General features: G+C 63.1%; 50 protein-coding genes and 2 pseudogenes (1 of these 52 cut by a window edge). 26 read left to right on the top strand and 26 right to left on the bottom strand.

The features are described 5' to 3' along the window. The 4 genes in view from BN1233_RS36095 to BN1233_RS36080 are tightly spaced (at most 16 nt apart) and all read right to left on the bottom strand, a layout consistent with a single transcriptional unit that may run on beyond the window. Window positions 1-220, bottom strand: partial view of a sensory rhodopsin transducer gene (locus BN1233_RS36095; RefSeq protein WP_046868495.1) — the 5' portion only. It extends 155 nt beyond the left edge of the window; 220 of the gene's 375 nt are visible here — the first part of the coding sequence; the start codon lies at window positions 218-220; its stop codon lies beyond the left edge, outside the window. Next, a complete protein-coding gene (locus BN1233_RS36090; RefSeq protein WP_082145861.1) occupies window positions 217-3222 on the bottom strand; it encodes an FAD-binding and (Fe-S)-binding domain-containing protein in 3006 nt (1001 codons plus the stop codon). The genes BN1233_RS36095 and BN1233_RS36090 overlap by 4 nt, the downstream gene beginning before the upstream one ends. Before the next feature lie 16 nt (window positions 3223-3238). After that, a complete protein-coding gene (locus BN1233_RS36085) occupies window positions 3239-4336 on the bottom strand; it encodes an enolase C-terminal domain-like protein (protein ID WP_046868494.1) in 1098 nt (365 codons plus the stop codon). A 13-nt stretch (window positions 4337-4349) separates the two neighbouring features. Then, window positions 4350-6104: a thiamine pyrophosphate-dependent enzyme gene (locus BN1233_RS36080; RefSeq protein ID WP_046868493.1), complete on the bottom strand. Its 1755-nt coding sequence runs from the start codon at window positions 6102-6104 to the stop codon at window positions 4350-4352. A gap of 281 nt (window positions 6105-6385) precedes the next feature. Between BN1233_RS36080 and BN1233_RS36075 the strand changes: the two genes are divergently transcribed. From BN1233_RS36075 to BN1233_RS36060, 4 genes are all read left to right on the top strand, one after another. Then, entirely contained in the window at window positions 6386-7153 is a 768-nt protein-coding gene (locus BN1233_RS36075) for a Crp/Fnr family transcriptional regulator (RefSeq protein WP_052764088.1), read from the top strand. Between the two features lie 215 nt (window positions 7154-7368). Beyond that, window positions 7369-7791, top strand: coding sequence for a DUF5602 domain-containing protein (locus BN1233_RS36070; protein ID WP_046868492.1), 423 nt, complete (start codon window positions 7369-7371; stop codon window positions 7789-7791). After that, complete coding sequence (locus BN1233_RS36065) at window positions 7791-8312, top strand: plastocyanin/azurin family copper-binding protein (RefSeq protein ID WP_046868491.1); 522 nt, start codon at window positions 7791-7793, stop codon at window positions 8310-8312. Before BN1233_RS36070 ends, BN1233_RS36065 begins: the two co-directional genes overlap by 1 nt. 113 nt (window positions 8313-8425) lie before the next feature. After that, on the top strand, window positions 8426-9673 hold the full coding sequence (locus BN1233_RS36060) for an MFS transporter (protein ID WP_425311777.1): 1248 nt from the start codon (window positions 8426-8428) through the stop codon (window positions 9671-9673). Window positions 9674-9733: 60 nt separating this feature from the next. Here the strand turns inward: BN1233_RS36060 and BN1233_RS36055 are convergent, their stop codons facing one another. The 5 genes and pseudogenes from BN1233_RS36055 to BN1233_RS36045 all read right to left on the bottom strand — a co-directional run bounded on the left by BN1233_RS36055 (window position 9734) and on the right by BN1233_RS36045 (window position 12774). Then, the gene (locus BN1233_RS36055) at window positions 9734-10480 is read right to left on the bottom strand and encodes a uroporphyrinogen-III synthase (protein ID WP_046868490.1); all 747 of its coding nucleotides are present in this window, start codon (window positions 10478-10480) and stop codon (window positions 9734-9736) included. A 599-nt stretch (window positions 10481-11079) separates the two neighbouring features. Beyond that, window positions 11080-11379: pseudogene (locus BN1233_RS36050) on the bottom strand (RidA family protein); the annotation flags it as partial. A gap of 18 nt (window positions 11380-11397) precedes the next feature. Next, the gene (locus tag BN1233_RS50225) at window positions 11398-11673 is read right to left on the bottom strand and encodes a hypothetical protein (RefSeq protein ID WP_244470635.1); all 276 of its coding nucleotides are present in this window, start codon (window positions 11671-11673) and stop codon (window positions 11398-11400) included. Between the two features lie 36 nt (window positions 11674-11709). Beyond that, window positions 11710-12048, bottom strand: coding sequence for a hypothetical protein (locus tag BN1233_RS47765; RefSeq protein ID WP_147707735.1), 339 nt, complete (start codon window positions 12046-12048; stop codon window positions 11710-11712). A 105-nt stretch (window positions 12049-12153) separates the two neighbouring features. After that, window positions 12154-12774, bottom strand: a complete 621-nt coding sequence (locus BN1233_RS36045) for a PTS sugar transporter subunit IIA (protein ID WP_052764087.1) — start codon at window positions 12772-12774, stop codon at window positions 12154-12156. 1013 nt (window positions 12775-13787) lie between these two features. Between BN1233_RS36045 and BN1233_RS36040 the strand changes: the two genes are divergently transcribed. Then, window positions 13788-14012 (top strand): hypothetical protein, encoded by a 225-nt coding sequence (locus tag BN1233_RS36040; protein WP_147707734.1) that lies wholly within the window; start codon window positions 13788-13790, stop codon window positions 14010-14012. Window positions 14013-14354: 342 nt separating this feature from the next. Here BN1233_RS36040 and BN1233_RS47760 read toward each other — a convergent pair whose 3' ends face one another. Next, on the bottom strand, window positions 14355-14555 hold the full coding sequence (locus tag BN1233_RS47760; RefSeq protein ID WP_147707733.1) for a hypothetical protein: 201 nt from the start codon (window positions 14553-14555) through the stop codon (window positions 14355-14357). A gap of 32 nt (window positions 14556-14587) precedes the next feature. On the opposite strand from BN1233_RS47760, the gene BN1233_RS36035 reads away from it, so the two are divergent. The 9 genes from BN1233_RS36035 to BN1233_RS36000 all read left to right on the top strand — a co-directional run bounded on the left by BN1233_RS36035 (window position 14588) and on the right by BN1233_RS36000 (window position 25376). Further along, on the top strand, window positions 14588-15430 hold the full coding sequence (locus BN1233_RS36035) for a sensor histidine kinase (RefSeq protein ID WP_046868488.1): 843 nt from the start codon (window positions 14588-14590) through the stop codon (window positions 15428-15430). A 278-nt stretch (window positions 15431-15708) separates the two neighbouring features. Then, window positions 15709-15831, top strand: a complete 123-nt coding sequence (locus tag BN1233_RS50715) for a hypothetical protein (RefSeq protein ID WP_280139382.1) — start codon at window positions 15709-15711, stop codon at window positions 15829-15831. Between the two features lie 52 nt (window positions 15832-15883). Continuing rightward, the gene (locus tag BN1233_RS36030) at window positions 15884-17473 is read left to right on the top strand and encodes an ABC transporter ATP-binding protein (protein ID WP_046868487.1); all 1590 of its coding nucleotides are present in this window, start codon (window positions 15884-15886) and stop codon (window positions 17471-17473) included. Continuing rightward, complete coding sequence (locus BN1233_RS36025) at window positions 17457-18542, top strand: ABC transporter permease (RefSeq protein ID WP_082145858.1); 1086 nt, start codon at window positions 17457-17459, stop codon at window positions 18540-18542. Before BN1233_RS36030 ends, BN1233_RS36025 begins: the two co-directional genes overlap by 17 nt. Next, window positions 18542-19462: an ABC transporter permease gene (locus BN1233_RS36020; protein ID WP_046868485.1), complete on the top strand. Its 921-nt coding sequence runs from the start codon at window positions 18542-18544 to the stop codon at window positions 19460-19462. The genes BN1233_RS36025 and BN1233_RS36020 overlap by 1 nt, the downstream gene beginning before the upstream one ends. Before the next feature lie 90 nt (window positions 19463-19552). Then, window positions 19553-20656 carry a BMP family ABC transporter substrate-binding protein gene (locus BN1233_RS36015; RefSeq protein ID WP_046868484.1) on the top strand — a complete coding sequence of 368 codons (1104 nt, stop codon included), beginning with the start codon at window positions 19553-19555 and terminating at the stop codon, window positions 20654-20656. A 99-nt stretch (window positions 20657-20755) separates the two neighbouring features. Beyond that, the gene (locus tag BN1233_RS36010) at window positions 20756-22006 is read left to right on the top strand and encodes an amidohydrolase family protein (RefSeq protein ID WP_046868483.1); all 1251 of its coding nucleotides are present in this window, start codon (window positions 20756-20758) and stop codon (window positions 22004-22006) included. Between the two features lies 1 nt (window position 22007). Beyond that, the gene (locus BN1233_RS36005) at window positions 22008-23222 is read left to right on the top strand and encodes an amidohydrolase family protein (protein WP_046868482.1); all 1215 of its coding nucleotides are present in this window, start codon (window positions 22008-22010) and stop codon (window positions 23220-23222) included. Between the two features lie 834 nt (window positions 23223-24056). Continuing rightward, complete coding sequence (locus tag BN1233_RS36000) at window positions 24057-25376, top strand: cupin domain-containing protein (RefSeq protein WP_197094515.1); 1320 nt, start codon at window positions 24057-24059, stop codon at window positions 25374-25376. 179 nt (window positions 25377-25555) lie between these two features. Here BN1233_RS36000 and tenA read toward each other — a convergent pair whose 3' ends face one another. Together tenA and BN1233_RS35990 are read right to left on the bottom strand one after the other, a co-directional pair. Further along, window positions 25556-26233, bottom strand: a complete 678-nt coding sequence (gene tenA / locus BN1233_RS35995) for a thiaminase II (RefSeq protein WP_046868481.1) — start codon at window positions 26231-26233, stop codon at window positions 25556-25558. Between the two features lie 22 nt (window positions 26234-26255). Continuing rightward, a complete protein-coding gene (locus BN1233_RS35990) occupies window positions 26256-26447 on the bottom strand; it encodes a hypothetical protein (RefSeq protein WP_046868480.1) in 192 nt (63 codons plus the stop codon). Window positions 26448-26867: 420 nt separating this feature from the next. On the opposite strand from BN1233_RS35990, the gene BN1233_RS35985 reads away from it, so the two are divergent. After that, a complete protein-coding gene (locus tag BN1233_RS35985; RefSeq protein ID WP_046868479.1) occupies window positions 26868-28169 on the top strand; it encodes a PQQ-dependent sugar dehydrogenase in 1302 nt (433 codons plus the stop codon). A gap of 508 nt (window positions 28170-28677) precedes the next feature. On the opposite strand, the gene BN1233_RS35980 is transcribed toward BN1233_RS35985, so the two are convergent. From BN1233_RS35980 to BN1233_RS35935, 10 genes are all read right to left on the bottom strand, one after another. Next, window positions 28678-29937, bottom strand: a complete 1260-nt coding sequence (locus BN1233_RS35980; protein WP_046868478.1) for a pyridoxal-phosphate-dependent aminotransferase family protein — start codon at window positions 29935-29937, stop codon at window positions 28678-28680. Between the two features lie 153 nt (window positions 29938-30090). After that, window positions 30091-31683, bottom strand: coding sequence for a gamma-glutamyltransferase family protein (locus tag BN1233_RS35975; RefSeq protein WP_046868477.1), 1593 nt, complete (start codon window positions 31681-31683; stop codon window positions 30091-30093). A gap of 6 nt (window positions 31684-31689) precedes the next feature. After that, window positions 31690-32646, bottom strand: coding sequence for an oxamate carbamoyltransferase subunit AllH family protein (locus tag BN1233_RS35970; protein ID WP_048707502.1), 957 nt, complete (start codon window positions 32644-32646; stop codon window positions 31690-31692). Continuing rightward, entirely contained in the window at window positions 32639-33607 is a 969-nt protein-coding gene (locus BN1233_RS35965) for a carbamate kinase (RefSeq protein ID WP_046868476.1), read from the bottom strand. Before BN1233_RS35965 ends, BN1233_RS35970 begins: the two co-directional genes overlap by 8 nt. A 13-nt stretch (window positions 33608-33620) precedes the next feature. Continuing rightward, window positions 33621-35105 carry an acyl-CoA synthetase FdrA gene (gene fdrA / locus BN1233_RS35960; RefSeq protein WP_046868475.1) on the bottom strand — a complete coding sequence of 495 codons (1485 nt, stop codon included), beginning with the start codon at window positions 35103-35105 and terminating at the stop codon, window positions 33621-33623. Next, on the bottom strand, window positions 35102-36352 hold the full coding sequence (locus tag BN1233_RS35955; RefSeq protein ID WP_046868474.1) for a YlbE family protein: 1251 nt from the start codon (window positions 36350-36352) through the stop codon (window positions 35102-35104). The genes fdrA and BN1233_RS35955 overlap by 4 nt, the downstream gene beginning before the upstream one ends. Window positions 36353-36366: 14 nt before the next feature. Next, complete coding sequence (locus tag BN1233_RS35950) at window positions 36367-36570, bottom strand: hypothetical protein (RefSeq protein WP_046868473.1); 204 nt, start codon at window positions 36568-36570, stop codon at window positions 36367-36369. 266 nt (window positions 36571-36836) lie between these two features. Continuing rightward, on the bottom strand, window positions 36837-39386 hold the full coding sequence (locus tag BN1233_RS35945; RefSeq protein WP_046868472.1) for a branched-chain amino acid ABC transporter ATP-binding protein/permease: 2550 nt from the start codon (window positions 39384-39386) through the stop codon (window positions 36837-36839). Next, window positions 39383-40255, bottom strand: coding sequence for a branched-chain amino acid ABC transporter permease (locus BN1233_RS35940; protein WP_046868471.1), 873 nt, complete (start codon window positions 40253-40255; stop codon window positions 39383-39385). The genes BN1233_RS35945 and BN1233_RS35940 overlap by 4 nt, the downstream gene beginning before the upstream one ends. A gap of 32 nt (window positions 40256-40287) precedes the next feature. Further along, complete coding sequence (locus BN1233_RS35935) at window positions 40288-41493, bottom strand: ABC transporter substrate-binding protein (RefSeq protein ID WP_082145857.1); 1206 nt, start codon at window positions 41491-41493, stop codon at window positions 40288-40290. 166 nt (window positions 41494-41659) lie between these two features. Between BN1233_RS35935 and BN1233_RS35930 the strand changes: the two genes are divergently transcribed. The 7 genes and pseudogenes from BN1233_RS35930 to BN1233_RS35900 all read left to right on the top strand — a co-directional run bounded on the left by BN1233_RS35930 (window position 41660) and on the right by BN1233_RS35900 (window position 46967). After that, on the top strand, window positions 41660-42118 hold the full coding sequence (locus BN1233_RS35930) for a nuclear transport factor 2 family protein (protein WP_244470634.1): 459 nt from the start codon (window positions 41660-41662) through the stop codon (window positions 42116-42118). Continuing rightward, window positions 42115-43038, top strand: coding sequence for a polysaccharide deacetylase family protein (locus tag BN1233_RS35925; RefSeq protein WP_046868469.1), 924 nt, complete (start codon window positions 42115-42117; stop codon window positions 43036-43038). The genes BN1233_RS35930 and BN1233_RS35925 overlap by 4 nt, the downstream gene beginning before the upstream one ends. Before the next feature lie 86 nt (window positions 43039-43124). Continuing rightward, on the top strand, window positions 43125-43877 hold the full coding sequence (locus BN1233_RS35920) for a TetR/AcrR family transcriptional regulator (protein ID WP_052764085.1): 753 nt from the start codon (window positions 43125-43127) through the stop codon (window positions 43875-43877). A gap of 212 nt (window positions 43878-44089) precedes the next feature. After that, on the top strand, window positions 44090-44587 hold the full coding sequence (locus tag BN1233_RS35915; RefSeq protein WP_046868468.1) for a DUF2231 domain-containing protein: 498 nt from the start codon (window positions 44090-44092) through the stop codon (window positions 44585-44587). Window positions 44588-44689: 102 nt separating this feature from the next. Further along, window positions 44690-45139: a PAS domain-containing protein gene (locus BN1233_RS35910; RefSeq protein ID WP_046868467.1), complete on the top strand. Its 450-nt coding sequence runs from the start codon at window positions 44690-44692 to the stop codon at window positions 45137-45139. A gap of 12 nt (window positions 45140-45151) precedes the next feature. Further along, complete coding sequence (locus BN1233_RS35905; RefSeq protein WP_046868466.1) at window positions 45152-45697, top strand: DUF488 domain-containing protein; 546 nt, start codon at window positions 45152-45154, stop codon at window positions 45695-45697. A 156-nt stretch (window positions 45698-45853) separates the two neighbouring features. Next, window positions 45854-46967 (top strand): annotated as a pseudogene (locus tag BN1233_RS35900) (NAD(P)H-dependent flavin oxidoreductase). Between the two features lie 700 nt (window positions 46968-47667). Here the strand turns inward: BN1233_RS35900 and BN1233_RS35895 are convergent. Continuing rightward, a complete protein-coding gene (locus tag BN1233_RS35895) occupies window positions 47668-48996 on the bottom strand; it encodes a hypothetical protein (RefSeq protein WP_197094514.1) in 1329 nt (442 codons plus the stop codon). Between the two features lie 709 nt (window positions 48997-49705). Continuing rightward, complete coding sequence (locus tag BN1233_RS43790) at window positions 49706-52222, bottom strand: hybrid sensor histidine kinase/response regulator (protein WP_052764084.1); 2517 nt, start codon at window positions 52220-52222, stop codon at window positions 49706-49708. 93 nt (window positions 52223-52315) lie between these two features. Between BN1233_RS43790 and BN1233_RS35885 the strand changes: the two genes are divergently transcribed. Next, on the top strand, window positions 52316-52735 hold the full coding sequence (locus BN1233_RS35885) for a hypothetical protein (protein ID WP_046868464.1): 420 nt from the start codon (window positions 52316-52318) through the stop codon (window positions 52733-52735). Between the two features lie 98 nt (window positions 52736-52833). On the opposite strand, the gene BN1233_RS35880 is transcribed toward BN1233_RS35885, so the two are convergent. Beyond that, complete coding sequence (locus tag BN1233_RS35880; protein ID WP_046868463.1) at window positions 52834-53202, bottom strand: DUF488 domain-containing protein; 369 nt, start codon at window positions 53200-53202, stop codon at window positions 52834-52836. Window positions 53203-53306: 104 nt separating this feature from the next. Between BN1233_RS35880 and folE the strand changes: the two genes are divergently transcribed. Both folE and BN1233_RS35870 read left to right on the top strand, forming a co-directional pair. Then, window positions 53307-53918 (top strand): GTP cyclohydrolase I FolE, encoded by a 612-nt coding sequence (gene folE, locus BN1233_RS35875; protein ID WP_046868462.1) that lies wholly within the window; start codon window positions 53307-53309, stop codon window positions 53916-53918. Window positions 53919-53960: 42 nt separating this feature from the next. Next, window positions 53961-54683 (top strand): RNA polymerase sigma factor, encoded by a 723-nt coding sequence (locus tag BN1233_RS35870; protein WP_046868461.1) that lies wholly within the window; start codon window positions 53961-53963, stop codon window positions 54681-54683. A 45-nt stretch (window positions 54684-54728) separates the two neighbouring features. Here BN1233_RS35870 and BN1233_RS35865 read toward each other — a convergent pair whose 3' ends face one another. Next, the gene (locus BN1233_RS35865) at window positions 54729-55667 is read right to left on the bottom strand and encodes a LysR family transcriptional regulator (protein WP_046868460.1); all 939 of its coding nucleotides are present in this window, start codon (window positions 55665-55667) and stop codon (window positions 54729-54731) included. A 925-nt stretch (window positions 55668-56592) separates the two neighbouring features. Here BN1233_RS35865 and BN1233_RS35860 point away from each other — a divergent pair. Next, window positions 56593-57585, top strand: a complete 993-nt coding sequence (locus BN1233_RS35860) for a LysR family transcriptional regulator (RefSeq protein ID WP_082145856.1) — start codon at window positions 56593-56595, stop codon at window positions 57583-57585. Window positions 57586-57671: the final 86 nt, after the last annotated feature.

Genomic DNA, 57671 nt, shown 5'->3' with positions numbered 1-57671 from the left:
ATCGCAAATGCAAGGTGCGCTTCGCCGGTACGCGTACCTGGTACGGTCCGACCGGATCGCGGTCCGCGAAGAATAACGTGATCCGCACCTGTGCATCGCGGTTGCTCGCGTTCAGAAGGCAGGCGGTCTCATGCGATATCAGGGTACGGTCGTCGCTCGTGCTGTGCGAAGGGATATAGCCCTCCGCAATTGCCCAGACTTTCCGGCCGACGACCGTCATGATGCATCCCCATTAAGACCCATGCTCCGGGCGACGAATTCTGCAATATGCAGCGTCGCGCGCCCTGTCCCTTGCTCGATCTGTTCGCGACAGCTGAAGCCATTCGTCAGGATGGCTACGTCCGGTGCAGCGGCGCGTACCGCCGGCAGCAGCACTCGCTCTCCGATCTGCTGCGAGATCTCGTATTTTCCCTCCTCGAACCCGAATGCACCGGCCATACCGCAGCAACCGGAGGGCACGACATCGTAATGCAGGCCAAGCCGGTCAAGCAGCCTGCGCTCTCCCTCCGTCTTGATGATCGCATGCTGATGACAATGGACATGGACGAGCGCCTTCTCGTGCTCCGCGCCCGCAGCCGCCCCGATCCCATGGGCCGCGAGGAAGTCACTGAAGAAGACAGTCTGTTCGGACAAGCGCTGCGCCGATCGATCCTTTGGAAAGAGGTTTACGAGTTCGTCCTTGAAGGACGAAACGCATGCGGGCTCGAGCCCCACGACGGGAGTGCCGGCTTCGATATCGTCCTTCAGGACGGTGAGCGTGCGCCGCCAGAGCTTTTCTGCACGGTCGAGCCAGCCCCAGTCATAGAGCGGACGCCCACAGCACAAAGGACGCTCGGGAATGACGACATCGAATCCGGCCGCCTCGAGCACTCTCGTCGCCGCAATCGCGGTTCTTGGTCGGAAGTAGTTGTTGAACGTGTCGGGCCACAGAAGCACGCGTGCCCCACCGGGACGGGCCTGCTCCCGCCGTCTGAACCAATCCACGAAGGTTTGAGTGGCGAAACGCGGAATCGTACGCTTTTGCGCTATCCCGGCCGACGCCTTGGCTGCCCGTGCGAGAAGCGGCATTGTGGTGAGCATGTTTGCGAGCCGTGGTGTGCGCGAAGCGATATGGGCGAGCTGATGGATCCGCCCCATCGAATACGCAGCGCGGGGCCGTAGCCGCGAAGCATAGTGATGTGCCCGAAACTCGGCTTTGTAGGTTGCCATGTCGACATGGACCGGGCAGTCGCTCTTGCATCCCTTGCACGCAAGGCAGAGGTCGAGGGCGTCTTCGACAGCCTGGCTGTGCCATCGGTCCTGAATCGGCCCTCCATGGAGCATCTCGAACAGGAGCCGTGAACGCCCCCGCGTCGAGTATTTCTCCTCGTGGGTCGCGAGATAGCTCGGGCACATGACCTCGTCATGGCTATCGTGCCGCCGGCACTTTCCGACGCCGACGCAGCGTTGCGCCGCTCGGTCGAAGCTGCCTTCCACCGGATAGGAGAAGTAGGTGTCGAGCTTCGGGGGCTTGTAGCTTGGCCCGAGCCGCAGATCCGAGGTGATCGGGTACGGATCGACCACCTTGCCAGGGTTCATTCGCCCCTTTGAATCCCAGATCGCCTTGAACTCGCGAAAGCCCTCGACGAGAGCCGGCCCGTACATTTTCTCGAGGAGCTCTGCGCGGGCCTGCCCGTCGCCGTGCTCGCCGGATAGAGAACCGTTGTAGCGCACGACGAGGTCGGCTGCCTCATTGAGAAACTGCCGCCAAGCCGCAATGCCGGGCTCGTCGTAGAGATCGAATGCCACCGTGCAATGAACGAGGCCGTCGCCGAAGTGCCCATAAACACAAGGATTATAGCCATACTTGTGGAAGAGCGCCTTGAGCTCGCGCAGGTATGGGCCGAGGTTGTCTCGGTGAACCGCCGAGTCCTCCCAGCCGGGCCAGGTATCCGGGTGATTGGGAACGTAGGATTCGGCTCCAAGGGCAGCGTCTCGCACCATCCAGATGCGGTTCTGTTTGTCCTTGTCTTGCACAAGGCGGGCGTCCACGCTCTGATCGCTGCGAAAGGCATTGACAAGCCCCTGCGCCTGCTCGACCGCGGCATCCCTGAAATCGGCCCCGAACTCGACCACGAGCCAACCGCACCCCTTCGGCAGGACGTCGAGGTTCTCCTCGTGCAGGTGCTTGGTCCGGATGTGGTCGACGAGCAGTTCGTCCACCCCTTCGAGACCGATCGGCTTGTGCTCGAGCACGCGCGGGACTGCATCCGCAGCCTCGAAGATGTCCGGGAATCCCATGATGACGAGAACCCGCTCGGGCGGGTTGGGAATCAGGTCGAGCGTAGCCTCGAGGACGGTGACGCAAGTGCCCTCGGTACCCACGAGCGCACGCGCGACGTTGCAGTCATTCTCCGGGAAGAGCTGATCGAGGTTCTCATAGCCCGACACGCGCCGTGGAATTTGCGGGAAGCGCGCTCGCACGAGGTCGCCATATTTATCCCGCAACTCGATGAGCTTCCCATAGATTTCACCTCGGCGTCCACCGGCGCGCAGGATTCCGCGCAGGTCGTCCTCGCTCGTCGGCCCGACCGAGAGGCGAAGGCCATCATAGGTCAGCACTTCGAGCGCACGGACGTTGTGCACGGTGATGCCGTTCATGAGGGCATGCACGCCACCCGAGTCGTTTCCGATCATGCCTCCCAGCGTATTATGGTCATGCGTCGCCGGATCGGGACCAAAGGTAAGGCCGTACCGGGCCGCCTCGTCGCGCAGCGTATCGAGAATGCAGCCAGGCTCGACTCGGGCGAGCCGGCGCTCCGGGTCGATCTCGATCACGCGGTTCAGGTATTTCGAGAAGTCGATCACGACGGCTGTGTTGCAGCATTCACCGGCGAGGCTCGTTCCGCCGCCGCGGGGCAGGAGCGGAGCATCGAAACGGCGGCAGATCTCGACCGTCTGGATGACGTCCTCCTTGCTCTTCGGGATCACGACCCCGATCGGCACCTGGCGATAATTGGAGGAGTCTGTCGCGTAGAGTGCCCGACTGCCGTCGTCGAAGCGCACCTCTCCTTGGATCGTCGCTTTCAAGGCATCGGCAAGTGCGGCAGGGTCTAGATCGGGCGTAACCGTGTATGCGGTGCGGATACGCCCATTCGGCGCGAGTTCGATGCGGCGGTCCGGCTGACCTCTCGGTCTGCCTGTGGCCTTGATCGACGGGTCGGTTTCAGCTGCGTGAGCCATACCAATCTCTCCGATCTCAAACGGCGAATTGCTCTATGTCGGCCCGCTTGAGATCCAGCCCGTGGCCTTCGCGCGACAGATCCGGGCGGATTACTCCGTCTTTCGGGACAGGCGCGCCATCGAAGAACATCTGCTCGATGCGAGCGTGATCATGAAACCACTCGATGTGACGAAGGCGTGGGGCGGAACAGCAGACCGGCAGGTGAAGCGCAGGCGCGGTATGGGCCGAAAGCGGCAGCGGATGCGCATCAGCGAGGGCTGCAGCTTCGAGGAATCCCGTATAGCCGCAGCAGCGCGTTGCATCGGCCTGTATGACATCGACCGCGCCTGCATCCATCATGCGCTTGAAGTAGAATGGCTCGTATCCGTACTCACCGGCGGCGATCTCGAGTCCTCCGGGCGCTCTGTCGCGTAGGAGGCGCAGCCCTGTGAGATCGTCGCTCGAGACCGGCTCCTCAAACCAGACGATACCGATGCAAGCGGCCTTTTCGGCAAAGAGCAGCGCCTGCTTGCAATCGAAAGCACCATTCGCGTCTATCATCAGGTCGGCAGTTCCGATTGCCGAACGGGCCGTGCGGATGCGCTTGAGATCCTCCTCAGGGTGGCTGCCAATCTTCATCTTGACGAAGCGGCACCCCTGCTCGGAAACCCAGTTTCCGAGTTGCTGGGCCAGCCTTTCCAGCGAGTATGTCGTAAACCCTCCGCTGCCGTAGATCGGAACCTCGTTTCGCGCAGCGCCGAGCAGTTCCACGAGCGGGAGCCCGAAGAGGCGCGCCTTGAGATCCCAGAGTGCGACGTCGACGGCGGAGATCGCGTTCGCACACAGACCCCGCCAACCGAGATTGCGGACGGCGCCGATCATCGCCTTCCAGTGCCTTGGAACGGCGAGTGCATCCTCGCCCATCAACACCGGCGCCAAGATGTTGTCGACCAGCCTCGTGACAATTGCGCTGGAATACGTGTAGCCGAGCCCCTTCTGACCGCCGGCGCTTACCTCGACAATGATGATCGTCGTGCGATCCCAGGCGAAAGTACCGTCGGCCTCGGGGGCGTCGGTCGGTATGGAGTAAGCCCGGGCCTCGATGCGCTGGATTGCTACATGGTCCCTTGCCATGGCTTGCCCGTCCTCAGATGAGTTCGCGGACGGTATTGGTTGCGGTGGTGAGCGCGATTTTGCTGGCGTTCGGTGTGCCGCGGGCAAGCGCCTCGGCAAAATGCGCGGCCTGCTCGAGCGAGACCTTAGGCGGCATCGGGGGCTCGTGCGGGTCCACGACCGCCTCGATCAGCACCGGGCCCGGCGTGGCGAGCGCTTCGCGCAGGATCGCGCCGCAGCGCTTCGGATCCTCGATCGTGAAGCCCGGGATCCCGAAGCCGCGCGCAACTTGAGCAAAGTCAATCGGCTGCAGTTCGCAGGCAAATTCCGGGTTGCCGAGAAACACCATCTGCTCCCACTTGATCTGGCCGAGAGTGTTGTTCTTGATCACCACCACCTTCACGTTCAGGTTGTATTTCACCGCCGTTGCGAACTCGCCCATCAGCATCGTGAGCCCGCCATCGCCCACGAAGGCGATCACCTGCCGGCCCGGATAGGCGAGGGCCGCCGCATTGGCATAGGGCAGCCCGCATGCCATGGTGGCGAGATTGCCCGAGCAGGAAAACTGCATCGCACCGCGGATCTCCAGGTGCCGCGCCGCCCAGGTTGTGATCGTCCCGGAATCGGTTGCGATGATCGCATCCTCTGCGAGCAACTGATTGAGCTCGTATGCCACCACCTGCGGCTTCAGGGGCACGTCCATTCGGGTGCCGCGCTCCTGCATGAGCGCCCGCCACTCGGTCATGCCGGCCTGGGCCTGCTCGAGGAACGACCGGTCGGCATGGTGGTCGAGTCGCGGCAGGAGCGCCGCGAGCACCCGCCTAGCATCGCCGACGAGGGCGGCCTCTATGGGATAGCGCAGCCCGACCCGCTTAGGGTCGAGCTCGACCTGGACGGCACGCGCGGCGCCGGGTTTGGGGTAATACTCGATATAGGGAAAGCTGGAGCCGACGATGAGGAGTGTGTCGCAGGCCTCGAGCGCCTCCTGGGATGGGCGGGTGCCGAGCAGGCCGGTGCCGCCGGTCGTAAAGGGGTGGTCATCGGGCAGTACCGCCTTGCCGAGCAGCGGCTTGGCGACCGGCGCGCCGAGCCGCTCGGCGACCGCCTCGACTTCGGCCCGAGCATTGAGCGCGCCGCGACCGGCAAGGATCACGATCTTCTTGCCCTCATTCAGGATCGCGGCGGCCCGGGCGAGCTCGTCCTCGCTCGGGACATGGGCGCTCTCGGCCATACGGTCTGATACATGACCGGGGCGGTTGCGCTTCGAGCGGTGGGCTTCCTTCAGGCTCTGCTCCTGGAGATCGACCGGGATCGTCACATGGGCGACGCCGCGATAGGCGAGCGCGGTCCGGCAGGCGAGCTCGGTGGTGTTCTCGACATGCGCGGCGCCCATGATGCGGGCGTTGTAGACGCAGACATCCTGGAACAGCTTGTCGAGCTCGACATCCTGCTGGGTGTAGGTGTGCAGGAGATCGTGGAACTGCAGGCCTGTGATGGCGAGCACGGGCTGGCCGTCGAGCTTGGCGTCGTAGAGGCCGTTGAGGAGGTGGATACCGCCGGGCCCGGAGGTCGCAAGGCAGACCCCGAGCCGGCCGGTCCATTTGGCATGTGCGCAGGCCATGAAGGCGGCGGCCTCCTCATGCCGGACCTGGACGAAGCGGATCTGCTCCTGGCGCTGGCGCAGCGCCTCGATGATGCCATTGATGCCATCCCCCGGCAGGCCGAACACCGTGTCGACTCCCCAGTCGATCAGCGTGTCGACCAGAATCTCAGCCGCCATTACCGCCATGATGGTCTCCCTGATTGGTCATTGGGCAAAGGAACAGCGGCCAGCCGCAAAATTGCTCGCGTCGCTGCTGATTCCTCCCGCGGGCGTCTGGACCGCATTGGTTCAACGCGGTGGTCGCCTGCTTCGCCCCCCTGGAAGGCCGTTTGTGTCCAGTTGCGGACCAACTTTTGTGCTCTGCGCCGGCTCAGCCCGACCGCTCGGAGCCAAGGCACGGCCAACCTTGGCTGTTGGCCGGGGCCCCCTTGATGCCTCTATTCGCCCCTCGCCTACCGATACCGCTCGTGATCGGCTATCAACGGGTGATGAATGATGTGCAGCCGACAGATCGTGGCTCAGTCCTGGAATCCCGCAATGGGCTCCTGCGTGTCCTCCCGCGGTCCGAGCTCGAGCGTCTCGCCCCACTTCTCCATCCGGTAGACCTCAAGCCCCGCCAGATCCTGCACCATTCCGGCACTCCGATGGATCAGGTCTACTTCATCGAGAAGGGGCTCGTATCCGTTTCCGCCAAGAGTGCTCGGGACAAGTGGGTGGAAGTCTGGCTGACCGGCTCAGAGGGCATGACCGGCATCCCTGTCGTGCTCGGCGACGATGACGAGCCCCCATTTCGACGCGTCGTGCAAGTCAGCGGGAGCGCGCTTCGCATATCGCGTTCCGATCTTCAACGCGCGATGGACCAGTCCTCCATCCTTCGCTCGCTCCTGCTGAAATATGTTCAGGTCGTGCTCCTGCAGACGTCGCAGGCGAGCGTCTGCAATGCGACGCACGATCTCAAGCAGCGCCTCTCGCGCTGGTTGCTCCTCGCCCGCGACTGTCTGGATGACGACGCTATCCCCCTGACTCACCAGGTGCTGTCGCGCCTCCTCGGCGTACGCCGACCGAGTGTCACCCAGTGCCTCGGCGCGCTCGATCAGGAAGGCGTGCTCCGAAACAGCCGTGCTCACGTCAGAATTACCGATCCCGAAAAGCTGGAGGCGGTCGCATGCGACTGCCACCGCCTCATTCGGTATGAATACGAGCGCCTGCTCGGAATGCGGCGCAATCACACCTGATTCTCGAGGGACAGATCGGAAAGGCTCGCTCTGTCGCGCGCTGCAGTCATTGCTCGCGCAATGACCATGCTCGTCGGCGCATTCCGGCGCAGACTGTCGATCAAGCAGGGCAGATCAGAGCAGGTCCGCGGCGCAATTATCCGGAACCTTCTTCGCCCGCTCCTCATCCAATGGATCGTCCGGTCCTGACCGGAGATGATTGAGAGGAGAATCCCATGTTGGCTCGTCTTGCTGCAGCTGCGATTCTGGCCGGCACCCTGGCGCTGCCCGCCCTGGCGGCCGATCAGGTCGAGAAAGCTCCGCCGGCAGGCGCATACAAGAAGGTCAGCGAGCTCGTGAAGCTGCCCGACTTCCTGCCCGGCCTCGGCCAGCTTTACGTCAATCCGAAGACTCTTCCGGCTGGTCCATTCCTGGCCTACGACCACGACGGACGGCTGGTCAGCACCGTATACATGCTCCCGGTCAAGGACATCACGAACAAGGACAAGCGCTTCGACAACCTTCCAGCTCCCGGCGGGAACGTCGATCATGTCGATGTCTACTTCAACGCCGGTCACCCCGGGGTTGAAGAGCCTCACGTCCACGTGGTCCTGTGGCATGTTCCGAAGGCGGACGAAACGCGAGTTGCGGGGAAGTGATGCAGTCCCGCAGACATATTCTGCGAACCGGCGCGGGCCTCCTCGCCGGCCTCGCGGCATTCCGCCTTCCGCTCGCGGACGAGTTCGCCGAGATCCGGATGCTTGGCAATGCCGACGGCTCGGATGTCTGGTTCGATCCTGTCGGGATCAGGATCAAACCGGGCCGGCCGATCCGGTGGACGAATCTCGATCCTGGGAACTCTCATACGGCGACAGCCTACCACCCGCGGAACTTCGACCGTCCCCTCCGTATCCCGCGAGGCGCGGAGCCGTGGAATTCCGATTACCTGCTCCCGAACGAGACCTTCCACCTCACTCTGACGGTCGAAGGCGTCTATGACTTCTACTGTATCCCGCATGAGCATGCCGGGATGGTCGGGCGGATCATCGTCGGCGATCCGGCCAAGTTCCCTGCCCCGGGCCCAACTTCGCAAGGCGCCGAGCCCATTCCGGAAATCGCACTGCATGCACTTCCTGCCGTCGACGAGATCATGCGCAGGGGCATGGTGCGGCGCGCATAACTGACAACCGCTCTCGCGGAACCCTTGTGAGTATCGGTCGATGCGACCGGTGCCTGTGTGGACTCCTTGACGGGAGGGTTGCCGAACGGGCCGACTGGTGCTGAGGTTTGCGCGTGTCCACCTCCGCGAGCGAATCCCTGGCGGATCATCCTGCAGCCGCGAAACCCAGCCCGAGGGTGGTCGTTACGACGCTCGGAATCACCCAGATTCTTGCCTGGGGCTCGTCCTATTATCTCCCGGCAGTGCTCGCCAAACCGATTGCTGCCGACACGGGGTGGTCATTGGGGTTGGTCGTAGGCGGCCTCTCGTTCGGCCTGCTCGCGGCCGGGCTGGTGTCGCCGCGTGTCGGGCGCACCATCGACGCGAAGGATGGCCGCCTTGTTCTCGCCCTGAGCTCACTCCTGCTGGCGCTGGGGCTTGCCGGATTGGCTCTCGCCCACAGCCTCGCGACCTACATGATTGCATGGCTCCTGGTGGGCACCGGCATGGGCGCGGGTCTCTACGATGCGGCGTTTGCGACGCTCGGTCGCCTCTATGGCCGGGAAGCCCGCAGCGCGATCTCGATCCTAACCCTCTGGGGCGGCTTCGCGAGCACGGTCTGCTGGCCCTTGAGCGCCTATCTCGTCGAGCACCTCGGGTGGCGCGGGACCTGCATGGTCTATGCAGCGATCCAGGCTGTCGTTTGTCTGCCTCTGCATGCCTTCGTGCTTCCCGGGGCGGGCACAGTCGCGCCGGACGGCACGTCAAGGGCGAGTGGGTCGAGGAGGCTCGAAGGCACCGTGCTGTCGAGAGATCGGCGCATGCAGGCGTTCATTCTGCTCGCGGTCGTGTTGACGCTCGGATCGGTAATCTCGTCCATGATCGCCGTGCATCTCCTGACGTTTCTCCAGGCGCGCGGCCTCGAACTCGCGGCGGCGGTTGCACTCGGGGCGCTCGTCGGGCCATCTCAGGTCGGTGCCCGAGTGATCGAGATGGCGTTCGGGCGCCGCTACCATCCGATCTGGACCATGACGGCCTCGGTGACGCTGGTCGCGGGTGGTGTTGCGCTCCTCCTGCTCGGCCTTCCGATTCTGGCCATCGCTTTGGCCCTCTATGGCGCGGGGAACGGGATCGGTTCGATCGCGCGAGGCACCCTGCCGCTCGCCCTATTCGGACCACAGGGCTACGCCTCGCTCATGGGCAAGCTCGTGATGCCCAGCCTCCTCGCCCAGGCCCTAGCTCCCTCGCTCGGAGCGATCCTGATCGAATGGAACGGATCCGGTGCGGCCCTCGCCTTCCTGACTGGGCTCGCCGCGCTGAACATCGGCCTCGTCGGCGTACTCTGGGTCCTCGCGCGACCAGCCACCTCGCCGCACGAATGAATGTGTCGGCCCGCCAGGCGATACTCACGGCAGTGCGGTATTGGTCGAAGGTAGCGTTTGTCAGCCCCCGAGTGCAGCAAGAAGTGCAGATCGGTTCGGCTCTCGCGCAACAGCCACTTGCGCGAACTTAAGCGGCTCCAGCGCGCTTGCAATCTGCTGGCTCAGCGTCACGGCTCGGATCGCCTCGCAAGCCTGGGCCAGTTCACCGACCATGGCGATGTCACGGAAGGTGAGTGCCGTCCTGACTGAGAGGAACAAGACAACGGCGACCTCGCCGGCCGCGATGGCATGCCGCGCCTCATCCGTCAGAGTGCGTGCTGGGCGGGATTCGTAGACGATCGCGCGGCGTACTTCGAAACCGAATGGGGCCAGCAACGGCCCGAGATCTCGCGATACGACATTTCCACTGAGATAGGCCAACGGCCCATTGCGAGGAGCAAGGTCACGATGAACGAGACGGACCAGATCGGTCGCCGTTCCACTGGCGCAGTGCAGCGAGACGAAGCCGGCCTGGGCAAGCGGCTCCGCCGTTGCCGGGCCAACACAGTAGGCGGGCAGGTTCCTGTCCACGGATACCGCCCTGGCCAGTTCCCGTGCTCCGTTCGCCGAAGTCAGGAGAACGGCCTGAGCGCCCGAGAGAGCGCCGTCGTGCCAAGTCCGAGGAGCAATCTCCAGCATGGGCGTGATCATGGGCTCCCACCCGAGGCGGGCGAGATCTGCCGCAAGCATCCGAGACTGCTGCAAGGGTCTTGTGAGAAGGACCCGCATCCCGGCCATGTGGCCCATCTCGAGTTCGGCAGGGCTCACCCCAGCATCTCCACGACGATCCGCTGCACCTCCTCGCGAGTCATCTTTGGAATCTCGGGAGTCCACGAGACGACAGCGCGGTCCTGCGGACTCGGTTAACCCACTCGAAGTTTCACGGGGCGGGTATCCGCAATACGGTTATTCGGAAAGGATGTTGTGCTCCGCATTGTGCTCCTCCTTTTGCTGCGGCGGGTTGCCGCGCGATATGTGTCATTACATCCCGGCTCTTCTCGCCCCAGTTGCTTGCGGGTGGCCGCAAGCCGTTCTTGGCCAAGTTCGTTCGATGCGCTGACGGCCGAACTTTCCCGGAGAGCTCCGGCCACATCCGGCGGAGAATCCTGCATCCGTGCCGGACGCAGGTCAGCAATCTCATCTGCCCCTATCATGGCACATAAATCGGACGACGAAACGATTGGCCGCTTACGCCTTGGACACCCGGCGTATTCTTCGCCGCAACATGCGGTGCCTGTGTTGAGCCCTGGTTCCGGCATCGGCCGGAGCACGCCAGTGCAGACAGGTACACGAAGGCAGCAGGGGCCGCTGACGGTGGTTGGATTCCCGCGAGCACGCCACCTATGTCATGGGAAAAGGATCCTCGCCTAGCGAAGCGGCCGAGGGTCCGCTGGCAAGATCGCCGTCGCCGTGATTTCAACGATGGCCTCCGGATCCACCAGTCCCGAGACCTCGATCAGCGTGGTCGCCGGATAATGGCTCCCCATCTCCTCGCGATGCATCGCACGGAGTTCCTTGAGCCGGGCCCGATAATGTTCCATGTCCAGCACATACCACGTCATCTGGGCGATATGCCCGGGATGGGCGCCGACTTCGGCGAGAAGGGTGCGGATATTGCGCAATGCCTGACGGGCTTGGGCGACGAGCCCGACCGTCGTCACCCGCCCGGTGTGGTCCGCGCCGGTCTACGCGCTCACGAAGACGAAGGTGCCCGTACCAATGACAGCGTGCGAGCAGCCGTCCGGGGACGGCCAGCCGGATGGCTGTACCGTCATCAGAGGAGCCTCCGCGGGCCTGAGTACCATGGTCATATCATTCTCCCAGCTCCGCACCGTGATGCGCCTCGCCGGCACAGGGCGGAGCGATATTGATCGGACATGGAAGACGGCGGCCAGCACCGCATTGGCCCGCTCCGGCCAGGCCACATTGGGCTGCGCGCCACCTCCCAGAGCTTGTGCCATCCCGGCTTCCCGGTTTGGTGAGATTACTGGAGGCCATCAGGCCGCTGCCGGACCCGGATCGTCGTCTTCGTCATCTGTATCCGACGACTCCGGCATCTGCTTTGGCGGGGCTGGATGCGGACGCGGAAAGAGCCGGACGATCTTCTCGTCCGGCCGTTCTGTCCCTGGGGATTCCAGCTCTTCAGGTGAGCATTCAAGGTTGGGCTGCATGGCGTTGTCTCCTGTCACTCGGATGAGGTCGGACTCTCGGCTGGAAATCCAGAATTGACGTTGAGTGCGGTCATCTTTTCTGCGGAGCCGCGAAATGGCCCGCCGCCGGAGTGAACCGGACATGGATGTGTACGCTGGGGTGAAAGCAATGATGTAATCGAGCATGCTATGGCGCCGAACGCGCCTGCACACGACCTCGCGAGATATCCATGGGCTCCGATATTGCGCAGTGCCCCGAGCTCGGGGCGGGTTAGCGCGTTGAGCTCGGGGCTACTTGCCCACGATGAGATTACCCGACCGGTGCAGGCCGCGATCAATTTGTGCGGAGCTCAACATTATTCCTCGATCGTCGAGTACATTGACAGATTTGTCAAATTCTTGTCCGTGCGGCGCAGGATCCGATGGCCTGTCGTCGTTGCCGGCCTCTCCGCGCCAAGCGTCGCTCGTCAGCACGGCATGGAGGGCCTCCGCACCATCAGCCGAGTGGAGTCTTGCAGTGACCTCCCGGTCGCGCAGCCGCCGTGCCGCGCATGCGAGAGCCCGGAGGAGAGTCGCTTCGTCGCCATCAACACTCAAGATCAGCAGTGCGAGGTCGACGGGTCGATCGTCAGGCGCATCGAGGTCCAATGCGGGACTGAGGCGCGCGAATACACCCATCGGTCGTTCCAGGCCCACGATCATGGCGTGCGGAAGCGCGACACCGCGACCGAAGGCAAAGGAGGAAGACTGCCTACGGAAGAAGACCGCCTCCTGAGCAGCGGCTTGATCCATGGGAGCATCCAGAGCCGCAATGCGCGTCATCTCACCGACGACCTGCCAGAGATCCCTGGCTCGCAGGTCCGGGATCACGCGCGCAGGCGCAATCAGAGACTCTATGGTGATCGGTATCATCGGCAATGCCGGCCGGTTTCGGGCCGCCTCACATTTCGGTGGAGCAGGGTATGGAGTGGTGCCCGGGCGAACGCGGTTGCCCCGCGTCGCCACGGGCCCACCCACCTGCGTGAAGACAACCTGCGCGAAGTTGCTCTTTCCGGAGGATCAAGAGTGAATTCATGGTGCGCTTAATGTCGGCCCTGGGAGCGACAAGTTCAAGCTTGCGTGGCTCGCGGCCGGCGCATTGCGCTGAAAGTCTATCCTCTCCCTACAACACTGTATTCACGTGCAGGCAGGATGCGCATCGTCGTGCATGGGACGCCTGAATGGCAACGGAGGGCCCGACGCATGCCTGAAAGCAGGAGCGCTCATCAGACCGGGCACGCCATCGTTGAAGAAAGCAATAGGATCACCGTCGTTCATCGAGAGCTATAAGAGCGCTCGACGGAGATAAGCTCCGACAGCGGGCTTCCTGTAGGTCGAGCCCATCTGCATCGGCCAGCTTGCCGAATCATTGAGCCGCAAAAGCATAGGGCAGCAAACCGCCTGCTCAACTTGACAAAGAACTGTTTAGACCTATGTTGAAGAAGCTATGTTCAGGCCCTTGCGAAAAATACGCCTGACCGCTCGCGCCGCCTGTCTCCAAGCAGGTGTGTAATCCCGGGCGCAGGACAGTCGTCCAGCGACCCGGGGGCCTCAGACAAATCATCCCAACTCTACTTTTGTAACCGAATTCTTTCGGCGCGAGTCCAAAGTCGTTTAGGCTGGTCTGGTGATGATGCCTACTCTGTTGACGATGACATGCGTGCGTGTCGCAATCTTCCTCCAACCTCGACGACTGAGTGTGCCTGCCTCGCCGGAAGCGCTCTGCCGGAAAGCTCTTCCGCGAGATTCCGACAGGAAGCCCGTCCGGACACCAACGTAGTCGGAGAACGTTGCGAAGATGCATCAGGCCGTCCTGTCCGGAAATGGGCTTGCCGTACGGGCCCGCTGGCCAGCCCGATCTCTTACAAACCGGAACCAGGAGCGCAATGATGATCAAAATGCAGGTCCCCGCTCGGGTGCGAGCGATGCTCGCATCGATGCTCCTCTTCACGGGAATAAGCGTGAGCCTCGGCACGCTCGCGGGGCTGATGCTCGACGATGGAAGAGTGTGGACGCTCTACTGTGTCGCTGTAACGGCGCTCGCCTTCTGGATGTCCCGTGAACTCTACCGGACTCGGATGAGCGTGCCCGCTGGCAGGACAACGCAATAAGAGTCTAGCCTGAGACGATGCGAGGACAGTCCGATCAGCCCGACCGGTTCGTGCCGCACCCCGAGATCGAGAGCTTGGTAAGGAGCCGATATGAGCGCCTTCGATCGGACTATATATTCGACGACCTGAGGCGACGCGCCGCGTTCAGCAGACAGGACGCAGGACTGTTGGCAAAGTGGATTAGGGCCGCTCACGGGCCATCTCCGAAAGGGCACGTGCGAGGGGCTCATCACAAAATCAAAGTGTGTCAATCCTCTCAGGAATATGGAACGTATGAGCGTCAACGTTGAGCCAACCAGCTCCGCTGGAGCGGCACGACTCCGAAGCATCAGTCAGATAGCATCAGACTGCCAAATAGGCGTTTCTGAGTTCTCGACTGTCCACCACTTCCCGCAGCTCGCCAAGGAAGACGAACCTGCCGTTGTCCAGACTCGTGTAGGTATTAGCAATTCGCAGCGCCGCAACTGCATTCTGTTTTACCTCGATAATGGTCGTCCAACGTTTTTGAGTTCGAATCCCTCTTGGCCACGAGTGGGCGCTCACGATCGTGCTCCGTTGTTCGGAGGAGCACGGTCGTGACGAGCGACCTGCAGCACGTCGATGCCGAGCTCCCTCTTGACGGAGCGGTGGCCGCCGGCCGGGTCGGCGCGGCATCGGCCCGCGTGATCGTTTCCTCGATTTACAAGGGGGAGCAGCTCCGGCTCGATGAGGTGCCCGCCCTTGTCCAGGAGACGGGTCAGATCATTACTCACAGCCGTGAGCTCGAGCAGAAGGCGCAGGAGCTCCAGGCAACGGCTGAGGAGTTTCGGATTGCCAATGAACGGCTCAAAGAGCTCAATCGCCTCAGGGACGATCTCCTCACTACCGTTAGCAACGAGTTTCGAACGCCGTTGGCGTCGATCCGCTCCATCTCGGAAATTCTCATCGAGGATACGCGCCTGGACCGCGGGCCGGACCGACCACTCCCCTGCGGTCATCGCCAGCGAAAGTCAGTGCCTCGCCCGTCTTCTGGACAGCATTCTCGATTTGGCACGGCTAGAGCGGAGTGGCGCATGGAGGATGTCGACCCTGCTGGCGCCCTCAACGTCGCCCTCACGAGCACGCTGCCGCTGTTCCGCAAGATGGGCGTGCAATTGGAGCCGCGAGTCGAGCCATGCGCAGAGTGCCTTTGGGCGGACCGGGACCGGCTGGTCCAGGTCTTTCTCGATCTCCCCTCGAATGCCCTCAAGTTCAGCGACCCGGAGCACGGTGCCGTGACGGTCGTCGGCCGGTCGGGCATCGAAGGCAGCTTCGCATCCGTCAGCGATAACGGCCGCGGAGTCGCCCTCGAGAACCATGCCTTGATCTTCGAGCGCTTTGCCAACGGGGTGATGCCGCAAAGCGTGAGTTGCCGGGAAGCGGGCGCGGGCTCGCCATAGCGCGCCACATCATCGGTCATCCTAGCGGCAAGATCTGCCTGCAGTCGCCACTCGGCGAGGGAGCGACCTTCCGAATCTTCCTCCCGAACCGAAGGTCGCACGAGACCGAAACCGTGGGTCCGTGACGGGCGTCGGGAGTTCCGACTGAAGGTGGGACCAATCCACGCCCCTATCTCGCCACCATGGCGATTACCTGGGGGCCGGACCGGTGCCCAAAGCACGTTGACATAAGTAAGAAGTTGCTTACAAAATGGTCGCGAAACCTTTGGAGACGCATCATGGCGAGCATCTCCATGCTCAGTCGTGCGGCCAACGACACTCCGAAACGGGACGGGCTGGAGCGCTACGCTCCGGGTCCCACGGCGCCCTTTTTCCTCGACGATCACCTAGACCCGGATTGAACGCAGCTGTGCGCGTCAACGGTAATGGGAATGGACCCGTAGGGAGGAAAGAATGACGGACGCGCTACGCCTCACCGGTCATGACGCGGTGCCGCGGCTGGAACTCCGCGGCATCTGCAAGAGATACCCGTCGGTCGTGGCGAATGACGGCATCGACCTGAAGGTCGGACGCGGAGAGCTCCATGCCATTCTCGGCGAGAATGGCGCCGGCAAGAGCACGTTGATGAAGATCATCTACGGGCTCGTAAAGCCGGACCAGGGCGACATCCTCTGGGAGGGAGAGCGCGTCACCTTTGCCAGTCCGGCACATGCCAGGCGCCTGGGCATCGGCATGGTGTTCCAGCACTTCTCGCTCTTCGAAACCTTGACCGTTGCGCAGAACATCGCCCTCGGCATGGCAGGAAAGCCGGATCTCGGATCGCTTTCGACCCAGATCGCTGCCGTATCCGAGCGCTATGGCCTTCCTGTCGACCCGGGCCGGCTGGTGCACACCATGTCGGTCGGCGAGCGGCAGCGTGTCGAGATCGTGCGCGCCCTCCTTCTCAACCCGCATCTCTTGATCATGGACGAACCGACGTCGGTTCTCACGCCGCAAGCGGTCGAGAAGCTGTTCGAGACTCTGCGCCGGCTTTCTGCGGATGGCTGTAGTATTCTGTACATCAGCCACAAGCTGCACGAGATCAAGGCGCTCTGTCAGCGCGCTACCGTCCTGCGCGCCGGCCGCGTAACGGGCAACTGCGATCCTCGACAGGAATCGCCGCGGAGCATGGCCCGGATGATGGTTGGTGCCGAGCTCCCCGTCTGCCGCCCGTCTGCCATCGCCGCAGGGACGGAAAGCAGGCTCGTCGTCAGGGATTTGAATCTCGAAGCCGACTCGCCCTTCGGAACGTCACTGGAGAACATCAGTCTTGTCCTCAGTGCCGGCGAGATCCTCGGCATAGCCGGCATATCCGGCAACGGGCAGAAGGAACTCCTGACCGCAATCTCGGGCGAGAAGCCACTGGACGACAACGATGCGATCCAGCTTCTGGGCGCACCGGTCGGACGCTCCGGCTCGCTGACGCGCCGACACCGTGGCTTGTGTTTCGTGCCCGAGGAGCGCCTCGGACGCGGCGCGGTCCCATCGCTCAGCCTCGCGGAGAATGCGGTACTCACGGCGCACGACCGCGGCATGGTGAAAGCCGGGCTGCTTCGCTTTGCAGAAATTGAATCCTTCGCGCGGCGCTGCATCGACGGCTTCAAAGTGAAATGCGGCGGCTCCCAGTCCGAGGCGCGCAGCCTCTCGGGAGGCAATCTGCAGAAGTTCATCGTCGGCCGCGAGATCCTGCAAAGCCCGAAGGTGCTCGTCGTTTCGCAGCCCACCTGGGGCGTGGACGTTGGTGCCGCAGCCTTCATCAGGCAATCGCTTATCGACCTGCGTAACGCCGGCACGGCGGTGCTCGTCGTATCCGAGGAACTCGAAGAGCTGTTCGAGATCTGCGACCGCATAGCCGTGATGGCGAAAGGCCGCCTTTCTGCGGCGGTTCCGACCTCCGAAACGAACGTCATGGAAGTCGGCCTGCAGATGACTGGCCTGACCATGTGGTCTGGAAGCCGTCATGGTGAACCCCCTCGGGAGGTCTACGGTGCCACTGAAGCTTGAGCCGCGCGCCCAGCCATCGCGCATCATGCAGTACGGGTCGCCGCTGTTGGCCATCGCGCTCACCGCGGCCATGGGCATGGTCTTCTTCATCGCGATGGGCAAGGATCCCGTGGCGGCCTTCTATGCCTTCACGGTGCTTCCCGTCGCGGATCTTTACGGCTTCGGCGAGCTTCTTATCAAAGCATCGCCGCTGATCCTGATCGCTCTCGGGCTCGCGATTGGATTTCGCGCCAATGTCTGGAATATCGGAGCCGAGGGGCAACTCACCGTCGGCGCCATCTTCAGTGGCGCGGTGGCGCTCCGATACGGCCCCGACGGTGGAGTGTGGGTACTGCCGGCGATGATCGTGGCCGGTGCCATCGGCGGTGCGGCCTGGGCAGCTGTTCCGGCTTTTCTTCGCACCCGCTTCAACGCGAGCGAGATCCTGGTGAGCCTGATGCTCACCTATGTCGCACAGCTCTGGCTCAGCTATCTCGTCTACGGGCCCTGGCGCGATCCCAAGGGTTACAACTTCCCGCAATCCGAACCCCTTGCGGAAAGCGCGCTCTTTCCCGTGCTCCTGGATGGCACGCGCCTCAACGCGAGCATTCTGATCACTCTGGCGGCGGTGGCGGTGGCGTGGATCATCCTGAGCCGCAGCTTCGTCGGATATCAGCTGAAGGTAACGGGCCTTTCGGAAGCTGCGGCGCGTTATGCCGGCTTCAGTGCCCGTCGCGCAGTCTGGATCGGCATGCTCGCAGGCGGCATCACCGCAGGTGTCGCGGGCGTCGGCGAAGTTGCCGGGCCACTCGGCCAGTTATTTCCGACGGCCTCTCCGGGCTACGGCTTCGCGGCGATCATCGTGGCCTTCCTGGGAAGGCTCAACCCGATCGGAATCGTCCTTGCCGGTCTGCTGATGTCGCTCCTCTATCTGAGCGGAGAGGCGGCCCAGATGGCGCTCAACCTGCCCTCGGCCACCACGGGCGTCTTCCAGGGGATGCTGCTGTTCTTCCTGCTCGGGGCCGACGTTCTCATCAACTATCGAATCCGCGCCGTGCTGGGCACCGCACCGAGGAGGGCCGTGGCGTGATGGATGCACTACCCGCCATTTTGATCGCGACCCTGGTCGCCGGAACTCCGCTCGTCTACGCCGCCCTCGGAGAACTCGTCGTCGAGAAGTCGGGCGTTCTCAATCTCGGCGTCGAGGGGATGATGCTGACTGGCGCGATCGCAGCCTTCGCGACGGCCCATGCAACTGGTAATCTCTGGCTCGGCGTTGCGGTCGGCTGCGTGGCCGGCGCCGCGCTCGCCTTCGTCTTCGCCGTGCTGACGCTTGGCCTCAAGGCGAACCAGGTCGCCAGCGGTCTCGCCTTGGCGATCTTCGGAGCGGGTTTCAGTGCATTTCTCGGCAAGAGCTACGTCGGCGTCGCGCTCCCGCAGGAGGCATCCATCTTTACCGAGGTGATCGGTGCAATCCCACTCATCGGACCCTGGCTCGCGCAGTTGCATCCGCTCGTCTACCTATCGTGGCTCGTCTTCTTCGGTGTGTTCCGGTTCCTTTATGGGACGCAAGCCGGACTTGCCCTGCGCGCCATAGGAGAGTCTCCGGCCTCTGCTCATTCGCTCGGATACTCTGTAAACACTGTGCGCCTGCTGGCACTTCTGTTCGGGGGAGCGATGGCCGGCATCGCTGGCGCCTATTTGGCGCTCGTCTATACCTCGCTCTGGGTCGAAGGCCTGACGGCGGGACGCGGTTGGATTGCCCTCGCGCTCGTGGTGTTCGCGACCTGGAGGCCCGAACGCGTTCTGCTTGGGGCCTATCTGTTTGGTGGCGTGACGACGGCCCAGCTCTTCGCGCAGGGTGCAGGCGTGCCGGTGCCGCCCGAATTCATGTCATCGCTCCCCTACCTGGCGACGATCGTTGTTCTCGTCCTCATCTCGCGCAATCCGATGTTGCTGCAGCTCAATGCACCCGCCTCGCTCGGAAAGCCGTTCCATGGAGAAGCCTGAGTTTTCGAACTGCTGTCTTCACCCGACAGCCATTGCGCAGCCAGAGCAAAATGGTTCGCCTGCGCCGAACCGACCAAGGAGGAAACAATCATGAGTGATCTGACGAGGCGCTCCTTTCTCACTCGCTCCGCCCTAGCCGGCGCAGCGCTCGGCGTCGGCCCGGGGCAGCTCGCATGGGCACAGGACAAGGTCCTGAAGGTCGGAGTCGTGCATCAGGGGCCCATTGCGGATACCGGCTGGGAGGCCTTCCACGCGCGTGCATGGCGCGCCATGGAGGCCGAGTTCGGTGGCCGAGTGAAGGCGACGGTGCTCGACAACGTTCAGCAGGCGCAGGATGCCGAACGGGTCTTCCGGCAGCTTGCATCGCAGGGGCATCAACTGGTGATCGGGACGACCTTCTCCCAGTATGCAACGCTGCGCAAACTTGCCCCAAGCCTCGGCAAGACCAGCTTCGAATGCTGCGCGGGAATAGATACCCTCAAGAATCTCGGCGTATTCGAGGCGCGCTCCTATGAAGGCACGTATCTGACGGGCATTGCGGCCGGCAAGATGACGAAAAGTAACGTGCTCGGCTGGGTCGGCGCGTTCCCAGTACCCCAGGTGATTTACAACCTGAACGGCTTCTTCCTCGGCGCCCGCAGCGTCAATCCGGACGTCGTCTGCAAGGTCGTCTGGGCCAATGCCTGGAGCGATCCCGCAAAGGAGAAAGATGCCGTCAACGCGCTCGTCTCGCAGGGCGCCGACATCATCTCCGGCAGCCCGAATACGCCGGTGCAGGGTTTGGCGGCCGAGGAGAAGGGTGTCTGGGCGATCGGCAGCACGGGCGACTTCTCGCAATACGTCAAGAACAAGCAGTTGACCTCGTTCGAGCTTGACTGGAGCCCGGCCTATATCGAGGCGGCACGCGCAGTCCTCGATGGAAACTGGAAGGCCGAGTCGCGCTGGCGCGGCTTGGGGCCGAATGGCTTCGTACGCATGACAACACAGAATGCGGCGCTGCCGGCTGATGTGCGTTCGCTGATGGCTGAAAAGGAAAAGGCGATTGCGGAGCGCAAATTCCATCCCTTCACGGGTCCGATCAAGGATCAGTCCGGCAAGACCCGCGTGGCAGCTGGGGCGTCCATTCCCGACGCCGAACTGCGAGGCATCGACTGGCTCGCGGAGGGCATCCAGGGCCAATTGCCACGCGCCTGACGCTCAACTCCCGCAGGAGCGCCGTACGTACGGCGCTCCTTTCATCTCGCGCCGGCCGCAGACCTATATACCGCGCCGGCTGCCTAAGCTCCGGATCCCATGCAGCCGCTAGACCTCGTCATCGACCGTGCCCGTCTCACTACCGGTGCAACGTGCTCGATCTGTATTGCCGCCGGCCACATCGTCGCCATGCCGGAGAACGGTGCCGATCTGCCGGCCGCTCGCGAGCGCATCGACATTGGCGGCGCGCTGGTGCTCCCCGGACTGATCGACGGGCACAATCACCTGGACACGACCTTTCTCGGGGACGTCTGGCGTCCGCACCAGCGCTGCACGGCAGGATTCGATTTGGGTGAGCGGCTGGCAATCCAGAAGGAGTGGCTCGCCCGAGGCGCTCCGCTCGAAAAGCGGGCTTCAGCCCTCATAGAGCGCGCCGTCAGTCGCGGCACGACGCATATCCGCACGCACGTCGAGGTTGATCCGGATTTCGGCCTCCGGCACTTGGAAGGCATCGTCGCCCTGCGAGAACGCTATTGCGACGCCGTCTCCATCCAGATCGTCGGCCTTGGGCGCGGGCTGATCGTCCGGCCCGGGACGCGCGAACTCCTCGACGAGGCGCTCACGCAGGGCGCCGACTTGGTCGGTGGTCTCGATCCCGCCGGTTTCGAGGGCGACATCGAAGGTCACCTCGACGTCGTTTTCGCTCTGGCCGAGCGCCACGCGACCGGAATCGACCTTCATCTGCACGATGGCGGCCACCTCGGACTCTTCACGCTCGACAGAATCGCCGAGCGCACACGTCTCGCAGGCCTCGGTGGACATGTGGCCGTGAGCCACGCCTACGCGCTCGGCGAGGTTTCGAACGACGCGATGCTCGAAACCGCCGAGCGGCTTGCGGCCGCCAACGTGGCGATCATGACCAATGCGCCTGGCGACCACCCGTTTCCCCCGATCGCTGCCTTGCGAGCGGCCGGCGTCACCGTCTTCGCAGGGAACGACGACATACGCGATTCCTGGTGGCCTTACGGCGATGGCGACATGCTCGAACGTGCAATGATGATCGGATATAGATCCGGCTTCTATACGGACGCGGAACTCGCCTGCGCCTTCGACATGATCACAGACGCCGCAGCCGGGGTGCTTCACATCCCGGACTACGGCATCGAGGTGGGCTCGGCCGCGGATCTCGCGATCGTAGATGCCCGTCACGCACAGGAAGCGATCGTGGCGCGGCCGATACGTCGCGCCGTCTACAAGGCCGGCCGTCTGGTCGCCCGTGAAGGAACGTTCCTGCCAGAAGCGGGGTCCGCACCGTCGGCCACTCTCCATCCAAACCTCGCAGGAGTCTGATTTGAGCACTACCGACATCGCCTTCCGGAATGCTCGGCTCACTAACGGGCGGACGGTAGAAATCGCCGTCTCTGACGGGCGTATCGCTGCGGTCTCGTCCGATGGATATGCAGGCTCGTCACCCAGTTCCGTGGTCGACCTCGGAGGCCGTCTCGTGCTCCCGGGCTTCGTCGATGGACATATCCATCTCGACAAGGGCTTCATCGGCGACGACTGGAGATCGCATCGGCCTTGTACGGCCGGCTTCGACGTTCGCGAACGAGTGGCTTTCGAAAAGGAGGCGCTCGCGGCTGCGAGGCCGGTGCCCGAGCGTGCTGCGGCCATGATCGAACTCTGTGTGTCGCGCGGAACGACTCACATGCGCAGCCATGTGGACATCGATCCGGATGTGCGCCTCCGCAACTTCGAAGCCGTTGCTGCCGTACGGGAGGCGCACCACGACAAGGTGTCGATCCAGATCGTTGCCTTCCCGCAGAGTGGCATTGTGACGGCTCCGGGCACCCGAGATCTTCTCGAGGACGCGCTACGGGATGGCGCGGATCTCATCGGAGGCCTCGATCCCGCAGGCTTCGACGGTGACGTCGAGGGTCATCTCGATACGGTGTTCGGGATTGCCGAGCGACACGGCGTCGGAGTTGACATCCATCTCCACGACCCGGATATGCTCGGTATCTTCGAACTCGGCGAGATTGCACGGCGGACAAAAACGCTGAGCCTTGCTGGGCGAGTGACGGTCAGTCACGCATACGCGCTGGGGCAAGTCTCGACGAGCATCGTGCGACGCACCGCAGACCTCCTGGCGGATGCGGGAGTCGCGATCATGACGAATGCGCCGGGGAACATGGCGTTCCCTCCAGTACTGCTCCTGCGCGAGGCCGGCGTCACCGTGTTCTCCGGTAACGACAATATCCGCGATTCCTGGTGGCCCTACGGTGACGGCGACATGCTCGAGCGAGCCATGATCGTGGGCTATCGATCAGGCTTCTACACGGACGAAGAACTTGCCGTTGCTTTCGACATGATCACGACGAGTGCGGCTCGTGCACTCGGGTTGGGCGAGTATGGGATCGTTCCAGGAGGCTGTGCCGATTTCGTTGTCGTCGACGCCTTGCATGCTCCGGAAGCCGTGGTCGCTCGGCCGAAACCGCGCGAAGTCTACAAGGCCGGCTGGCTCGTCGCCCAAAACGGTGTGACCATCGCTGGCACGCTCTCGTGAAACGACAAGACGGCCGCCCGAAAGCTCACTAACAAGTGGACGCGCAGTGCAATTGGCCCTGACTGCCAAAGCTCGCTGGTCGTCCGCGAAGGACTTTTCTGATGGTGGTTGCACGGCAGGCAGCATCCAGGAGCCACCTGTAATCGCCGCGGCCTGCCGTTCAGCATGCATGAAGAGCGAGAAGTCAGCGAGTTTGTGATTCGGACAGCGAGTTGGCGCACTGCATCTCGGCTGGTGGTCGGCTTGAGAATAGAAGGTGAGCGAACCGCCGGATTGTAATTCAGCCTATTGTTCTTGGTGCCGAGCGAGTAGGCATTTCAGTTCATTGGGCGCGAGGAGTGGTGCTCGCTATAGAGCGTCGGCGACCAGAAGCCGTGAGCCGGCGGCGTCTGATCCCTCGGACGGTCCCGGTGTTCCGTGACATGGGACATGCCGCCTTCCTCGATTCCCACTGTTTACGGTACGCCAGCACGGACCGTTTGGCCGACAGTAGCCTTGCTGGTCAGATGTCATGACCTCGCATGAGGAATACTCGCCTTGGGGTAAAGCCGGGAGCTTCATGGGGGATGTGGGACATCCACTTGGAGACATTTGTCAGGCGCGAACGCCAGGATCACTGCCTCCTGCCTCCCTCGCAATCCAACCGGCAGCATTGATGTGGTGGGACGTCAGTTGAGCGGCACTGCATGGCAAGACAATCGCATGGCTAAGCTTGCCGAACCAAATCCCCTTGCGACTTCGGCAAGCGGACTGGATCCAAACTGCCCCAAGCTAAGGGAAATCTGACCCACTCGGCTGCTGGGCAAACCGAGTTGGAGCGGTATCAAAGATCGGGTGTCTCAAACAGTCACGTCGCTGTCCTATTGGGTCAAGCAAGGCTTCACCGGCCCAATTAAAATCATGATGCGCAAATACTGCTTGCATGACGCCAATCTAAGTAGATCCTGGACTTGCTGCCAGGTCGACGTCTTCAACGGAGGATTGTCAATCATGACAGAGATATCCCGGCGGAGCGCGCTCGGCGCTGCTGCGGCCACAGCGGGAGGTTTACTTGCCGCGACGGCAATAAGAGACGACACGCAGGCGGCCGTCGGTACGGAGACATCATCGGAAGCGCATGATGATGAACTACCATCTTTCCGGTTCGCGCTCGGCGAGCAGAAGCCGATCGTGTACTCCGGAGGCCATTTCCGCGAGGCCTCGGTGCTCGAGTTTCCCGCTGCCGAAAACATCGCGGGGGTGCTGGTCAATCTGGCGCCCGGAGGAATACGGGAGTTGCACTGGCATGCCAATGCAACGGAATGGGCCTACGTCATCAGCGGCCGTTGCCAGGTCACTGTGGCCGATCCCGCAGGGCATTGCGAGATCGTGGATTTCGCAGCAGGTGACGTCTGGTATTTTCCACGCGGCCATGGCCACGCCATCCAGGCGTTTGGTTCAGACGAATGCCAATTCATCGAGGTCTTCGAGAACGGACATTTCTCTGGCTTTGCGACGTTCAGCAGCACGGATTGGTTTGCACACACGCCGCCGGAGGTGCTGGCGAAGAATTTCGGCGTGCCAGCCTCGGTATTTGCCGAGTTTCCAAAGCGCGAGGTCTTCATTGGAAAAGGTCCGGCGCCTGAGCCGCTGCCGAGTGATCCGCCCTTCGGTTCGCAGAATAGCGGACCTTTGACGCACCGCTATCGCTTGGAGGCACAGCAGCCGCAGACCTTTGCCGGGGGATCAGTGCGGCTCGCATCAATGAAGGAGTTTCCGCTTTCGACTAACATGACCGGAGCGACAATGCGAATTAAACCCGGCGGCCTGCGCGAGATGCATTGGCATCCGAACGCTGACGAGTGGCAATACTACCTCGCAGGCCGTGTACGGATGACAGTATTTGGAGCTAAGGGGCGAAGCCGCACGTTCGATTTTGGGCCGGGGGACGTTGGCTATGTGCCGCTCGGTTACGGCCACTACATTGAGAACGTCGGTGAGCAGGATGCTGAGGTCGTCCTTGTTTTCAACAGTGGCACCTATCAGGACATCTCAGCGAGCGGTTGGCTCGCTGGCAATCCGCCGGAATTGCTGGGAGCGAATTTCAGTGTGTCGCCCTCGGTGTTCGCGCAATTCCCGAAACAGAGCGTGTTCATCACTACAGGGAAGGGATAGACCAAGATGCCAGTGCGTTGTCAGTTTGATGAGCGAGTGACTCGGTAGCGGTGCGGGTCGGAACATGAAGCCGACCTGCCATTCTCGATGCACTTGCCATCACTTTGCGAGCAGGATGAGTGGGCTGCGGGGCACGAGCATGGCCGGGCCATTCCGTTTGCGGAAGCTCGCGAGCGCTGTCAGGGCCTATTCGATACACAGCCCCGCCAGCCCATGTCCCAGAAGTTGGCCTCGAGCCGGGTAGCTTCCGTGAAGATCGCGATCAACTCGGCCTCGCGGGCGGGCGTAGCATAGCGCTGGGCAAGGTCCTCCAGGTGCCTCCGCGCTGTCGCCGCGACCTCCTGGTACGGTGCTCCGGCGTATTCCGCGATCCAAACGCGATAGGGGTTCGTTGCGGCATACGCAGCGGGTCGTGCGGCGAGCTGGGCCGCGATCTCCGCATAGCCGATCACGCACGGGGCCAGCGCCACCTTGAGTGCCAGCAGATCACCGCGCATTCCTGCGTCGAGCACGTAGCGCGTATAGGCCAGCGTCTCGACCGCCGGAGGAGCTTGCTCCAGATCGCCGGGCGACAGACCCCAGCCGGCACAGAGCTTCACGTGCAGGTTCATCTCGACGTCGAGGATCGCCGAGAGGCCGGCCGCAGCTTCGCGCATGTCGGCGAGCGTGGGGGACTTGTAGACGGACAGGGCGTAGGCGCGCGCAAACTCGATGAGGAACAGGTAGTCCTGAATCAGGTAATGGCGAAAGGCCGCTTCATCGAGCGAACCATCTGCCATTCCGCTCGTGAAGGGATGTTCGGTGTAGGCCCGCCACTCCGCGGACGCCGCTGCCTTCAGACGCTCGAAGAAACTCATGATCTCCTGCCCGATTTGCTCCTCAGGGAGTGTCCTCGGCGACTGCACGCGACGGATGACGTGCGTCGCCCCGCCGATTGTGTCGGCGGACATCCGTGATGCTCGCCTCCGGCCGCCCCGTTTTGACCTTCAGGATGGTGATGAGCGCCTCTTCGGCGTCCACGCCGATGCGGTCCGTCGTTCCGTTCAGCTTCAGTGCCACGGTGAAGTGCACCGGCACGCCTCCGCGAGCCAATCCTTGGGGCCAAACGTTTGCGCGATGTCTATGGCGAGCCAGTGTTAGCATCTGAGCAGGGTCCTGCCCGCCGGCATTATACACCAGTCTACATCCGGGTCAGATTTCCAATGCAACCGCTCGATTGCCAACTGCAGTTCCAACTGCAACTTCGGCTGTGGGTCGACCTCAGCCTTGGAGCGCCTAAGCGAGAAGGCCCGCTCGCGTCGCGATTGCGGAAGTCCAGCCAACTTCAGCTCCGTGCTCGGAGCGGACTTCAAGATGAACGGCGACCGGCACGACGGCTCCAGCCGCGCTGGGGCCTCTTCGAACGGGCTCCTTATCCGATGACTTCCCTCATAGCTTGTTCCAACGCAGGCCGGCTTCGATTAGCGTGCGCCGCAATCAAGGCAGGTGGTCATGGACGTATCCAGAATTTTTGCGCGCATCGTGGCCATGATCGGAGGCGCGATGGTATTGCTACGGCGGGTGCAAGAAGGCACGCGCGCACCAGCATTCGGCACTACTCCCGTGATTCCCGCAGCAAGGCCGCAGGGCAGCTTACCGACGCTCAAGATGCCCACGGCGAGGGGTTGGACTGCCGGGCAGACGCCGGTCGCGGCTCCGGGACTCCAGGTCAACGCCTTCGCGACCAACCTCGAGCATCCCAGATGGATCGAGGTTCTGCCGAATGGCGACGTACTCGTCGCCGAGGCGCTAAGCGTGGCCAGCCCTGTCAGGTCGCTCTTCGACTATGCAGTACTCAGCACGATGAAACGCGCAGCTGCCGTGGGTGTCAGCCCGAACCGCATTACGCGGCTGCGCGACTCGGACGGCGACGGGGTGGCCGAAGTCAGGGAGGTGTTCCTGGATGGGCTGAATCAGCCCTTCGGCATGGCACTGGTGGGTGAGACGTTCTACGTCGGCAACACCGACGGGGTTGTCGCTTTTACCTGCGCCGCAGGCACGGGGCGCGTCACCGGGCCGGGTCGCAAGCTGGCCGAGTTCAAGCCCGGCGGGCATTGGACGCGCAGCCTGCTGACGAGCGCCGACGGCTCGAAGCTCTATGTGGGTGTGGGCTCGCTCAGCAACATCGGCGAACGCGGCATGGCCGCCGAGGAGGGCCGCGCGGCGATATACGAGATCGATCTCGCGAGCGGCGCGAACCGCATGTTCGCGACAGGTCTGCGCAATCCCGTTGGCCTCGCCTGGGAGCCCCACTCGGGGACACTTTGGACTGTTGTAAACGAGCGCGACGGCCTCGGCGATGAGACGCCTCCGGACTACCTGACCTCGGTACGCGATGGGGGTTTCTACGGCTGGCCTTACTCCTATTGGGGGCAGACGGTGGATGAGCGCGTGCCGCAGGATCCGGCCGCAGTCGCAAGGGCCCTGACACCTGACTATGCGCTAGGCGGGCATACCGCCTCGCTAGGCCTCTGTTGGCTGCCAGCTGGCACACTCCCTGGGTTCCCCGATGGAATGGTGATCGGCCAGCACGGCTCCTGGAACCGCAGCAAACTCAGCGGCTATAAGGTGATCTTCGTTCCGTTCGAAAGCGGCCGCCCGTCCGGCCCCCCGCGCGACATCTTGAGCGGATTCCTCGCGCCGGACGAGCGAGACGCCTATGGGCGACCCGTAGGGGTGGCAATCGGGCGGGATGGTGCTCTGCTGATAGCCGACGATGTGGGGAATGTAATCTGGCGCGTGACGGGGGCATAACGAGTCGCGGCGAACCCATCCCCCGTAGACGTTCCAGAGCAGAATTGGATGTCCAGTGAAATTCCGGAACGTGCCCTGAGTGGCCATTGGCTGTGGGCGATCTCGCCCGAGTTCTGAGCTCGATTCTCGATGAACTCTGTTCGGCTCCGGGGATCCCCGGCAGTTAGGGCTCACATCGCGGGACCCAGATCTCGATGTTGGTCGAAAGTCGTTCGGAGTCTCGGCCAGGGGCCCGGCTTGATTTCCGCTTCAATTCGAAGAGGCGGGAGCCGCAGGTTGGGCAGAGGTTGCTGGCAATAGAGCAGCCCTGAATCCACAGATGCTCTGGTGGGAAGCCCGACTCACACCGAAATTCGTACGACCGATTCGATGCTCTGGCGGCGATGCCGAGCGCTAGCTTCCCTACCCAAGGCTCGCTACCATTGCCGGCGCCAGCGAACGAGCTCTCGTGGTTCACGGCCGAATTCCGTCATTGCTGACGCAGCAATGATGATCCTCCCACCAACGGTTATCTTGTGGGATTTGATGCCGGCTGCTCGTCATACACGGCGAAGGCCGCCTCCACCGCCGCGCCGGCCTCGACGCGGAAGCTAGTTCTGCGAAGCGTTGCCTCCAGGGCTGAGAGGCAGATCAGCACATTCTGCTTGCGGCAGTTGTAGCCCATCGCGCCGATGCGCCAGATCCGCCCCCGCAGCGGCCCGAACGAGGAGCCGATCTCGATTCCGAAGTCGTTGAGCATGCCGGCTCGCACGGCCTCACCGTCCACCCCTTCGGGGATGTAGACGCCGGTCACGTTCGCCATTTTATGGTCCACATCTCCGAAGATGCGAAGTCCCATCGCCTCAAGCCCCGCCACCGTCGCGCGGCTCGCAACGGCATGCCTATCGACCACTTGGTCGAGACCTTCGCGCAGCACGATCCGGGCGCACTCCCGCGCCGCATAGAGCATCGAAGTCGCCTCGGTATGGTGATTGAGACGCTCTTCGCCCCAGTAATCCATGAGCATCCCGAGGTCGAAGTAGTTCGACTGGATCCGGGATCCTGCTCCAGGAGTGAAGCCGGCAGGACGAATGCCCTCCTCGACGTGCTTGCGCCGCAGAACCGCTCGTTCGACGCGCTCGTTGAAGGTGATCGGCGCCGACCCTGGCGGACCGGAAAGGCACTTCTGGAGCCCGGCCGTAGCCGCGTCGATCTTCCACGCGTCGACTCGAAAATCCATGCCGCCAAGGGTGGCGGTCGCATCCACGTAGAGGAGCGCGTCATAGCGGCGGCAAATGTCCCCGAGGGCCTCGAGGGGCTGTGCCATGGTCGTCGAGGTGTCTCCGTGCACGATCGCGACGAGCTTGGGACGATGCGCCCGGATCGCGTCCTCGATGGCGTCGGGAGAGAAGACCGTGCCCCATTCGGTCTCAATTGTATGCACCTCAGCACCGCAGCGGGCCGCGATCTCGTGGAGCAGGTGGCCGAAGCGCCCGAAGACTGGTATGAGCACCCGATCTCCTGGCTCGATCAGAGATACCAGCGCGGCTTCGATGCCCGCCCGCGCCGTGCCGTCCACGAGGAAAGCCCACCGGTTCTCCGTCTGGAACAGTCCCCGCAGCAGGCCCATGGTCTCGTTCATGTAGCCTGTGAACTGCGGGTCGAACTGGCCGAGCAGAGGCATCGACATCGCGCGCAGCACGCGCGGATCGGCGTTGATCGGACCCGGGCCCATGAGAAGGCGCGGGAGTGGGTTCAGATCCTCGGTGAGAAGCGCGTTGGTCGACATTGAGAGTTCTCGTTGATTGCCACTGCAGCATACCGCGGACGATGGATCAGATATTGTCGCCGGGCAGGTGCGGATCGGCAATTCCGGACGGATCCAAAGGCGTTGGAGATTGCCCCGCCTCCCCAAATAGGCGGCGAGGGAAATTCGTCAGGGTCAGAACCCGAGCGCAGCGCCGTCGCTGCGCGGATCGGACGCGCCTTCGATCAATCCGCTCGGGTGGTGCACTAGGGCGCCGGCATGCCCCATAATCTCCTCGAAGGGCCCCACGACCTCGACATCGTGTCCGGCCTCTTGCAGCGCCGCGATCAAGGTTGGGTCGAAACGCGACTCGATTTTCAAGTTGGTCGTCACCGTGCCCCAGGTCCGGCCGAGCAGCCAGCGAGGCGCCGTGACGGCCTGCTGGAGTTCCTGGCCGTGTAGGACATGACGCGCGAACACGGCCGCCTGGGTCTGCGGCTGCCCCTCCCCGCCCATCGTTCCGTAGACCATGGTGCGGCCGTCGGCTAAACGGGCAAGCGCCGGCTGGATGGTGTGGAACGGGCGGCGCCCTGGCCGCAGGTGGTTGAGATGTGGCTCGTCGAGAGAGAACGACGTGCCGCGGTTCTGCCACGTGATGCCGCTTTCCGGCAGGACGACTCCCGAGCCGAACTCCCAATACAGGCTCTGAATGAAGCTGACGGCCCGTCCTTCGCCATCGATGGCGCCGAGCCACACGGTATCGCCGTGTGCTGACGGATGAGGCCACGGGGCGGCGCGCCGGCGATCGATCACACGGGCATGCGCGTCAAGCGCTTCGGGCTTCAGGAAGGAGCGCGGGTCCTCCGTCATGTAATCGGGATCACACACGTGCCGATCGCGGATTCGAAACGCCTGCTTCGTCGCTTCGACGAGGCCGTGGACGAACTCGAAATTCTCGGCCTCGCGAACACCCAGCCGATCGTAGATCCCCAGCACCAGAAGCGAGGCCACCCCTTGCGTGGGCGGAGGCAGATTGAAAACCTGATGGCCGCCGACTTCCGTCGACAGCGGCTCGACATTTCGGACCTTGTGACCGCGAAGGTCCTCGAGGCGCAACGGGCTGCCCGCTCTTTCCAGGTCGCTAGACATGGCCTCTGCCAGGTCGCCCCGGTAGAAGTCGTCGAGCCCCGCTCTGGCAAGATGCTCAAGGGTTGCGGCAAGGCGTGGCTGCCGAAAGCGCTCGCCGGCGGCCGGAATGTGGCGGTCGATGAGGAAGGTCGACGCAAATCCCGGAACATCTTCGAACTCGTGGAGCTTCGAGGAAGTGTTCAGGGATTGCGACCGCGTCACCGGGATGCCCTGCCGGGCGTATTCGATGGCATCTTCCAAAAGGCGTGAGAGCGGGAGCGGTTTCGACGTGATGCGGCGGTTGACCTCGAGCGCCTGCTCCCAGCCCGAAACAGCGCCTGCGACCGTCAGTGCCGCCAAAGAGCCGCGCGACGGAATCGCGGCATGCCCCTGCTCACGATAGAAGCCGATATCGGCCCCCCGAGCCGCCGCTCCGCAGGCGTCGATACCGACCGGCGCTTCACCGGGTAGGGAGATGAGCCAGAAACTGTCTCCGCCGAGGCCATTCATGTGCGGATAGACCACGGCGATCGCGGCCGCGGCCGCGACCATAGCCTCGATACAGGTGCCGCCGTCCTCCAGAACGCGCAGGCCAGCCCGGGCAGCGAGATCGTGGGGAGCAGTCACCATTCCGCGGAAGGAGCGTCGTGTCTGGAGCATGATTCCTCAATGGAGGTGAGCGGAGTTGAAGAGGTGAACAGCCGTCGGATCCAACCGTGCATCGCGGAAGGCGCGCAGCACGATGAGGATACCGGCGAGTGCATCCCACCCGGAGGTGTGTCCGATGCGACTGACGGCCCACAGCGCGGACTGCAAGTCGCCGATCGACCCGTTCATGAGCGTATTCAGGACGCGGCGCAATGCGGCAGAGCAATGCCCTTCGGCGGCCGCCGCGAGATGCGCGAAGCTGATCTCGTTCGTATTCGTCATCGCGCGGGCGCGCAGGACGTCCCAGATCGAATCCCGAAGTTCGTCCAAGCCGAGCGCCTGCAACGCGACCAGCGCGCCGCCGAGCAGGTCGTCGCCGGACGGGGTCAGTCCCGGCCCCAGCCCGAGAAGAGATAACAACGGTTCTGCATCGAGATCGCGTTCGTCCCGAAGACCGGCCGCTCTCGCTCGGACTAGATCGCTCAGACGGGCGACCGGTCCGCGCGTGCGGACGAGTATCGCCGACCGTGCGTGTCCTGCCCTCGCCCGGCAAAAAGGGGCCAGTCCCTCCGAAGGGAACATCCCGTCTTCCAAAGCGTCGAGCGCCTGAAGCCCCGCGTCCAGAGTCCCAATGTTCCAGTCCGGGATTGCCACCGGGCTCGGCTCAGCAATCCGGCCGACCTCGACGAAGATGCCGCAGCCGACCTGCAATGCGTCCCTCAGCACCCGAACGGAATCCCCGCGCATCGGCCAATAGAGTTCTTTGGAGCATGAGAGCGATGGTCTGTAGAGCACATTCAGCGGACCAGAGCCCAATTCATCAGGGCCGAAACAGATCCACTGGCCGTCCACGACCATGTAGAAGCTGCGTGCGAACACCGCCTCTACCCGACCGCTGGCGCCATTCACAAGGGCGCGCTGCGCGACTTGTCCGATATCGATGATCTCGAACGGAGCTGTCGTCGACTCAGCCATCGTCCGACACGATGTGCGTTCCTGTCTCGCCCCGGAGCGCTGCCATGGCTTCGTCGAGATGACCGATAATGACCCGTTCGCCGCCACCTTCGAGGAAGCGGATTGCCGCGGCGACCTTGGGGCCCATGCTGCCCGGCGGAAAATGTCCTTCGGCATGGAGTGCCTTGAGTTCCCGAAGCGTGACGCGGTCCAGGAAGCGCTGGTTGGGTTTTCCGAAATTCACGGCAACTTTCGAGACCGCTGTCAGAATCATCATGTGACCGATGCCGAGGACATTGGCCATGTGCGCCGAAGTCAGGTCCTTGTCGATGACGGCTTCGACGCCGTGACGGACACCCTTCGGCCCGCGCACCACGGGGATGCCCCCGCCCCCGCCCGCGATGACGATCGTGCCGCGCCGGGCGAGCACCTGGATCAATGACAGGTCCACGATGTGACGCGGCTTGGGCGATGGTACTACGTGCCGCCAGCCCCGGCCGGAATCCTCTTTCATGAACCAGCCCAGCTCACGGCTCAGGTCCTCCGCTTGCTCCTGGGTGAAGAATGGGCCCACGGGCTTCGTCGGATTCTCGAATGCCGGATCGTCGGGGTCCACCTCGACCTGTGTCAGCAGGCATGCGACGTGGCGAGGATTGTCGATCTCGCGCAAGGCATTCTCCATCGCCTGCATGAGCAGATAGGCGATGCCGCCCTGGCTATGCGCGACGCAGATGTCGAGCGACATGGGCGGGATGCGGGTTCGTGTCAGTGCCTGCCGCATCAAGATCTTCCCGACCACCGGGCCATTGCCGTGGGTCACGACCAGCTCGTTGTCCAACTGCGCAAGCGGAAGAAGCGCCTGCGCAGTGCGGGCCGCAAGATCCTTCTGCTCGTCGGACGTGCCGCGGATATTCTCCGGATGGGTGGCGTTACCGCCGATCGCGACCAGAAGGCGCGATGGCGTTTCCTCGATGCTGGCCATGAAATTTCCCCCTCTACCCTTGGCACAGAGCGAGCGCGACCTCGGCCGCCTGCTCGTTGGACGGCGCCACGACGACGCCTGCATTCTTGAGGATTGCGATCTGCCACGACCGAACCTGAGGATCCTCTTCCGTGCCGGTCACGGATGCGACGACGGGAGAGTGCGACGGACCGAATTCGGATAGGATCGAGGCCAGATGTCCGGCCGGATCGATATGCGCTCCGAACCCAATGACGAGATCCACGAGGATGGCTCCGATTCCCGGATCTTCCAGCGTCTTGCGCAGCATGTCGTCACGAACGGACGGATCGATCATCGGATGCGGTCGCCCTTTCGTATATTCGTCGGCTCCGAGATCCACGATCCGATCCGACGATCCGTTTGCCTCCGTCAGCGGACGTGAACCGGGCACAGCCGCATTCGACGCGACCTGCCGCCCGTTTCGCAGCAGGACGATCTGAGCTTCGGCGCACAGGGTCCCACCCGAATAGAGACCGGCGACGATGCCTTGCCTGGAAGGAGAGATTGACGGTTTGAACCCCGTTCCGATCACGACTCCGCCCAGAGCCGCCTCGGCGGCGGCCTTGAGGGTGCCAGCGAAGCGTGCGTTCGCTGGCATGCCCGCGTCGTTGCCTCCCAGGAAGCACACCGTGAACGGTTTCGTGCTCCGGGCCACCCGCGCTAGCACCATGCGTGCGACGTCGGGATGGGGCGGCTTCGAGATGAGAACGATGTGCCGAGTAGCCGGGTCGGCATCTAGCGCATCAATTGCCATGAGGGTCGTGATCCCGCCGACCGCCTGGTTGAGGTCTCGCCCGCCAACTCCGACGGCATGGGAGATCCCCCCGCCGGCCTCGGAGATGAGGCTCGTGACCTCCTGAATGCCGGTGCCCGAGGCGCCGATCACGCCGATTTCGCCGCGCCTCACCCTGTTCGCAAAGGCGAGCGGCACGCCCCCGATGATCGCCGTTCCGCAATCCGGTCCCATGACGAGGCGCCCGAGCGCCCTCGCCTCCTCCTTCAGCGCCCGCTCCTTCGCGACCGGCACGTTGTCGCTGAAAATCATGGCATGCAGACCATGATTCAGTGCCTTGCGGGCTTCGGCGGCGGCGAATTCACCCGGCACGGAGATGAGCGCGACATTGGCGTCGGGCATGAGCCTGAGCGCCGCACGCAGCGTCCGCGGCTTCCAGCTCTCGGTCTCTCCCGCGGCGGGGCGCGGCTGCTCGAGCTGCGCGAGCGCTTCCCGCAGGGCGTCGCGCGCATTCCCCTCGCTCTCTGCGCGAATTCCGATGATGAGATCATTGCCCTGCGCGGAGGCGCCGTTCTCGGCCAGGAGGCCCGCATCGGCGAGGATCTGCCTGTTCGACGGCGTGCCCATCATCAAGGCGGCTTCGGTGATCCCGGGCCGCTCGGCGATAGCGCGCGAGAGGCGCATCAGCGCCACGGAGTCGAGGTAGAATCCCTTCCGGATCTCGTTGAGAACGAATTCGCTCATTTCACTCCAAGCCTCTCCGCCAGCGCCCGCACCGCCTGCTCGAAACACGCCATGGGAGCCCGTACCACGCCGGCGCCAACCTGGCCGACGCCGGGCTCCTTGTGTGCGATTCCGGTATTGATGACGGGCGCAAGCCCCGTATCGACCACGAGGCGAATGTCGACTCCCGTCGGCACCCCGGCGTAATCGAGCGTCGGGATCGTCCACTCCGGGTTCTCGCCGACGGTGATTTCCCGCATGGCCTGCGTGAAGAGCGCGGCGGACGAGGCCGAGCCTGCCCCCACGAAGCCCGCGACCGCCGGAGCGGCTGCCATCGCGAAGCCGCCGAGGCCGATGGCCTCGACGATGGCCGAGTCACCCATGTCGGGATTGGCGTCTGCCGGCCCGAAGCCCGGAAAGTAGAGCCCCTCGGGCATCTCGACGGGAGCCACGAACCACGTGTCTCCCGTTCCGCTCACCCGGACGCCGAAGTCAGTCCCGTTGCGGCACATGGCCGTGACGACCGAGGAACCTTCGATCCCACGCACCGGGTCCATGATGGCCTTGCCCATCGCCATCGCGACATTCAGGAAGAACTGATCATTGCCGCCGATGAAAGCCAGGATGTCGGCGAGTTGCTCGCCATCCCGACATGCGCGCGCGAGCCAGGGGGCGAGTTGGCGCAAGAAAATGCCGGTACAGGCGACGTTGCGCTGGTGCATCTCGTCGCCCATCGTCAGGCCGCGGGCGATGATCCCCTTCAGCTCGATCCCACCGGCGCCCCGGACGGCTGCGCCAAGGGCAGGCCCGAGGACATCCCGCAGCCATGCCAGACGACCGAGGACTTCCGCGTCATTGCCACCGAAGCGCATGACTTTGCCGAGGCCCTCATTGATCGTGCAATAGGCGCGGTTCCCGAACCGGCGATTCTCGACGACCATGACGGGCATCGACCGGGTGGTCATTCCAGTCATCGGGCCCACGGCGTCGAAGTGGTGGTTCGGGTGGAAAGCCACCGCGCCGGATCGCGCCAACTCGGTCGCGACGTTCAGGTTTGGAGCCCAGCCCTCGAAAACGATCGCTCCGGCAATCGCTCCCCGCATCGGGCCGCACATCCGCTCCCATTCAATCGGCGGCCCGGCATGGAGGATAGCTTGATCTCGAAGGGCGGGAATGACGCTGTGCGCCGGAACCACATCGATCAGGACGGGGTCGCCCTCCAGGATGCGGCGCAGAGCTTCCCGATTGGCTTCTTCGATTTTTTGCATGCTGGCCTCGAGGCTCAGGCGCCGAGTTTGGAAACGAGATCGGCGAGATCGGGATCGCCACCGGCCGGAGGCGACCAAGCCACTTGAATGACAGGTACGCCCGCCGTCTTGAGCTCCTCCGCGAAGCTCGCCAGACCGATATTCACCACTTTGACCGGACCCGTCAGGAGATCGCCGTTTCCGGCAGCTGGGTGATCCTCGAACCGTTCGTCAGTCATGCGCTTTGCCTCATGCTCCGGCAGCTCCTTACGGCCATGCGAAAATTTGTAAGCGAACGCTTACTTAAGTCAAGTCGGTTTGCGCATCCATGAGCAGCGCTTTCGTTCGGCATCACGTGGGGGAGAGGAGGCATGCCCTGGATCACTGATTGTGCTCTGGCCGCGAGGAGATATCGCGCGCAACTCTACGACTCTTGGCGAGCGACCAGAGACAAGAGGTACGAGCTTAATGACGGCAAATCGCAGGGTGGCGCTGCGACTTTCTCTTAGGCAACCGAGGCGCGGCTCTCCGCTTGAGAAGGCGCTTCCGACGAGCCACCGAGATACGCTTGCTCGAGCGCTGGATCGTGGGCGAGTTCGTGCGCGGATCCGGCTTTGACCACTGCGCCGGTCTCCAGGAGGTAGGCCCGATCGGCGAGCGCCAGGGCATGGCCGGCCATTTGGTCGACGACGACGAGCGTCATGCCTTCGTTCCGAAGCCGACCCAGGGCTTCGAACAACTCGTCCGCGGCTTTCGGGGCAAGGCCCAGCGACGGTTCATCCAGCATGAGCACCACCGGACCCGTCATGAGGCCGCGCGCAACTGCCAGCATCTGCTGCTCTCCGCCGGAGAGAAGACCCGCACGTTGTCGGCTTCGCTCGCGCAAGCGCGGGAAGCGCTCGAACATGCCCTCGATTTCCGAATCGATATTGGCCCCAGTGCGCGCGAAGGCCCCAAGCTTCAGGTTCTCGAGGACCGTCAGTTCCGGAAAGACCTGACGGCCCTCCGGGACCAGCACCAGCCCGGCCCGGGCGCGCTGATGGGCCGTGTAAGTGTGGATGGGAACGCCCTTCAGACGGATCGTGCCACCGGCCCTCGGCGGTTGAAGGCCCGCGAGCGCACGCATCAGGGTCGTCTTGCCGGCGCCGTTCGCTCCGAGCACCGCAACCGCCTCGCCGCTTCCGACTTCGATGGCGATATTCGTGAGCACCTGGGAGGCGCCATAACCCGCATCGACGTGATCGGCCTCCAGGACGGGAGCCTGTGCGCCCGAAGCCCGTGAAGCGACTGCGCGATCCGGACGATGCGTTCCGGCACCCTCGCCGAGATAGGCTTTGCGCACTGCCGGATCGGTCCTGACGGCCTCCGGCACCCCTGCGGCGATGCGGCGTCCGGCGTCGAGCACGACGATCTGGTCCGAGAGCGTCATCACCATGCCCATGTCATGCTCGACGAGGATCACGGTCACATCGAGCTCGGCGATCCGCTTCAACAATGCGACGAGGCGCTGCTTGTCGGCATAGGACAGGCCGGCCGCCGGCTCATCCAGCAGGAGCACTTTCGGACGGAGGGCGAGCGCCCGGGCGATCTCCACGAGTCGCTTCTCGACATGCGGCAAGGCCGAGGCGGGGCGTTCGAGCCCCTCCCCGGCTCCGACGAAATCGAGAAGCGAGCGCGCGAAGGCCTCTGACGCGGGATCGCCCGGCGCGCTCCCGAGCGGCGTCACGAGGCCGCCGAGCCGCCCGCTGCGTGCCGCGAGCATGACGTTCTCGGTCGCGGTCAGCGTTCCGAAGAGTTGCGTCGTCTGGAATGTACGCGCGACGCCGAGGCGAGCGAGGGCGTGCGACGGCAGGCCGGTGATGTCGTCCGTGCCCAGCGCGACCTTGCCCGAATCGGGTTTGTAGAACCCGCACAGGAGGTTCAACGCGCTCGTCTTGCCGGCGCCATTCGGGCCGATGATGCTCGTCACCTGCCCAGGGAGAGCCTCCAGTGACACGTCCTGGACTGCCCGGACGCCGCCGAAGGAGATCGAGAGGCCGCCGACGCTCAGCCTCGAGAGATCCCGATCTGGCTGACGCAGAGCGGGCTCCACATCGACACGCTCGGTATCCGGGGCTGCGGCTTTCGGCAGGAAGCGGCCGAGCAGGTTCCCGGCCGTTCCGGCGATGCCGAGTGGCGCCAGGCGCAGGACCGCGAGCAGAAGTCCCCCGAAGACCAGGAGCCGATACTCGGCGAGATCGGCCAGCAGTTCGGGCAGGAGCACCACGACGGCTGCCCCGATCACAGGCCCGAACGTCGTGCCCGAGCCTCCGATCATGACGGCCAGGAGGAGCAGGATCGACTGCAGGAATGGAAAGGAACTCGGGCTGATATAGCCGTTCAGGGGAGCGAACAAGGAGCCTCCGAGCGCGGCGGCCGCCGCCGAGATCATGAAGGCTGCGGTGCGCACCCAAACAAGGTCGATTCCGATCGAACGCGCGGCGACCTCGGTGTCGCGGGCAGCGCGCATCGCGAAGCCCCAGCCGCTTTCCTTCAGGCGGTCGAACAGCACGAGGGCAGTTGCGACGAGGCAGACGCCGAGGATAGCGATTCCGCGTTCGCCGAGCGGCATCCCGAACAGTGTCGGGCTGGCCGTCAGGATCAGTCCGTTGCCACCGCCGGTGAGATCACGCCATTCCACCGCCCCGTGTTCGATGATGAACCCGAAGGCGATCGTCACCATCGCGAGATACGGCCCCCGTACCCGCAGAGCGGGCATCGAGAGAATGCCGCCGACGAGCGCGGCGAGCCCCATGCTCGCGGGAATCGTGGCCCAGAAAGGCCAGCCCGCGCTCTCCATCAGAAGGCCGGTCGTGTAGGCTCCGATGGCTATGAAACCGACATGACCAAGGGAGACCTGACCGGCGAGGCCCAGGAGGACATTGAGCCCGATGCAGGCGATGGCCGTCAGCGCCGTGGTGGCCACGAGGAAGACGCCATAGCTGTCCGTAATCGCCGTATAAGCTAGCGCCGCGGCGAGAAGCACGAGGACGAGGAGGAGCCTGAAACGGGTCATACCTTCTTCACTCCGGCCCGGCCGAGCAGCCCATGCGGCAGCACGACGAGAATGAGGATGACGGCGGCGAAGGTGAGAATCTGCGTGTAGACCGAGCCCAGAAGCGTGGTGACGAAGACCTCGATCAGCCCGAGGCAGATGCCGGCGATCATCACACCCCACGCGCTCCCGAGGCCACCGATGATGGCAGCCGCAAAGGCCTTGAGACCGAACAGCGTGCCCATGTCGGAGGAGACGTTGAACAGCGGCGCGATCAGAAGTCCGGCGATTCCCGCAAGCACTGCGGAGGCCGCGTAGCTGACGGCGACGGAGCGGCGCACATCGATGCCCATGAGTTGCGCCGCATCGGGATTCTGCACCACCGCGAGCATGGCGATGCCGAGTCGTGTCCGCCGAACCAGGAAGTGGAGCGCCGCCGCGAGTGCGAAGCCCACGATCGGAATCACGATCTGAAGCGGATAGACGCCGGCGCCTTCGGCGAGCTGAATCGGCTTAATCGCCAGACTCGATGGAAAGCTCCGCGGCTCCTTGCCGAACGTGAAGAGGACGACGTTGTCGAGGATGATTCCGACGGCAACCGTCGCCATCAGCCAGCTATCCGAGCCGCGCTGCACGAATGGACGAACAGCGAAGCGTTCAACGGCGAGGCCGTAGATCGCGCACAGCAGAAGCACTGCGGGAGCGCCGAGTGCGACCGGCCATCCCCAGAGGACGATGAAGAAGAACCCGAGCACGGCCCCGAGGGTCATCGAGCTGCCCTGGGAGAAGTTGACCGTGCCCGAGACGGCGTAGGTGACGTGGAAGCCGAGCGCGAGGAGCCCGTACATGCTCCCCAGCGCGAGTCCCGTGACGAGAGCGGAAAGGAGCATGCGTTATGCTTCCCGAAGGTTAGGGATCGCGCTTAGTTGCTCACGACCGGCATGATGTGGTCGCCTTCGAAGCGGGTCCAGATGTAGTCGTCCACCCCGAGCGCATCGTGGCTCTCCGGCGAGAACGGCTTCTCATAGGTCTTGATGAGCCCGTCGTAGCGGTCGATTTGGTACAGGGCCTCGCGGATCGCTTCACCCTTGGTGCTGCCTGCCTTCTGGATTGCGAGCGCGGCGAGATGCATGGCGTCGTAGGCGTTGGCGACACCGACGGCCGGCGTGATGTCGGCAGGCCCCTTGATGTCCGAATATTTCGCCTTGAGCGCGCTCATCACCCGCTCGCCGACCGGCGAAAGCTTGCCGAAGAAGCTGTAGGTCTGGACGAAGATGACCTTCTTTGCGCTCGGCCCCGCGAGTTCCGTGAAGCGTCCACCGGCCGGCCCCCAATGCGACACGATCGGCGGCTCCCAGCCCATGCGGTCGAGCGATTTCACCACTTGAGCCGAAGGACCGACATTGCCGACGAGGAGAAGAGCGTCCGCGCCGGCATCTTTTAGGCGCGTGAGCTGCGGGACCACGTCGACGTCGTTGCCTTCGAACTTCTCGACTCCGGCCGGCTCGATGCCGACCTCCTTCAGAGCCGCGCGGAGCCCGTGCTCGTTCGATTCGCCCCATGGATTGTTGACGAGAATCAGGCCCGGCTTCTTCGCGCCATAGGTCTTCATCGCATATTTGACCATCGCCTTATCGACCGAATCGTCCATCGCGGAGACGCGGAAGGCGTAGTTCGGGTTGGCGCCGTTATGGGTGATGTTGGTACCGGCGGCCCAAGGGTCGATGAAGGGTACCTTGGCGCCGTTCGTGAATGGCACGATGGCGAGCGCGACGGGCGTGTCGAGCCCTCCGAACAGGACGGCGACCTTCTCGCGCTGCACCAGCTCGCGCACAGCGATCACTCCCTTGGCCGGGTTGGCCTCGTCGTCGCGGCGCACGAGCTCGACCTGACGGCCGAGAATGCCGCCCTTGGCATTGATCTCGTCAATCGCGATTGTCAGTCCGCGCGTCAGCGCTTCGCCAGCACGCGCCGACTGCCCGGACAGCGCGGTCACGAGCCCGACCTTGATCGGCTCGGCCGCCTGCGCGGACCAAGGCGCGAGCAGGGTGAGACCGAGCGTAGCGCCGATTCCGAGTGCGGCTCTCCGCGTAAGCCCGGCGACTCCAGATGGTCCGAATCCGATCATGGCGTTGTATCTCCCTTCGAACTCCGGGTCCTCGAGGCGGCCCGGTTGTGTATCTTTGTATCGTCAATCCCGGCTGCAGAATTGACAGAAGTAAGTATTCTCTTACAAGAGGGTAGCGTGTCAAGCTGACCGCCGAAGTCGCCACGCCGACGCCATGGAGGAAACAATGGCATCTTCCGAGAACGAAGCCGCCCGTATCGTGGAAGCCTTTCTCGAGGCATCGATGATTCCGGATCCCGACCGTGCACGCACCTACATGGCACCGGACGTGCAGATCACTTTCACGGGCGGACGGCGCATGGGCGATCCTCGGGAGAGCACGGCCTTCAATGCGAAGCGCTATGCCTGGGTGAAGAAGCGCTTCGAGCGCACCGACGTGGCGCCTGGCGCAACCCCCGATGAGGCCGTGGTCTATAACACCGGCACACTCTACGGCGCTTGGCCGGACGGCACGGCATTCGAAGGCAATCGCTATGTCGACCGCTTTGTCGTGCGCGCCGGCAAGATCGTACGCATGGATGTCTGGAATGACAGCGCCGAGATCATCCTGGCACGTCAGGGTCTTGCGGAGGACGGCGGCAGGGGGGTTCGCGCCGCGCAGCTGAGCGGGGTGAGCGCGGCGTGAGAGACTTAGCGAAGGCGCCCGAAAACGTGCCGCTCCTGCGGGCGCACGGGCGCTACCGTTATAGCGGGATCCGGAATCGTCCAGTCTACGATTGGCCTAATGGCAAGCGTCTCGCGGTCTATATCGGCCTGAATCTTGAGCATTTCGCCTTCGGCGAGGGGCTTGGCGCGGAGCTGTGCCCCGGCGGGCCGCAGCCGGATGTCCTGAATTATGCTTGGCGGGACTACGGGAACCGGGTTGGCGTGTGGCGGCTGCTCGATCTTTTCGATGCGCTCGAGCTCCCAGTCTCGGTGCTCGTGAACAGCAGCATCTATGGCTACTGCCCCGAAGTCATGGAGGCGTTTCGCACACGCGGCGACGAGGTGGTCGGGCATGGCCGCACCAATGCCGAGCGCCAGGGCGTGCTGGACGAAGCCTCGGAACGCGCCCTGATCGCAGAAACCACACAGACCATCGCGGCCTTTGAGGGAGCAGCCCCGGCGGGCTGGCTCGGTCCCTGGATCTCGCAGAGCCAAATCACGCCGGATCTCCTCGCCGAAGCCGGATACCGCTATCTCCTCGACTGGTGCATGGACGACCAGCCGATCTGGTTCTCCACCCGCAATGGCGGCCGTATCCTCTCGGTCCCATATCCGCAGGAACTCAACGATATTCCGGCGATCGTCGGGCGGAAGAACTCCGCCGATCAGTTCGCGGACATAATCGTCCAGAACTTCGACGAGATGCTCGAGCAGGCGGAGACCGGTCCGCTCGTCATGGGGATCGCGCTCCATCCCTATCTCGTCGGGCAGCCCTACCGGCTACGCCATTTGCGGCGTGCCCTGAGCCACATCGTGGCACGGCGCAGCGAAATCTGGCCCACTACGGCCGGCGCCATCGCCGCGCACTGCTCTGCGCTGCCAGCCGGCCTTGTGCCGTAGGGCACCGCTGATAGATATCCCGGCAGGACAAGTGTGCCGGCCGGTGATGCAGGAAGCGATGGTGCCGGCGAGTATGGATTTGAACGATGGACGCCAGGGCGAAATCGACGCGCAGAACGCCGGATGATGGCATTCGAAGACGCAATCCTGATAGGACGAAACAGTCCATTCTCACGGCCGCCACAGCGGAGTTCTGCCGCCACGGATTCGATGGCGCCCGGGTTAATACGATCTCCTCCCGGAGCAACACCAACATTCGCCTCCTATATCAGTATTTCGGCGACAAGGCCGGCCTCTATCTGGCTGTTCTCGAGCACGTCTATGCGGAAATCAGGGCCGCGGAGCAACGCCTGCAGCTCGACGAAGTCGACCCCGTAGAGGGAATGAGGCGTCTGGTAGACTTCACGTTCTCATTTTTCGGAAGCCACCACGAATACGTGTCTCTCATCAACAACGAGAATATGCTGCGTGCTCAGCACATCAAGAAATCGAATAAAATCAAGTCACTGACCCTCCCACTCGTCACAGCGATCAAAAGTCTGCTCGCGAGAGGTGAAAAATCCGGCGTCTTCCGGAAGGGCATCGACCCGGTTCAGCTGTATATTTCGATTGTTGCTCAGAGCTACTTCCATGTGTCCAACAGATTCACTCTGTCGGCCATGTTCGACAAGGATCTTACCGACGAGAGCTGGCTAACTGAACGTCGTAGACACGCTCAAGAGCTGATCCTGACGTGGCTCACGGCCGATCCGGAACATGATCGCTCCCTGATGAGCCCATCCACGTCGGACGCTCAGCACTGGCGCCCCGCTGCGGAGCAGGCCAAACAGAGTGCCTGAGCGGCTTGCTCTCGCGGCGCTCTTCGGGAGGCACCCGCGTGCTCGAAGTATCAGTGCCAAGCTCGATCTGGTATGATGCTTCGCGGTGCTTTGACCTCGCTCACCTCGATAACCATACGGGCCTTCCTCTCCGGGATCTCACTTGTCGGGAACCTTTCGAGACCAGCCGCATCCAATCTGGATGGTAAGTTGTCGAAGCGGAGATCGATGCGATGTCGCTCAATCCGCAGAGCACGGCCCAGATCGCCGGCCATCCTCTGCACCCGATGCTCATTCCGTTCCCGATCGCCTTTCTGGTAGCGACCTTCGTGTGTGACCTGATCTTCTGGAGAACGGGTAACACGGGGTGGAGCACAGCCGCATTCTATCTGCTGGGTGCCGCCCTGGTGATGGCGGCATTGGCGGCGGTCGCCGGTCTTACGGATTTCCTGGGCGATACGCGCATTCGGGACCTTTCCGCAGCCTGGCACCACATGATCGGCAATGTGATCGCGGTGCTGCTCTCGCTGTGGAATTGGTATCGACGCTACGAGGCCGGTGATGCGGCCGTGCTTCCTGTCGGCCTGCTTATTTCGCTCGTCGTCGTTCTGATCCTACTCTATACCGGCTGGCGCGGCTGGGAGATGGTCTACAAGCACCACGTTGCCGTGATCGACAATGGGCCTGACCGGCCCCAGGATGCGCCTGTTCCTGGTATCCCCCCAGTGTAGATGGATTGGCTCCACGCTCCCGAAGTGGGAGATCACACGGCTCTTGGTGGATTGCCTCTGCTCCCTGGGAATGCTCATGTAACGGGAGCAAAGGAGGCCCAGATGGAGCTGAAGCGTATCGTTGCCGACAGCATCCTCGCCGCTGCCGCCGACGCGGTAGTAGCAGCGGATAACGACGGCATCATCCGGATCTGGAATCCCGGCGCCGAACGGATCTTCGGGCATGGCGCCGAGGAAGCGATCGGGCAATCGCTCGACCTGATCATCCCCGAGCGCCAGCGCGCTGTTCACTGGCAAGGCTGGCATCGCGTCATGGAGACGGGCAACAGCCGCTACGGCCAGGGCGACCTGCTCTCCGTTCCCGCTATCCGCAAGGATGGTCAGCGGATTTCAGTGGAGTTCACGATCGTGCCGCTCAAGGATGAGGATGGGCGCATGACGGGGATGGCGGCAATCTTGCGCGACGTGACGAAGCGCTTCGACGAGATGAAAGCGCTCAAGAAGAGGCTCGCCGAGATGGAAGCACTGGCAAGGCGCGCGGCGAACGATTGATCGCGGTGTATCTTGGCCAACCCGTATTTTACGATCGGGCATTCCACGCGCACCCTTCCGGAGTTCGTGGAACTTCTGCGTTCGGCGGAGGTGCGGCTCGTTGCCGACGTTCGCACCGTGCCGCGCTCCAGGACGAATCCCCAATTCAACCGGGACGTCATGCCAACCGAGCTCGCATCCTGCCAGATCGGCTACGAGCACCTGGCCGCGCTCGGTGGCCTGAGGGGCAAGCAGCGCCTCGTCGAACCCTCGCCGAATGGGTTCTGGGAGAATGACAGCTTCCGGAACTATGCGGATTACGCGTTGACCGAAGATTTCCGCACCGGTCTTGCCCACCTGCGCGAGCTCGGCAGCCGGTGCCGCACGGCCATCATGTGTGCCGAGGCGGTCTGGTGGCGCTGCCACCGGCGCATCATCGCCGACTATCTGCTGGCGACCGGTGAGGCGGTGTTTCATATCCTCGGCCCGGAGAAGATCGAGGAAGCCAGGATGACACCAGCTGCCCGCCTGATTCCAGGTCTTGGCCTCATCTATCCAGCAGAAGAGATGCAGGGATGAATTCCAATGAAGAGCATCGGAGGCTCGGATGTGCCCTGATAGCAAGCTTCCAGCATTGGATAGCGACCGGCTCCTTTCCCACCTGACTGGTCCGACGCCCAAGCAGGAGGCGCCCGACATGGCGCCGCAAAACCCTTGAGCTGACGGATCCTCACCATGCCCGAAAGCCCCTCCCCTTCTACTGGACAGTATCCGGCCACGTGGAACGACCGCCGCTTCCTCGATCTCGTCGGGATCGAAATCCCCATCATCCAGGCACCCATGGCAGGCTCGGCTGGTGCCGACCTGGTAGTCGCGGTCTCGGAGGCCGGGGGCCTTGGCTCGCTGCCTTGCGCGATGCTCGATATCGAGCAGACTCGCACCCAGCTGCAGATCATTCGTCAGCGCACGTCGCGCGCAATCAATGTGAACTTCTTCTGTCATGAGCCGCCGCAAAGGGACTTGTCGTGCGAGGCGGCTTGGACCGAGCGGCTGCGGAGTTATTACGTGGAGCTGGGGCTCGACGCGACGGTGCAGCCGGCCGGCGCAGCGCGTGCACCGTTCGAGGAATCCATGTGTGATCTCGTTGCGGAGTTCACGCCGGAGGTGGTCAGCTTCCACTTCGGACTGCCCCACAGACCCCTGCTCGACCGCGTCAAGGGCACCGGCGCCAAGGTGATTTCCACCGCGACATGTGTCCAGGAGGCCCGGTGACTCGCGGACGAGGGATGCGACGCCATCATCGCGCAGGGCTATGAGGCAGGCGACCACCGGGGCATGTTTCTGACCCAGGATATCGCAGGCCAGGTCGGCATGATGGCGCTTGTTCCGCAGGTCGCGGATGCCGTTCGGTTGCCGGTGATCGCAGCAGGTGGAATCGGAGACATCCGCGGTATCGTCGCAGCCTTCGCGTTGGCCGCATCGGCGGTCCAGAGGGGTACTGCTTATCTGTACTGCCCCGAGGCAAAGGTAGGACCTCTCCACCGCAGTGCCTTGAGGGACACACGGGATGAGGCAACCGCACTGACGAACGTGTTCACTGGGCGCCCCGCGCGCTCGATCGTCAATCGCATCGTTCGCGAGGTGGGGCCGATGTCCGATGCGGCCCCCGGTTTCCACTGGCTGCAGGTGCCATTGCGCCGACGCGCAAGAAATCCGAAGAGATCGGGTCGGCCGATTTCATTCCGCTCTGGTCGGGTCAGCTGCGGCCCTGGGACGTGAGATCCCAGCGGGAGAGCTGACCCGCCAACTTGCCGTGGAAGCACTGGAGCGTATGGGCCCTCGAGTCTAAAGATTACAGCGCGCGAATCTCGTGGATGTCTCCGCTGTATCCAATCAGCCGGTATGCTGGTCCGCAGAACTCTCGAACCATGTGGGAGACGCCTGACCTCAAGTACGCGAGCAATCAGATGCGGCGGTGGCCTTGGGGGTTACCAAGCTCCAATGGGATAGCGTGCGTGAGACGATGACCCAAGCGGTCGGAAGCGGCTCCGATGGGAGATTGCGGCGGACTCTACATGCGTCTGCGGGCCCAACTCTGATCTACGGATCGGCGTGAAAATCTCCGAACTGAAGCAACGGCTCGTCCTGGAGAACGAACACGTTCTCTCGCAGACCCGCCCTGATCCCGGCCTGAGTCATCCGACGTTCCCACCCCTGTCGTCGGAGGATTGCGCGGGCCGCATCGAGACTGATCACTTTAGCCTCGAAAACGTTCCGATCCCCTTTGGCAACCGAACTCGGTACACATGAAGCACTTGGATCATAGCAGGCATGTGAAGATTGCGGCCACTGCATGATCGCTCTCCATAAGCGGGCTCCGAAGCAAAATCGTTCGGAGCTGTTTCGCCCTCACCTCTTCCACGTTCCCGCCCAACGTCGCCTTCTTTTCTGTCGGGGGCAAGGAAATTTGGTTGCTGCATTGCTGCAAGAACATTGCAGTGTCGGATAAGGGCCGATCGCCAATCCAGGATCGCTGGAACGACCCAATCTCAAATACCCTTCAGGTACTCGACAAGATCCTTTTTGTCTGCCTCGCTGAGATTCAGCTTGAGGTGCCCATCGTAGTGATTCACCACATCGAGCAAGGTGGCAAAGCGGCCGTCGTGAAAGAAACCGCCCTTCTGATGCGTCCACAGCCCTGCCAGCGGAGCCGTGCGGTACATGTGGGTTGGGGACTGGTCAGCCTGAAACGAGTCGATACCAATCTCATGGGGCGCGTGGAGGTTGTAACCCGGCTCGGTGAAAAGCGGCGGGACGTGGCAGGTGGCGCACTTTCCCGGGCCGTTGAAAACCATTTTTCCCCGCTCGAATGCAGCTTTGTCATAAGATCCTGCCGGTGCCTTCGGCGCCGGGATCGAGAGCTGGTAGAGGTGCAGCGCGGCCAGCTTGCCCGTCACCTTGTCCGGCATGTCCCGCGTATTGCCTGCGCCGCTCCTGGCGGAAACGGGATATTGGCTTTGGTTGTCGAATCGGGGGTCGAAGAAAGTTCCCAATCCATGCATCTGGGTCACCCCGACATAGGCGTTCCAGTAGGTAACCGATCCGAAACCCGTCCAGGTGGCAAGATTCACGCCAGCCAAGCCAAACGCGGGTGGGAGTAGCGTTCCCGCCTGCTTGCCGTCGGGGCGAATGGCCTTGCCATCCTTGTTCAGTTCTGCGTCGTAGCGGCCGGGGCCCCAACTCGCGAGAACCTTCTTCAAGGTCTCGAGATCGACGCCAAGGAGGTTCGTGAACGGTTTGAGATTCGGCGCCAGAGACACGATCGCTCCGACGTTGAGATCGCGGTTGGCCCAGCCGTCGAGCCGTTTGCCGATGCCGGGGGCGAACGAGTCGTCGACGGTCGAGTGACAAAGAGCGCATTGAATGCCCATCGACCTGACGCGGCCGTCGGGGTTGGCGAAGGCGGTCACACCGACCACAGCATTCAACTTGAGGAGAGCAATTGTCGTTGCCGGATCGTCGAGGTCGACCTTGCCTGCCTTGATGCGTTGCTTCAATGCATCCGGCAGCGCGTCGGCATCGACCTTGAGCCCAACCGACAGCGCAGTTTTAGGCGAAACGCCGGGGCCGACACCGCCATTCTGCTCGCCGATGATCGCTTTGTGCAGCTGGAGCGTATCACCCCAGAACGCCTCGCTCCCGAACGTCTCATAGCGGAATGTCTTTCTGCCGTCGTCGAGCATCGCCCGCGCGTAGCGCACGATCTCCACATCGAAGCCTTCCTGAGAGGGGACGACAGTGCTCCTCTTGGAGAGAGGAGCAGCAGAGGCGGTCGCTACTACAAATAGACCAACGCCGGCAAAGGCCGTGATCAGCACAGTTCTTCGCCTCATGGAGTTCTCCTCTCCAATAGACACCTCTACTTGCAAGAACCGCGGTTCGGACCGTCAGATCTCCAGGCTTGGGTGAGCCTCGCGGATCGCAGCTCCTCATCGTGCCATTGGATGCGTCGCCGTCGAAGAGGTTCCGGATACTCGCGGAGGTCTCTGCTTTCGCACTTCTCAGGGCAGTCTGGAGACATCCTGGTGAGTCATGGATGAGACTCGGTGATCACTGTATCGCGCAGCTCTCTGTATCAAAATCATCCGTCCGGAACGAGCAGCCGGGTGACGTCAGTCGCCCCGACCTCGGTCGACCGCTAGATTCCGCATGAGACCGGCGATGGCGATAGCAAGATCAACGGACTGTGCAGACCGGCCAGGTGAGCAGGTTGCGCATCATTGCCACGGGATCGGGGAAGCGCAGCCACTACGCCACTTCCCGGGTCGCGGATCCTCAGCCAAGCACTTCAGCGTCGATCTGTCGGACCTCTCTATGCATCTCCTTGGTACCACTCGCGGGGACAATGCTGTCTAGTGAGGTATCTCCGGAATCGGCTGGCTTGCTTGCGATTTCACGACTGGATTGGCGGCGACAGGAGAGTTCGAGCCAGCGTCCTGCCTGGGACTTTCGCTCTCCATTGGCCGTTAGGGCAATCGGTGCCGGGTATGTCGAACAAACAGTTTTCCTTTAGCCGAGTTGAGTCGGTCAGTGCGACGAGCGGCGTTTGTTCATTTCTTCCGCGAGAATTTTGACCAGGGTCTCGATACGGTAGGGTTTCGCCAGCACGCGAGTGCCACTTAGCCGCGCAGCGTCCTCGCTATAGCCCGTTGTGAGGACAATGCCGAGACCCGGTCGCAGCAGGCGGGCCTCCTTTGCCAGTTCGACGCCGGTCATGCCCGGCATCACGACATCGCTGAAGAGCAGTTCGGCCTCAACTCCCTTTTGGAGAGCTTCGAGAGCCTCTTCTGCCGAGGCGGTTCGCGTGACCTCACATCCGAGGTCTTCCAGCGCTGCCCCCACCATGGCTCTGACGATGGGATCGTCTTCAACGAACAGTACCTTCAAGCCGTCTAGGGTACCATTGCTGCTCCTAACTTTCCTCTCCGCAACAGCAGCCTGCATTGAACGCGGGAGCAGCAGGTAAACCCTGGTCCCCTCTCCTGGAGCGCTTTCTACCTGCACAGTACCGCCCGCCTGACGCGCAAAGCCATAGACCTGGCTCAAGCCCAGCCCTGTGCCTTTACCTGCCTCCTTGGTCGTAAAGAACGGGTCGAAGACATGCTCCAGAACCTCGGGCGGCATTCCCGATCCCGTGTCACTGATCGTCAGGCGGACGAAGTCGCCAACGAGACCGTCTGCCTGTTCCCCAGGACCGAATGTGCAGTTCATGCCTGTGACACGCAGCGTTCCTCCGGACGGCATCGCATCCCGAGCATTCACCGCGAGATTGAGGATGGCCATCTCGAACTGCGTTGGATCCACCAAGGCAGGCCAGAGCCCATGCTCCAGCTCCAGATTGATTTTGATGTTCTCGCGAAGCGCACGAGTCAGGAGCTCCGACATCCCGAGAACCTGATCGGGAATATCGACTGGCTCGGGCCTGAGTGCTTCCCGGCGGGCGAAGCCCATCAGTTGCTGGGTGAGTCTCGCGCCGCGACCGACAGCCTGCTGACCTGCCTCCAGGATAGCCTTCAGCCTGGGCTCTGAGGCTCCTTTGTCGATCAGGTGCAGGCAGCCGGACAGGGCCTGAAGAAGGTTGTTGAAGTCATGCGCCACCCCGCCCGTAAGTTGGCCGATAGCCTCCACCTTCTGGAGTTGCGCAAGTCCCTTCTCGGCCCTTCTGCGCTCCGTGGCATCGACCAGGGCGCCCAGTGTCTGGACGAAGCGGCCCTCGCGGTTCCGCTCGACGGTCGCCGACCAGAGAATTGGAACGCGCTCTCCCGATCTACGGAGCACCTCGAGCGGCAAATCCCTGACTTTGCCGCTCTCGAGGAGGCGGGCCCGGTGCTGGTCGAAGGTGAACTGCTGGTCCTGTGGAAGGAACTCCTGGAAGAGGCGACCAATAACTGCTTGCCGATCGTAGCCCAACAGTTCCAGCCACGTGTCGCTGACGGTGAGGAGAGCGCCATTGGCGTCGAGAGACTGCTGGGGGATAGGGGCTCTGTTGTAGAGAGCGCGATAGAGGTGTTCGGCACGTTCACGTTCGATTGCCTCGCCCCGCCATCGCTCGACCGCTGCTTGCTCCCGATGGGCTTGGCGCAGCGCGATCCAGGTGATTGTCGCCAATCCCATGGACGCCAGCGCAGCGAAGAACCCATGAACCATGACCCCTTTGAGCCACTCCTGCTGGACAGCAGCGAGACACACGCCGTAACTCACATACAGAGGATAGGGGCCGACCTTCTCGTAGGCATGGAGGCGCCGGACTTGATCCAGCTCGGAAGCTGTCTCGTAGAGTCCCGAATCGCCGGCAGCAATGCCGCGCATCAACCCACTAAGGGGGCTTAGTATCTCCCCGCTCGTTACGGCTGGCGCCTCTCGAACCAGGACAGTGCCATCGGCCCGCACAAGGGTCACTGAATCGGCTCCTGCACTGACCGTGCGATAGAACCGATTGAAGTAGTCCGTGGTAACGGCAACTGCGATCACGCCGTCGAAATCTCCGGTCGGACTCGATCTCCGACGACTCACGTTGATGATCGGCTCACCACTCACGCGCCCAATAATGGGTTTGCCGATATATATGCCTACGTCGCTGTCGGACTTCGGAACGAGGAAGTAGTCCCGGTCCGCGACATTCATCGGTTGCGGGAGGGGAGAGCTTCGCGTGCCGCTGGAGAGTTGCCCGTCGGGCCTGACCAGGAGCAGCGAACTGACGTAGTCGAGCCCCGTCGCAATCCCCCTCAGGAAAAGGCGCACGTCTTCGGATCTTTCGATCTCCTCCCAGGTCATGCCTCGGATGCGCTCATCGACCCGGTCCAGAACGAGTTCGTGAGTTTGAAACACCTTCAGGGCGTGCTCGCGGAGGATAGCCGCCGTGTTGTAGGCGCGCCTCTCGACGGCTGCATTCAGCCGTTGCCAGTCATGAAAGGCTGCCGCGGCCAAGAGCACGGCCGGCAGAAACAGAGAGGCAAAGATCAGTGCCCGGAGTGCGCGAATCAATGCCGGCTGTGCGGGTGCGCGGACATTCGAATTCGCCGTGTCGGTCGTTGTGTCGGTCAAGATTATTCTGGCTGTCGCCCCCATCGGTGTCTGTTTCTTCGCAGCTCGGACCTATAGGCCGGCGCTGAAATTCGGGAACCGAAGCAACAATTCGTGCTGGAGAACGAGGTGCCCTCTCGACACGCGTTCTCGCGCATCCTCCATGATCTTGGCCGTCGCTTTCCATATTCCGGGGCCTGCGGCCGGAAGGCCGTGCGCGCCGCCTCGACGCTGATCACCTTGGTATCGCGGAGCTTCCGATCCGCTGCGAAGATCGAACCTGGATCCACCGACAGGCTCGGGTTCAAACCGATGGGTGAGGACCTCAGCCTGTGCATACGATTCCCCATCGACCGACTCCGGAGCAGGATCGCTCAGGCTAGCTTCGCCATCGGCTCTTTGACATTGCCGCTCAACGTCGACTGCTTTTTTACTGCGGGCAAGAAAATTTGTTTGCACCTTCCCTGCAATATTTTTGTTGCTTGGGAAGATCAGGTCGCTCCGCGCCGGCCCTTAGGATTGCCAGATCCTTGACCGAGAGGGCATGGGGTTCCGAGATGGCCGCCCGTCAGCTGCTATGCGGCCAGGGAGCAAGCATAAGACAGTAAGCCCATTCGAGGTTGGATACCTGACTATCGCCCCAAGATCAGGTCCCTCAGGACGACGGCATCGTTATGAGCCTCATCGTGTGCCGAATACACCAGCGTGATCGGGCCTTGCCGTGCAAGGACACGCAATTGACCAAGCAACTCGGCTTTAGACCGGACCTCGTCCGCATATAGCCGGCGGAATTCCTCCCAACGCGATGGCTCATGCCCGAACCACTTTCGAAGCTCCGTCGAAGGGGCTATGTCCTTCATCCAAAGATCGAGGGCGGCAGCTTTCTTCGACATGCCGCGTGGCCACAGCCGGTCGATCAGGATGCGAGTCCCGTCCTCACGTGCAGGCTGTTCGTAAGCCCGCTTGAGTTTGACGTTGCCGGCCACAATTCGCGTGCTCATCGGCTTGCTCCAGTCATCAGCTCCTGGGCTCTATATTGGCCGGAACCTTTCCTCGCCTGTCCCATCCAATCATATAGCGCCGCACAACCCGCAGGGGAGCTGTAATGCAGAGCACACGCGAGCAACTTCGCTGCATTGAGAACGCTGTCGCGCCGCGCCCCAGCCGCGACGAGGCCGAGGAGGCAGTCCGCACCCTGATCCGTTGGGCCGGCGAGTCCCCTGGGCGCGAGGGGCTCGTGGACACCCCTGCCCGGGTCATCCGCGCCTACGAAGAATGGTTCGAGGGCTACGAGCAGGATCCTGCCGAGATGCTCGAACGCACCTTCGAGGAGGTCGGCGGCTATGACGGCATGGTGGTCCTGCGCGATATCCCCTTCGAGTCTTGCTGCGAGCACCACATGGCGGCGATCCGCGGCATCGTACATGTCGGCTATCTGCCGCGCAGACGGGTCGTCGGCATCTCGAAACTCGCCCGCGTCGTGGATGCCTTTGCCCATCGGCTCCAGGTGCAGGAGCGACTCACCGCGCAGATCGCGGATACCATAGAGGAGATCCTGGCGCCCCGCGGCGTCGGCGTCGTCGTGAAGGCGACGCACGCCTGTTTGGCGAACCGTGGCGTGCGTAAGCACGGGGTCTCGATGGTGACGAACCGGATGCTCGGCGCCTTCCGGGACGATCCCGCTACCCGACAGGAATTCCTGACCGCGATCGCTTGACCTCGACGCGATCCCGGTTCCTCATAACCGAGGAGACCGAACATGCAGACCGTTACGGCAAAGCGCCGGGATATCTCTCAGTGCACGGACCTGGAGGTCGTGGAACTTGTCCGCGGCGGCGATGGAGCCGCATTCCGTGCGATCATGCAGCGCTATAACCAGCGTCTGTATCGAGTGGCTCGGGGAATCGTACGGGACGAGACCGAAGCCGAGGACGTGCTGCAGGAAGCATACCTTCACGCCTTCGCGGCGCTGAAAGGTTTCCGTGGCGACAGTAGTTTGGGTACATGGCTGACCAGGATCGTTCTGAATGACGCTTTCGGCCGGATACGGCGTCGGAGGCCTACTGAGGGACTCGACGTGCTCGACCGGGCCATTCAGGAGGGAGATACCCGTGTGATCATGTTCCCCGGCGCCCATGCCAATCCCAGTCCCGAAGCCGCCGCTGCGCGCGAGGAGGTGCGACGTCTTCTCGAACACGCCATCGATGACCTGCCCGAACCCTTCCGTCTCGTTTTCATAATGCGCGATGTCGAAGAGCTGAGCATCGAGGAGACCGCAGCCAATCTCGAACTTCGGCCCGAGACCGTGAAGACGAGACTGCATCGGGCGCGCAGGCTGCTGCGGAAGAACCTTGACGAAAAGCTCGCGACGGTCCTGCGGGACACCTTCCCGTTTCAGGGAGTTCGATGCGCACGGATCACTGATGCCGTCCTATCGCGGCTTGGCCTGAATGACAGTCCGGAAGACGACCTTAGCGCCTGAGGAGGCGTCGGCGAGGTCAGTCGGCTTGTATTCGGCGCTGTCCGGTCACAACCCACGATGGGAGGGGTTCAAGGGTAGTATTGCTCCGATCGAGGAGCTTGGTGCCTCAGGCGTCTTGCCCCGGGGCCTGTCCTGCGACTCAGCGTCTGCGGCGAGTTCCCGAAGGCCCTCGACTGCGAGACCAAGAACATCGCTGTCGATACTCTCCGCGTAGACCGCATAGACGGGATGCGTGAAGACCGGCGCTCTGGAGATTACCTTCAATCGCCCGCTCGCAAGGAAGGGCTGGACCGCCCGTCGCCGAAAATAGCCCGCTCCGCCGACCTGGACGATGTAGTCCAGCGCAAGCGGACCAAGCCCGACGAACAATCCCGGATCGGAAAACTGGGGAAAACTCATCCCGTGGTGGGCCGCAAAGTCCTCGCCCCAGTCGACGTAAACATAATCAGGATCGGACACGTCGGAAACCGTGACGTCGGTCGTCACGTGCACGAGTTCCTCCTCCATGATCATCTCGACCCTCAGCCCGGGCATGTGCCGTGGGGCGTAGACGACCGCCAGGTCGAGCACACCGTCACCTACCTGGCGCAGCAGCCCGTCAGGGAGGCCGACCTGGGTTCGAAGGGCCACGTCGCTTGCGTTGTTTCTCATCCACACCATCCAGGCGAGGAGCAATGGATTCCACAGGCTCAACTCGCCTCCGATCGCGAGTACTGCTCGCCGGCCTGCCGGAATGGCGACCTCGTGGCGTGCCCGCTCCCAAACTTGAACCAGGGTCGGTGCGAAACGCAGGAACTGCTCCCCCGCGGCCGTGAGCGTCGCCCCCGCTTTGTTGCGGACGAAGACCGGCCGCCGCAATTGGTCCTCCAGTGAGCGGACACGTGCGCTGACCGTCGTCTGGGTCACATTCAATCGTTCTGCGGCGCGGACGAAACTTCCGGCCTCGACGATGGCCAGAAAGGTTCGGGCGAGTTCGATATCCATCGTTGGCCCTCGCCTCGATCTTCAACGAGGCAGACAGTCGGCCGGAGGTGCGAGATCGCTCCGGATCCCATGGTTTGAGATGGAGGTACCGCGGTGCCAATCCATGAGGCAAGGCATCACGCTGGTGCCGATGCCGCGCAGGGCGCCACGGCTTGCGGTGTTGCTCTTGCGCTCGATCAGCATGACGCCCTCACTTCTTCAGGGTTTCGGAGCCGTTGATCCGGCCATAGAGGACACGTGATCGCCCTCGCAATTTCGGGCCCTCATCTCCTCCGGATCCGGCGCGCAAGCCTCCACCTCCGAGTCTGCTTCGCCCTCATCGTCCGCTTGAAGTGGACAAGTGCGGTGCTGAAAGATGGTCGGACGGGCGCCTCGTGATCCCTGCATGGGGGACAAACCGATCCCGATCTCGTCCAGAATGCCGCGCGAGTCGCACCGGCGCCCCCTCCTAGATCGCATCCTCAGCCTCCGGTCGTGCCAAAAGCCAGCGTTTGCGTCATGAGAAAGCAAACGCAGCAATGTTGAAAATGAATTCTATTGCAGCTTGCCAGCATGTTTCTTGCTGCATTCGCGTCGCGGGTGGCTGCGCATTTCGACCGGATCGCCGCGCCGGTCAGACCTGGAGCTTGGTTTTAGGCCCACGGGGGAGCCGCTCACCGCCCGGGTTTGACTTCTGAAATAAACAGTAGTCACATGTAATTATGCTGAGCTTTACGACCTCCATCCCCGGTTTGCTTCGCGCAGGTAACGTGATCGCGGGCACGTAGCCCCGGGCTCGGTCAGGCGCAGCCGCATTCGAGGTCGGGGCCACAAATAAGAAGAACCGGAAGATCGTCATTCTGGGCACTCGACCGCCGAGGCGGTCGATCGGCTGCGGCGCTTCCCCCGAGATCTCGCAGGACCCAGGCCTGCTCAATGTGCCACCATGGATATCGAACTCGCCCGAACCTTTCTGACCATCGTCGAGACCGGCAGCTTCGTCCGCGCAGCCGAGCGCCTGAATGTAACGCAGACCACCGTCAGTGCACGGGTGCGCTCCCTCGAGGACCAGCTGAGGCGGCCCGTCTTCCTGCGCAACAAGTCCGGCTCGAGCCTCACCCCTGCCGGCGAGCAGTTCCTGCGCTTTGCGCGGACCCTCGTTCAGGTCTGGGAGCGCGCACGCCACCAGGTTTCGATCCCGCCCGGACACCGCGCCATGCTCGCGGCTGGTGGCGAGCTCAGCCTCTGGAGCCCTCTCCTCCTCGAGTGGATGATCTGGATGAGGAACAGTGCAGCCGACGTAGCACTCCGAGCCCAGATAGGAACGCCGGAGGGCCTGCTACGCCAGGTTGCCGATGGAGCGCTCGACCTTGCAGTCGTCTACGCGCCCCGGCACTGGCCGGGGCTGAAAGTCGAAATGCTGATGGAGGAGAGGCTCGTCCTGGTCACGACGGATCCTGCTTCCACCGGCGTAGCAGATCCCGACTATGTTTACGTCGATTGGGGACATGACTTCGCGGCCCAGCACGGGATGAATTTTCCGCAATTCTCGAGCCCTGGCCTCTTCGTTGGCCTTGGCCCGCTCGGGCTGGACTATATTCTGCAGGTCGGCGGCTCCGGCTATTTCCGGCAGCGCGCCGTCCGATGCCATCTCGCCAGCGGGCGCCTGCAAGTCGTGCCGCACGCGCCGGAGTTCACCCACCCTGTCTACGTGGTCTATTCGGAAGAGGCTGAAAGCGGCGCCTTGACCACTGCACTGAAGGGCCTGCGAGAGGTCGTCGAAGCGGAAGGGCCGCTGGATGCAGACATGTCCACCGCGCCGAAGCTCCCGGTCATAGCCGCCTCGTCAGGCCGCGACGATTTCGCTCCCGCCATTGAGAGCCCGGCCGAGACCGAGTGCACGGCACCGACCCTGCTGAGGAAAGCAGCCGCACCGTAACAGCGGCTACTCGTGTGTCTCGACGATCCTTGGGAGGGTTTCGAACTGGTGGAAGGGGGGTGGCGAGGACAGGGTCCACTCCAGCG

The organism is Microvirga massiliensis (assembly GCF_001006805.1).
Lineage (GTDB): Bacteria > Pseudomonadota > Alphaproteobacteria > Rhizobiales > Beijerinckiaceae > Microvirga > Microvirga massiliensis.
The sequence above is the reverse complement of the archived record's forward strand: the minus strand, read 5'-3'. Positions and strand labels throughout refer to the sequence as shown.

What these genes read in the sequence shown, in the direction of transcription:
- BN1233_RS50225 (WP_244470635.1), bottom strand. Translation starts at nt 11,673, where the DNA reads ATGGCACAAGCTCTGGGAGGTGGCGCGCAGCCCAATGTGGCCTGGCCG.
- BN1233_RS36030 (WP_046868487.1), top strand. Translation starts at nt 15,884, where the DNA reads ATGACGGACGCGCTACGCCTCACCGGTCATGACGCGGTGCCGCGGCTG.
- BN1233_RS35870 (WP_046868461.1), top strand. Translation starts at nt 53,961, where the DNA reads ATGCAGACCGTTACGGCAAAGCGCCGGGATATCTCTCAGTGCACGGAC.
- BN1233_RS36090 (WP_082145861.1), bottom strand. Translation starts at nt 3,222, where the DNA reads ATGGCTCACGCAGCTGAAACCGACCCGTCGATCAAGGCCACAGGCAGA.
- BN1233_RS35920 (WP_052764085.1), top strand. Translation starts at nt 43,125, where the DNA reads ATGGACGCCAGGGCGAAATCGACGCGCAGAACGCCGGATGATGGCATT.
- BN1233_RS35935 (WP_082145857.1), bottom strand. Translation starts at nt 41,493, where the DNA reads ATGATCGGATTCGGACCATCTGGAGTCGCCGGGCTTACGCGGAGAGCC.
- fdrA (WP_046868475.1), bottom strand. Translation starts at nt 35,105, where the DNA reads ATGAGCGAATTCGTTCTCAACGAGATCCGGAAGGGATTCTACCTCGAC.
- BN1233_RS35865 (WP_046868460.1), bottom strand. Translation starts at nt 55,667, where the DNA reads ATGGATATCGAACTCGCCCGAACCTTTCTGGCCATCGTCGAGGCCGGA.
- tenA (WP_046868481.1), bottom strand. Translation starts at nt 26,233, where the DNA reads ATGAGTTTCTTCGAGCGTCTGAAGGCAGCGGCGTCCGCGGAGTGGCGG.
- BN1233_RS35945 (WP_046868472.1), bottom strand. Translation starts at nt 39,386, where the DNA reads ATGACCCGTTTCAGGCTCCTCCTCGTCCTCGTGCTTCTCGCCGCGGCG.
- BN1233_RS35880 (WP_046868463.1), bottom strand. Translation starts at nt 53,202, where the DNA reads ATGAGCACGCGAATTGTGGCCGGCAACGTCAAACTCAAGCGGGCTTAC.
- BN1233_RS36020 (WP_046868485.1), top strand. Translation starts at nt 18,542, where the DNA reads ATGGATGCACTACCCGCCATTTTGATCGCGACCCTGGTCGCCGGAACT.
- BN1233_RS35860 (WP_082145856.1), top strand. Translation starts at nt 56,593, where the DNA reads ATGGATATCGAACTCGCCCGAACCTTTCTGACCATCGTCGAGACCGGC.
- BN1233_RS36010 (WP_046868483.1), top strand. Translation starts at nt 20,756, where the DNA reads ATGCAGCCGCTAGACCTCGTCATCGACCGTGCCCGTCTCACTACCGGT.
- BN1233_RS35970 (WP_048707502.1), bottom strand. Translation starts at nt 32,646, where the DNA reads ATGGCTGAGTCGACGACAGCTCCGTTCGAGATCATCGATATCGGACAA.
- BN1233_RS35930 (WP_244470634.1), top strand. Translation starts at nt 41,660, where the DNA reads ATGGCATCTTCCGAGAACGAAGCCGCCCGTATCGTGGAAGCCTTTCTC.
- BN1233_RS36065 (WP_046868491.1), top strand. Translation starts at nt 7,791, where the DNA reads ATGCAGTCCCGCAGACATATTCTGCGAACCGGCGCGGGCCTCCTCGCC.
- BN1233_RS35965 (WP_046868476.1), bottom strand. Translation starts at nt 33,607, where the DNA reads ATGGCCAGCATCGAGGAAACGCCATCGCGCCTTCTGGTCGCGATCGGC.
- BN1233_RS36080 (WP_046868493.1), bottom strand. Translation starts at nt 6,104, where the DNA reads ATGGCGGTAATGGCGGCTGAGATTCTGGTCGACACGCTGATCGACTGG.
- BN1233_RS36040 (WP_147707734.1), top strand. Translation starts at nt 13,788, where the DNA reads ATGATGATCAAAATGCAGGTCCCCGCTCGGGTGCGAGCGATGCTCGCA.
- BN1233_RS36085 (WP_046868494.1), bottom strand. Translation starts at nt 4,336, where the DNA reads ATGGCAAGGGACCATGTAGCAATCCAGCGCATCGAGGCCCGGGCTTAC.
- BN1233_RS35955 (WP_046868474.1), bottom strand. Translation starts at nt 36,352, where the DNA reads ATGCAAAAAATCGAAGAAGCCAATCGGGAAGCTCTGCGCCGCATCCTG.
- folE (WP_046868462.1), top strand. Translation starts at nt 53,307, where the DNA reads ATGCAGAGCACACGCGAGCAACTTCGCTGCATTGAGAACGCTGTCGCG.
- BN1233_RS35975 (WP_046868477.1), bottom strand. Translation starts at nt 31,683, where the DNA reads ATGCTCCAGACACGACGCTCCTTCCGCGGAATGGTGACTGCTCCCCAC.
- BN1233_RS35940 (WP_046868471.1), bottom strand. Translation starts at nt 40,255, where the DNA reads ATGCTCCTTTCCGCTCTCGTCACGGGACTCGCGCTGGGGAGCATGTAC.
- BN1233_RS36045 (WP_052764087.1), bottom strand. Translation starts at nt 12,774, where the DNA reads ATGATACCGATCACCATAGAGTCTCTGATTGCGCCTGCGCGCGTGATC.
- BN1233_RS50715 (WP_280139382.1), top strand. Translation starts at nt 15,709, where the DNA reads ATGGCGAGCATCTCCATGCTCAGTCGTGCGGCCAACGACACTCCGAAA.
- BN1233_RS35915 (WP_046868468.1), top strand. Translation starts at nt 44,090, where the DNA reads ATGTCGCTCAATCCGCAGAGCACGGCCCAGATCGCCGGCCATCCTCTG.
- BN1233_RS36070 (WP_046868492.1), top strand. Translation starts at nt 7,369, where the DNA reads ATGTTGGCTCGTCTTGCTGCAGCTGCGATTCTGGCCGGCACCCTGGCG.
- BN1233_RS47765 (WP_147707735.1), bottom strand. Translation starts at nt 12,048, where the DNA reads ATGCTCGATTACATCATTGCTTTCACCCCAGCGTACACATCCATGTCC.
- BN1233_RS35950 (WP_046868473.1), bottom strand. Translation starts at nt 36,570, where the DNA reads ATGACTGACGAACGGTTCGAGGATCACCCAGCTGCCGGAAACGGCGAT.
- BN1233_RS35910 (WP_046868467.1), top strand. Translation starts at nt 44,690, where the DNA reads ATGGAGCTGAAGCGTATCGTTGCCGACAGCATCCTCGCCGCTGCCGCC.
- BN1233_RS35985 (WP_046868479.1), top strand. Translation starts at nt 26,868, where the DNA reads ATGGACGTATCCAGAATTTTTGCGCGCATCGTGGCCATGATCGGAGGC.
- BN1233_RS35980 (WP_046868478.1), bottom strand. Translation starts at nt 29,937, where the DNA reads ATGTCGACCAACGCGCTTCTCACCGAGGATCTGAACCCACTCCCGCGC.
- BN1233_RS36015 (WP_046868484.1), top strand. Translation starts at nt 19,553, where the DNA reads ATGAGTGATCTGACGAGGCGCTCCTTTCTCACTCGCTCCGCCCTAGCC.